This is a genomic window from Breznakia pachnodae, assembly GCF_030814225.1.
Lineage (GTDB): Bacteria > Bacillota_I > Bacilli_A > Erysipelotrichales > Erysipelotrichaceae > Breznakia > Breznakia pachnodae.
On record NZ_JAUSUR010000001.1, the window covers coordinates 978022 to 1035692 of the forward strand.

General features: G+C 32.7%; 49 protein-coding genes and 1 pseudogene (1 of these 50 running past the window's edge). 10 read left to right on the top strand and 40 right to left on the bottom strand.

The genetic code is table 11. The features are described from left to right. Positions 1–1364, bottom strand: the 5' portion of a protein-coding gene (locus J2S15_RS04710; RefSeq protein ID WP_307405922.1) for an oxidoreductase. 544 nt of this gene lie to the left of the window's left edge; the window shows 1364 of its 1908 coding nt (coding positions 1–1364); the start codon lies at positions 1362–1364; its stop codon lies beyond the left edge, outside the window. A 9-nt stretch (positions 1365–1373) separates the two neighbouring features. Continuing rightward, positions 1374–2786, bottom strand: coding sequence for a 6-phospho-beta-glucosidase (locus tag J2S15_RS04715; RefSeq protein ID WP_307405924.1), 1413 nt, complete (start codon positions 2784–2786; stop codon positions 1374–1376). Between the two features lie 198 nt (positions 2787–2984). Between J2S15_RS04715 and J2S15_RS04720 the strand changes: the two genes are divergently transcribed. Further along, entirely contained in the window at positions 2985–4877 is a 1893-nt protein-coding gene (locus J2S15_RS04720) for a BglG family transcription antiterminator (RefSeq protein ID WP_307405926.1), read from the top strand. A gap of 40 nt (positions 4878–4917) precedes the next feature. Here the strand turns inward: J2S15_RS04720 and J2S15_RS04725 are convergent, their stop codons facing one another. The 4 genes from J2S15_RS04725 to J2S15_RS04740 all read right to left on the bottom strand — a co-directional run bounded on the left by J2S15_RS04725 (position 4918) and on the right by J2S15_RS04740 (position 9843). After that, positions 4918–6114, bottom strand: a complete 1197-nt coding sequence (locus J2S15_RS04725) for an ATP-binding protein (RefSeq protein WP_307405928.1) — start codon at positions 6112–6114, stop codon at positions 4918–4920. Positions 6115–6253: 139 nt separating this feature from the next. Beyond that, positions 6254–7732 carry a PASTA domain-containing protein gene (locus J2S15_RS04730; RefSeq protein ID WP_307405930.1) on the bottom strand — a complete coding sequence of 493 codons (1479 nt, stop codon included), beginning with the start codon at positions 7730–7732 and terminating at the stop codon, positions 6254–6256. Then, positions 7725–8399, bottom strand: coding sequence for an ABC transporter ATP-binding protein (locus J2S15_RS04735; protein WP_307405931.1), 675 nt, complete (start codon positions 8397–8399; stop codon positions 7725–7727). Before J2S15_RS04735 ends, J2S15_RS04730 begins: the two co-directional genes overlap by 8 nt. A 10-nt stretch (positions 8400–8409) precedes the next feature. Beyond that, positions 8410–9843 carry an ABC transporter permease gene (locus tag J2S15_RS04740; protein ID WP_307405933.1) on the bottom strand — a complete coding sequence of 478 codons (1434 nt, stop codon included), beginning with the start codon at positions 9841–9843 and terminating at the stop codon, positions 8410–8412. Between the two features lie 278 nt (positions 9844–10121). On the opposite strand from J2S15_RS04740, the gene J2S15_RS04745 reads away from it, so the two are divergent. Beyond that, positions 10122–11078: an RsiV family protein gene (locus J2S15_RS04745; protein ID WP_307405935.1), complete on the top strand. Its 957-nt coding sequence runs from the start codon at positions 10122–10124 to the stop codon at positions 11076–11078. A 39-nt stretch (positions 11079–11117) separates the two neighbouring features. Here the strand turns inward: J2S15_RS04745 and phnX are convergent, their stop codons facing one another. Genes phnX through J2S15_RS04770 form a run of 5 tightly spaced genes read right to left on the bottom strand, consistent with a single transcriptional unit; the run spans position 11118 to position 16369 of the window. Continuing rightward, positions 11118–11897 carry a phosphonoacetaldehyde hydrolase gene (gene phnX / locus J2S15_RS04750; RefSeq protein WP_307405937.1) on the bottom strand — a complete coding sequence of 260 codons (780 nt, stop codon included), beginning with the start codon at positions 11895–11897 and terminating at the stop codon, positions 11118–11120. Then, complete coding sequence (gene phnW / locus J2S15_RS04755; RefSeq protein ID WP_307405939.1) at positions 11884–12990, bottom strand: 2-aminoethylphosphonate--pyruvate transaminase; 1107 nt, start codon at positions 12988–12990, stop codon at positions 11884–11886. The genes phnX and phnW overlap by 14 nt, the downstream gene beginning before the upstream one ends. 2 nt (positions 12991–12992) lie before the next feature. Beyond that, positions 12993–13967, bottom strand: a complete 975-nt coding sequence (locus tag J2S15_RS04760) for an extracellular solute-binding protein (protein WP_307405941.1) — start codon at positions 13965–13967, stop codon at positions 12993–12995. Continuing rightward, complete coding sequence (locus J2S15_RS04765) at positions 13954–15591, bottom strand: ABC transporter permease subunit (protein WP_307405943.1); 1638 nt, start codon at positions 15589–15591, stop codon at positions 13954–13956. The genes J2S15_RS04760 and J2S15_RS04765 overlap by 14 nt, the downstream gene beginning before the upstream one ends. Position 15592: 1 nt before the next feature. Further along, positions 15593–16369, bottom strand: coding sequence for an ABC transporter ATP-binding protein (locus tag J2S15_RS04770; protein WP_307405945.1), 777 nt, complete (start codon positions 16367–16369; stop codon positions 15593–15595). Positions 16370–16893: 524 nt separating this feature from the next. Here J2S15_RS04770 and tenpIN point away from each other — a divergent pair. Both tenpIN and J2S15_RS04780 read left to right on the top strand, forming a co-directional pair. Further along, positions 16894–17361: a type III toxin-antitoxin system TenpIN family toxin gene (tenpIN, locus tag J2S15_RS04775; RefSeq protein WP_307405947.1), complete on the top strand. Its 468-nt coding sequence runs from the start codon at positions 16894–16896 to the stop codon at positions 17359–17361. 522 nt (positions 17362–17883) lie between these two features. After that, a complete protein-coding gene (locus J2S15_RS04780) occupies positions 17884–18510 on the top strand; it encodes a chloramphenicol acetyltransferase (protein WP_307405949.1) in 627 nt (208 codons plus the stop codon). Positions 18511–18571: 61 nt separating this feature from the next. Here the strand turns inward: J2S15_RS04780 and rpiB are convergent, their stop codons facing one another. From rpiB to J2S15_RS04805, 5 genes are all read right to left on the bottom strand, one after another. After that, positions 18572–19018: a ribose 5-phosphate isomerase B gene (gene rpiB / locus J2S15_RS04785; RefSeq protein ID WP_307405951.1), complete on the bottom strand. Its 447-nt coding sequence runs from the start codon at positions 19016–19018 to the stop codon at positions 18572–18574. Positions 19019–19021: 3 nt separating this feature from the next. Then, the gene (locus tag J2S15_RS04790; RefSeq protein WP_307405953.1) at positions 19022–19513 is read right to left on the bottom strand and encodes a PTS sugar transporter subunit IIA; all 492 of its coding nucleotides are present in this window, start codon (positions 19511–19513) and stop codon (positions 19022–19024) included. Positions 19514–19517: 4 nt separating this feature from the next. Further along, positions 19518–20447: a DUF7916 family protein gene (locus J2S15_RS04795; protein ID WP_307405955.1), complete on the bottom strand. Its 930-nt coding sequence runs from the start codon at positions 20445–20447 to the stop codon at positions 19518–19520. An 11-nt stretch (positions 20448–20458) separates the two neighbouring features. Next, positions 20459–21112, bottom strand: a complete 654-nt coding sequence (rpe, locus tag J2S15_RS04800) for a ribulose-phosphate 3-epimerase (RefSeq protein ID WP_307405957.1) — start codon at positions 21110–21112, stop codon at positions 20459–20461. Between the two features lie 61 nt (positions 21113–21173). Further along, the gene (locus J2S15_RS04805) at positions 21174–22541 is read right to left on the bottom strand and encodes a PTS transporter subunit EIIC (RefSeq protein WP_307405960.1); all 1368 of its coding nucleotides are present in this window, start codon (positions 22539–22541) and stop codon (positions 21174–21176) included. A gap of 220 nt (positions 22542–22761) precedes the next feature. On the opposite strand from J2S15_RS04805, the gene J2S15_RS04810 reads away from it, so the two are divergent. Then, positions 22762–23775 (top strand): LacI family DNA-binding transcriptional regulator, encoded by a 1014-nt coding sequence (locus tag J2S15_RS04810; RefSeq protein WP_307405962.1) that lies wholly within the window; start codon positions 22762–22764, stop codon positions 23773–23775. Positions 23776–23787: 12 nt separating this feature from the next. Here J2S15_RS04810 and J2S15_RS04815 read toward each other — a convergent pair whose 3' ends face one another. Continuing rightward, positions 23788–25104, bottom strand: coding sequence for an MATE family efflux transporter (locus J2S15_RS04815; RefSeq protein ID WP_307405964.1), 1317 nt, complete (start codon positions 25102–25104; stop codon positions 23788–23790). Positions 25105–25258: 154 nt separating this feature from the next. Beyond that, positions 25259–25795 (bottom strand): TetR/AcrR family transcriptional regulator, encoded by a 537-nt coding sequence (locus J2S15_RS04820; RefSeq protein WP_307405966.1) that lies wholly within the window; start codon positions 25793–25795, stop codon positions 25259–25261. A 166-nt stretch (positions 25796–25961) separates the two neighbouring features. On the opposite strand from J2S15_RS04820, the gene J2S15_RS04825 reads away from it, so the two are divergent. Together J2S15_RS04825 and ftsH are read left to right on the top strand one after the other, a co-directional pair. Further along, complete coding sequence (locus J2S15_RS04825; protein ID WP_307405968.1) at positions 25962–26276, top strand: zinc ribbon domain-containing protein; 315 nt, start codon at positions 25962–25964, stop codon at positions 26274–26276. Then, positions 26239–28212, top strand: a complete 1974-nt coding sequence (gene ftsH / locus J2S15_RS04830) for an ATP-dependent zinc metalloprotease FtsH (RefSeq protein ID WP_307405970.1) — start codon at positions 26239–26241, stop codon at positions 28210–28212. Before J2S15_RS04825 ends, ftsH begins: the two co-directional genes overlap by 38 nt. Positions 28213–28256: 44 nt before the next feature. Here ftsH and J2S15_RS04835 read toward each other — a convergent pair whose 3' ends face one another. The 3 genes and pseudogenes from J2S15_RS04835 to J2S15_RS04845 form a co-directional block, all read right to left on the bottom strand. Then, entirely contained in the window at positions 28257–30005 is a 1749-nt protein-coding gene (locus tag J2S15_RS04835) for a 1-deoxy-D-xylulose-5-phosphate synthase (protein WP_307405972.1), read from the bottom strand. A gap of 67 nt (positions 30006–30072) precedes the next feature. Next, positions 30073–30408, bottom strand: a pseudogene (locus tag J2S15_RS04840) (MerR family transcriptional regulator); the annotation flags it as partial. A gap of 135 nt (positions 30409–30543) precedes the next feature. Next, positions 30544–31443, bottom strand: coding sequence for an AraC family transcriptional regulator (locus J2S15_RS04845; protein ID WP_307405975.1), 900 nt, complete (start codon positions 31441–31443; stop codon positions 30544–30546). Between the two features lie 102 nt (positions 31444–31545). On the opposite strand from J2S15_RS04845, the gene J2S15_RS04850 reads away from it, so the two are divergent. Continuing rightward, positions 31546–32943 (top strand): MATE family efflux transporter, encoded by a 1398-nt coding sequence (locus J2S15_RS04850; RefSeq protein WP_307405977.1) that lies wholly within the window; start codon positions 31546–31548, stop codon positions 32941–32943. A gap of 165 nt (positions 32944–33108) precedes the next feature. Here J2S15_RS04850 and J2S15_RS04855 read toward each other — a convergent pair whose 3' ends face one another. From J2S15_RS04855 to J2S15_RS04880, 6 genes are all read right to left on the bottom strand, one after another. Next, positions 33109–34503 (bottom strand): coiled-coil domain-containing protein, encoded by a 1395-nt coding sequence (locus tag J2S15_RS04855; protein WP_307405978.1) that lies wholly within the window; start codon positions 34501–34503, stop codon positions 33109–33111. A 12-nt stretch (positions 34504–34515) separates the two neighbouring features. Next, positions 34516–34665, bottom strand: a complete 150-nt coding sequence (locus J2S15_RS04860; RefSeq protein WP_307405980.1) for a hypothetical protein — start codon at positions 34663–34665, stop codon at positions 34516–34518. Positions 34666–35150: 485 nt separating this feature from the next. Next, positions 35151–36422, bottom strand: a complete 1272-nt coding sequence (locus tag J2S15_RS04865; RefSeq protein WP_307405983.1) for an outer membrane protein assembly factor BamB family protein — start codon at positions 36420–36422, stop codon at positions 35151–35153. Between the two features lie 328 nt (positions 36423–36750). Further along, the gene (locus J2S15_RS04870) at positions 36751–37713 is read right to left on the bottom strand and encodes a carbohydrate kinase family protein (RefSeq protein WP_307405985.1); all 963 of its coding nucleotides are present in this window, start codon (positions 37711–37713) and stop codon (positions 36751–36753) included. Positions 37714–37889: 176 nt separating this feature from the next. Continuing rightward, positions 37890–39344, bottom strand: coding sequence for a family 1 glycosylhydrolase (locus J2S15_RS04875; RefSeq protein ID WP_307405987.1), 1455 nt, complete (start codon positions 39342–39344; stop codon positions 37890–37892). A 1-nt stretch (position 39345) separates the two neighbouring features. Beyond that, positions 39346–40713 carry a PTS transporter subunit EIIC gene (locus tag J2S15_RS04880; RefSeq protein WP_307405990.1) on the bottom strand — a complete coding sequence of 456 codons (1368 nt, stop codon included), beginning with the start codon at positions 40711–40713 and terminating at the stop codon, positions 39346–39348. Between the two features lie 159 nt (positions 40714–40872). Between J2S15_RS04880 and J2S15_RS04885 the strand changes: the two genes are divergently transcribed. Further along, complete coding sequence (locus J2S15_RS04885; RefSeq protein WP_307405991.1) at positions 40873–41865, top strand: AraC family transcriptional regulator; 993 nt, start codon at positions 40873–40875, stop codon at positions 41863–41865. Between the two features lie 18 nt (positions 41866–41883). Here the strand turns inward: J2S15_RS04885 and J2S15_RS04890 are convergent, their stop codons facing one another. The 6 genes from J2S15_RS04890 to J2S15_RS04915 all read right to left on the bottom strand — a co-directional run bounded on the left by J2S15_RS04890 (position 41884) and on the right by J2S15_RS04915 (position 47843). Further along, complete coding sequence (locus tag J2S15_RS04890) at positions 41884–42714, bottom strand: Cof-type HAD-IIB family hydrolase (RefSeq protein ID WP_307405993.1); 831 nt, start codon at positions 42712–42714, stop codon at positions 41884–41886. 70 nt (positions 42715–42784) lie between these two features. Continuing rightward, on the bottom strand, positions 42785–44254 hold the full coding sequence (locus J2S15_RS04895; RefSeq protein WP_307405995.1) for a glycoside hydrolase family 1 protein: 1470 nt from the start codon (positions 44252–44254) through the stop codon (positions 42785–42787). Continuing rightward, entirely contained in the window at positions 44247–45752 is a 1506-nt protein-coding gene (locus tag J2S15_RS04900) for a family 1 glycosylhydrolase (RefSeq protein ID WP_307405996.1), read from the bottom strand. The genes J2S15_RS04895 and J2S15_RS04900 overlap by 8 nt, the downstream gene beginning before the upstream one ends. 97 nt (positions 45753–45849) lie before the next feature. Continuing rightward, positions 45850–47166 (bottom strand): PTS sugar transporter subunit IIC, encoded by a 1317-nt coding sequence (locus J2S15_RS04905; protein ID WP_307405998.1) that lies wholly within the window; start codon positions 47164–47166, stop codon positions 45850–45852. 48 nt (positions 47167–47214) lie between these two features. Continuing rightward, positions 47215–47514, bottom strand: a complete 300-nt coding sequence (locus J2S15_RS04910; RefSeq protein WP_307406000.1) for a PTS sugar transporter subunit IIB — start codon at positions 47512–47514, stop codon at positions 47215–47217. A 14-nt stretch (positions 47515–47528) separates the two neighbouring features. Then, complete coding sequence (locus tag J2S15_RS04915; RefSeq protein WP_307406002.1) at positions 47529–47843, bottom strand: PTS sugar transporter subunit IIA; 315 nt, start codon at positions 47841–47843, stop codon at positions 47529–47531. 464 nt (positions 47844–48307) lie between these two features. Between J2S15_RS04915 and J2S15_RS04920 the strand changes: the two genes are divergently transcribed. Continuing rightward, positions 48308–48805, top strand: a complete 498-nt coding sequence (locus tag J2S15_RS04920) for a DUF3284 domain-containing protein (protein ID WP_307406003.1) — start codon at positions 48308–48310, stop codon at positions 48803–48805. A gap of 21 nt (positions 48806–48826) precedes the next feature. Here the strand turns inward: J2S15_RS04920 and J2S15_RS04925 are convergent, their stop codons facing one another. The 7 genes from J2S15_RS04925 to J2S15_RS04955 form a co-directional block, all read right to left on the bottom strand. Next, positions 48827–51463 carry a PRD domain-containing protein gene (locus tag J2S15_RS04925; protein WP_307406006.1) on the bottom strand — a complete coding sequence of 879 codons (2637 nt, stop codon included), beginning with the start codon at positions 51461–51463 and terminating at the stop codon, positions 48827–48829. A 232-nt stretch (positions 51464–51695) separates the two neighbouring features. Then, positions 51696–52958, bottom strand: coding sequence for an MFS transporter (locus J2S15_RS04930; RefSeq protein ID WP_307406009.1), 1263 nt, complete (start codon positions 52956–52958; stop codon positions 51696–51698). Then, positions 52939–53934: an ROK family protein gene (locus J2S15_RS04935; protein ID WP_307406011.1), complete on the bottom strand. Its 996-nt coding sequence runs from the start codon at positions 53932–53934 to the stop codon at positions 52939–52941. The genes J2S15_RS04930 and J2S15_RS04935 overlap by 20 nt, the downstream gene beginning before the upstream one ends. Before the next feature lie 112 nt (positions 53935–54046). Then, positions 54047–55111: an SIS domain-containing protein gene (locus J2S15_RS04940; protein WP_307406013.1), complete on the bottom strand. Its 1065-nt coding sequence runs from the start codon at positions 55109–55111 to the stop codon at positions 54047–54049. Between the two features lie 22 nt (positions 55112–55133). Continuing rightward, positions 55134–56741, bottom strand: coding sequence for a PTS system mannose/fructose/sorbose family transporter subunit IID (locus J2S15_RS04945; RefSeq protein ID WP_307406015.1), 1608 nt, complete (start codon positions 56739–56741; stop codon positions 55134–55136). Positions 56742–56753: 12 nt separating this feature from the next. Continuing rightward, positions 56754–57227, bottom strand: a complete 474-nt coding sequence (locus J2S15_RS04950; protein ID WP_307406017.1) for a PTS sugar transporter subunit IIB — start codon at positions 57225–57227, stop codon at positions 56754–56756. Continuing rightward, positions 57224–57619, bottom strand: coding sequence for a PTS sugar transporter subunit IIA (locus tag J2S15_RS04955; protein WP_307406019.1), 396 nt, complete (start codon positions 57617–57619; stop codon positions 57224–57226). Before J2S15_RS04955 ends, J2S15_RS04950 begins: the two co-directional genes overlap by 4 nt. Positions 57620–57671: the final 52 nt, after the last annotated feature.

The window sequence follows — 57671 nt, forward strand, 5'->3', positions numbered from 1 at the left end:
GATTTTACAACTTCTGGTGTTGCTGTTGTATTGTATAAAACAGTAACTTCAGATTTTGCAATCTGTACCTGCAAATACTTACAATATCTTGCAAGATCAGATTTATGTTCATCAAGGTCTGCATGTTTTAATTGACCACCCACTTTATCACTCTTTTCAATCAACACCACATGATGTCCTCTTTCAGATGCTGTTATTGCCGCTTTACAGCCGGCAGGGCCACCACCAATAACTACTACCTTTTTAATTCTTCCAGCTTTATCAAGAACCATCGGTACTCGATTCTCTCTAAAGAATCTCGGATTCACTGAACAGGCAATCAAATTATGATCATTTGCTGCATGATAACAATATGAACAACGCAGACATGGAACAATATCCTCACTACGTCCTTCTTTTGCTTTCTTTGGCCATAGTGGGTCTGCATTCATTGCTCTTCCCAGCATCACTGCATCTGCTTGATTACTTGTTATAATTTCTTCTGCATCTTCCGGCGTAACAATTCCACCAACAGGACAAACATATAAATCAGGACAAACTTTTTTAATTTTTGCAGCCCAATGCGCATTGATATTATGTGGTTGAAATGGTGTAGTACAATGATATACATTTGTCTCATACCAAGTATCCATACCACAAGATACATTTACCATATCAATTTCGTTTTGAACTTCTTTAATAAAGGTTAACATTTCCTCAAACTCAAATGATTCATCACAATGTAGATATGCACTTAGTCTTACAATAATTGGCATATCATTTCCAACAGCTTCACGAATTGTCTTAATTGCCAGCTTTGGAAATTTCATTCTATTTTCTAAAGAACCTCCATACTCATCTTTACGCTGATTGAAACCAGGTGCTAAGAAATGAGACATAATAGATTCATGTGCCATATGATATTGTACATAATCAAAACCAAACTCTTTTGCTGCTTTCGCATTTCTTCCAAGTTCTTCAATGAAAGATAACATTTTTTCTTCTGTTACTTCCTGTAGTTGTGTACCATCTGGTTTTTTATAAGATGAAGGACCATACATCGTTCCATCCTCATCTCTTCCAAATAAGCCAAGCCCTGCACCAATCTTTGATCCGCTTTGACCAGCCAATGACATTAGCTCTCTAATAACATCTCGTTCATATTTAGGATAAGTTCCATCTTTTTGTGTTGGTGGAACCTCAACTAATATAGCTGCAGCTCCACCTGCTGTTTTATCATAAAATCCAACACCAGCATCATATTTAGGTGATGATGGGTGCTTATGCGTAGGTGGACATCCCATCGAAGATACAAATACTCTATTTTGGAAAATTACATTACGCATTCTTAGTGGTTTAAATAAATTTGGATAATTGTTTTTCATTGTTACCTCCTAATCTAAGTCTTCGCCATTTGTAGCGATTACTTTTTTATACCAATAATAACTATCTTTGATTGTTCTCTTTAAGTTTCCATTCCCCTCATTATCACGGTCGACATGAATCATTCCATAACGCTTTTTCATTTCCCCTGAACCAGCGCTTATTAAATCAATACATCCCCATGCAGTAAACCCAATAATATCAACACCATCAATATCCATGGCTTTTTTCATCTCTTCAATATGTTGACGGTAATAATCGATTCGATATGGGTCATGTACCTTGCCATCGCTTGTCAGTTCATCATGTGCACCAAATCCATTTTCTACACAAAATAGTGGAAGTTGATATCGATCATATAAACAGTTCAAACAGAAACGAAAACCAACTGGATCAATTCCCCATCCCCATTCACTTTCTACAAGATAAGGGTTTTTTACCATTTTCATCATATTACCTTGCACCGTCTCCACTTCACGAGATGTGCTTACGCCTGACATATAATAACTAAACCCAATATAATCAACGCTTCCTTCTCTTAATATCTGTTCATCTTCCTCAGCCATTTCAATATGTAATTCCTCTTTCACAAACATTCGTTTTGCTTTAGCAGAATAATACCCACGACACTGTACATCACTAAAGAAATACACTTCATCATTTGCCTGCATTGCAGCAATCTGATCATCTGGTTTGCAGGTTTCTGGGTAAAACATTGGCATACAGATCATACAACCAATCTTAAAATCAGGATTAATTTCATGCCCAAGCTTCACTGCTTTAGCACTAGCTACTAACATATTATGAGCAGCCTGATAAATCACTTGCTTACGATTCTCTCCTTCCAAAATTCTGATTCCAGTTTGTTGAGCCGGATCGTGAGCCATTGTATTAATCTCATTAAATGTCATCCAATACTTTACTTTATCTTTATATCGTTTAAAGATTACTTCACTGTACCTTACAAAGCAGTCAATTGTTTTTCTACTCTTAAACGAACCATATTTCTTTACTAATCCATATGGCACCTCATAATGAGTAATCGTAATAACTGGTTCAATTCCATACTTTAATAACTCATCAAACACATCATCATAAAACTGTAATCCTTCTTCGTTTCGCTCTGCTTCATCACCTTCTGGAAAAATTCTACTCCATGCAATTGATGTACGAAAACACTTATATCCCATACCAGCAAATAATTTAATATCTTCTTTATAGTTATGATAGAAATCAGTTGCAATATGAGATGGATAGTATTTCCCTTCAATTACACCATCGGTATATTCTCTTCGCCGATTTTTTTCACCTGCAGTAAAGCAATCAGCAACACTCAATCCTTTACCACCCTCGTTATATCCACCTTCATATTGGTTAGCTGCTGCAGCTCCTCCCCATAAGAAATTGTTTGGTATTACACTCATATGTTCCTCCTTTTTTGACTTTATCTTCTTCTTACTTGTATCTTAACCAAACTCAGGATTTCTTAACATTTTACTTTTGCCACCAACATGGCAGTCTTGAAAAAGTTGTAAATGCCACAACAGTGGCATTTTTTTAGTTGCAATTTACAAGACAAAAGATATGATAGTGTTGAAGGGATTCGCACAAAAGAGGTTCTTATGAAAGAGTTAAGTCTACGACAATATCTAATAATTAAAACATTAAAAGAAAACGGAAAACCAATGTCCAGTAATTCTTTATGTACGCTACTTAATATCTCGCCACGAACACTTCGCTATGAAATAAAAACAATCAATACAATGAGTAATGATCGAATTATTTCTTCAAGTCGTGATGGTTATCAGGTAGAACAAAATGAATCAGCTGAGGATCTTTTTCAAAACTTTAAGATAAATGATTATCTTAATATTACCAAAGCAGTATCACTTGCTTTGCTGATTCACGATACTGTTTCAGTTTATGATATGGCAGATGAATACTATGTATCCGAATCAACAATTTTTAATATTATCAAACAACTAAACGATAAATTTGAATCTTCTGGACTAAAGATTCAAAAGCGAGGAGATCGAATCAATATTATTGGCACAGAGAATGCAAAGCGGAAAATGCTAGCTCATTTCTTTTTCTCTGAAGTAGATAACTTAGCAAACCATTTAGAAAATTTTGATAACTTCTTTACTGACTTCACCTTAAGTGATATCAACAATTTGGTAAATCAATCTTTACAGGAAATTGATGTAAACATGGATACAATTTATTTCAAAAATATTGTAATTAGCTTATCCGTTGCCTTACAAAGGATTGTAAATGGAAACACTAATAAACTGAATGAAAAAACCGATTATGATACAGATAGTAATGAATATAAGTTCTTAAAATTATTTTCAACTAAAGTCGAACAAGAATTCAATATTGCAGTTAATGAATCTGACTTTACAAGTATGCTTACCTTCATTATTGGTTCATTTAGAAATAATCTGCCTGATAATAATGAAAAGATCATCAATGATGAAGAGTTCAAAGATAAAGTAAAAACAATCCTCAACAATACATTTTGTCATTATGGATTGGACATTGAATATCAAGACTTCTTTGATAGTTTTGTTTTACATATTCATTATCTATTACTTCGTTCAAAACATCAGGCATTCTTCAAGAATGATACAACCCTATCATTGAAGCATTCTCACCCTTATATATACGATATTTCTGTATACCTTACTTATCTAATCGAAAAAGAATTTGACACATCTATCAACAATGATGAGATTGGCTTAATCGCTATCTATTTAGGTACCATCATCAATAACAATATGGTTTATACAAAAGCAAAAGTAATTTGTATTTGTCCAAAGTATAATGAGATAAGAAAATTACTAGTAAACCAACTAAAAGAAAATTTTTCTAACCAGCTGGAGGTTATTAAACTGGTAGAGTCATACTCTGAAATTACAAATGAAGACCAATATGACTTTATTATTACTGTAGTTAAAAGTGAGTTTATCTTATCAAATGCAATCTATGTAAGCCCCTTGCTTACTGCAAGAGAAATTCATAGTATTGATAACAAACTGGTAGAATCCTTAAAGCAAAAGAAATCAAAAAAAGTCAAAGAACAATTAATGAATTATTTTGATCAAGATCTGTTCTTTGTAAATCACGGACTTACAGATGGAAAAGAAATCCTTGACTTCTTAAATGATAAAATGATGGGTTTAAATTATGTTCCTGACACATATCTGAACAGTGTTTTAAAACGTGAAGAATTAGCATCATCTGCATTCTTTAATAACTTTGCAATTCCTCATGCATTAAATGTTCAAGCAAATGAAACTAAGATTGCTTACTACTATAGCAGTAAACCTATTGATTGGTTTGGTGAAAAATTGCATTTAGTGTTATTACTATCGCTAAAAGAATATGATGAAAATTTCAGTAAGATTTATAATCTTTTATTTGATATCTTAATGGATCATGAAATGTTGCAGAATCTAGTATCTAACAATACATTTGATGAATTTCTTGACTACATTTCTACAAATATATAAAGGACAATCAAATTAGGATTGTCTTTTCTTAATCGCTAATTTAGTTATCTTCTAATAACCAGTCTACAATATATATAACTGGTATTCCATCAATTATTTGTGTGTCTGAATACCTACCCAAAATGAGAATTTTTTCATAATTATCTTGGATATTTAAAAGATTATCCGTTTCGCGCGAACTATTTGGCAATTCATATGCCACTTGAACATACAAAGTTTTATCAACTTTTCTAGCAACAAAATCAATTTCTTTATTATTCAACTTACCAATATCAATAGTATATCCTCTTCTTAATAGTTCAATGAAAACAATATTTTCTAATCGATTACTGTAATTTCCATCTTTTCTTCCTACAGCATTTCTTCTTAACCCCATATCAACAATAAAGTACTTTCCATTTGTTCTAAGATATTCACGCCCTCGTATATCATATTGTTTTATGCGATAGAAAAGGTAAGCATTCTCTAAAATATCCAAATAGCGATTTACCGTGTGAGAAGATGTTTCAATTCCCTCACTTTTTAGCGTATTTACAATTTTGGACACATTGATTAGTTGACCAACATTATCAGCTAAAAAACTAATAACAGATTTTAAAGTTGTTGAATCTTTTACTCCTGCGCGAAGTGCAACATCATTTAAAACAATAGTATCAAAAATACCAGATAGAATAGTATCTTTAATTGCTTCATCTGCAACTATCACACTAGGGAAACCACCATATTTTTCATACTCAAGATATGCACTATCTACTTTTCTCGAATGAACATCAATATCTTTAGCATCTAAAAACTCAACAAATGAGAATGGATAAATTGGTATTTCAATATATCGACCACTCAATAGTGTGGCTAATTCTCCTGAAAGCATATTTGCATTTGATCCTGTAATAACAATATCACTATCATAACTTACCCTTAATCCATTAACTACTCTCTGCCAGCCATCAATATTCTGAATTTCATCCAAAAGTATGTATACTTTTTCTCCATCATTAGGAAGTGATTGTTCTAACAGATTATGAAATTTCGCTTCTGTATTAATTGTCTGAAACTCAAAGCTTTCAAAGTTAAAATATATAATATGATCTTCGTTTACTCCATCCTGAAGCAAATGTTCTTTATAAAGCATTAACATTACTGACTTCCCTGAACGACGAACACCAGTAATAACTTTAATAAAGTCTGAATTTTTAAATTGTATTAATTGATTGAGATATGTAGTTCGTTGAAACATAATTGACTCCTTTTTTGAAGTTAACTTCAAATATATATAAATAATAACATTTTTTGAAGTTAACTTCAAATTTTAAGAAACATGAAATATTTATAATCTACCACCATAAAAGCAATCCACAAAGGATTGCTTTCTTTATTTATTCACCACTGTCCATAACTAAATCAGCATTTGCCATATAGATTGTAATCGAACCACCAATTTCAATAAACTGATTATTATAACTAGCTCCACAAGTCATGCCTTTTTCAATTGGTTGATCTTTGAATTGACAGGTACTTGGTGCAACCTGTTGGATTGTGTATGTAATACTTGCACCTTTCTGATTTATTTCATAGAAATAATCACGAATATCTTTTTCTGTCTTATAAATAACATCAGATCGATTAATGTATGGTTTTCCTATAGAATAAGTAACCACCACATTCTCAACATTTCCATCTTCAATGATTACTCCAGGAGCTACATCCTGTGAAATGAATTGACCATATGGAACTCCTGCACTATAACGTTCTACAACCAGATAAGGTATATTTTCAGTAGCCCCAGTTTCATTAATTGTATGTAGATTGTAGGCAGAGAAGTTTGGCACAATTTGTGCTTTTCCCTTTGATACTGCAATCGTTAGTTCATCGCCTTTAGCTACTTTTTCTTTTGCGGCAACACTTTGGGAAATTACTTTTCCCATCTCAATCGTTCCTGAGTATTCATCATTTTGAACGATTTTCACTTCATTCTTTGTTGCCCATTCAGTTACTTTACTAACATCTTCACCACTAAAGTCAGGAACTTCAATTGTTTTTTCTTTCTTTTCCTCACCTTTAGAAACAGTAACTGTAGCATAATCTTTTCGCTTATAAGTTTCTCTAGTCATATCTTTATCTGCAAATTCCAAGCGAATAAAATCACCTTTTTTCACAGTTGTACTATATTCTTTTTGAACTTTTAGATTATCAGCTCGATTTTCACTAATCCAATCATTTATTTTACTTTCATTATAAGTTGAGAAATCTGGAATCTCTAGACTCTCTTCTGGATCAGCACCTTCACTGACTTTCACAATCAGCAAGTCACCTTTTTGAATACTACTTCCTGCTTTTTTATTTACAGAAATTACATGGTCACTGCTGTATTCCATTGAAAATTCAGTACTGATATCCAAGTCAACACCATTCTTCTTAGACCATTCCTGCATCTCTGAAATTGGTTTGTCTACGAAGTTTGGTAATGTTCGCTCATTCATCATTCGATAACCTAAGAATCCTCCACCAAACACTAACAGAATCGCCAACACCAACAATCCATGTTGAATAATTTTCTTTTTCTGATAATTTGGATCCTTATTAATTTCTTCAACTGTATCTGTTCTTTTTCTCTTGCCTGCCAACACCTTTGGCATTTCTGGCTGAAACTTCTTCTTTTCTTTTGTAGTATTTTCATTGCTTAATGGCTTTTCAACTGACGTCTTTGGTTCAGGTTTTGAAACAGGGATTTCTGTTGTTTCATCAGAATCCTTTTCCTTCTTTTTACCTTTATCATCTTTTTTAGATTTTTCTTCATGTTCATCTAAAAGATTTCCATATTTATCATCTGTAAAGTTCTTTAAGAAATCACTCATCTTCTACTAATTCTCCTTGACTAAGAGTAAATGCTTTATCTGCCTGTTGGGCAATTTCATCATTATGAGTTACCACGATAACACACTTGTTGTGTTCATGTGCTAATGTTTTGAAAATATCTACAATTTCTTGTTGCATACTTGCATCCAGGTTACCAGTAGGCTCATCGGCTAAAATCACATCTACATTAGTTGCAAGTGATCTGGCAATCGCAACACGTTGTTGCTCTCCCCCTGATAACTTGTTGATTTGACGATCTGCCTTTGTTTTTGTAATCCCAATAAAGTCTAATAAGTTGTATGCTACTTCTTTTTTATTCTTAGGTACTTCATTATCTGTTTCACACATTGCCAGTTCAATATTTTCCAGCCCTGTCAAATAAGGAATCAGATTGTAATATTGAAAAATAATTCCAATTTTATTACGACGATATTTTTCATATCCAATTTCTTTTAATTCTTTTTGTTCATAAAGGATTGTTCCCTTCATTGGCGTATCAAGTGCACTGATTAATGACAACAACGTTGTCTTACCAGAACCTGATTGTCCTTTGATTGTATAGAATACTCCTTTGTCAAATGAACAACTTAAATCTTTTAATATATATCTTATATTTTCACCATCTTGGTAATAATACTCAAGGTTATTTACTTCTAATATTGCCATAATATCCCCCTTACATTAAAACCTTTCTAGGCTTCAAACGAACTACGTATACTGTTGGTGCAATTGAAGAAATCAATAATGTTCCTAATCCAATCAGATATAACATCACAATATAATCTGCATCCAACGTTACTTCATATGTATCAAGCACTTCATTTTGGTCGACATAACCACTACCGCCACCACCTGGGCCAGTTGCATAGTAAATCATACCATTGTCGTTATTAATTACTTGTTGTTCAATCATTTTTTGAGAAACACCATTTGCTAACTCTTTACCACTGAACAGTGATAGTGTTAACGCAATAATTCCTACAACCAATACTTCAATTACAACTTGCGCTACAATCTTCCACTTCTTAACACCAATCGACAAGTAGATACCAAATTCATGTCTTCTATCTCTTAAGAATAAGATAACTACAAGACCTAAAATTAGAATTGTCGCACCAATTGAAATATATAGAATTCCTGTTGCTAGCCAACTGATAAATGAAATTGGTCCAGCTACTGAATCATATGCATCACTTGAAATAGACATTGTAAAACCTTTTGGTAATAAATCTGCTGATGCTTCTCTAAAACTATCTAGTTGTGAAGCATCTTTCAAATAATAAGTAGGAATAATTTCTGTAAAGTTTTCATATTCTTCACCAAAATCATTAAACTTTTTATTTTCTTCATATGACCAATCATTGATTGAGGTAATTACATTGTTAGGAACATAAATTCTTTGCGTCATTGAATAATCAACCATTCCCATGTTATCGTCAGTTTCTTCTTTTACTGATAACGATGCATCAAAAATACCAATCAACTCAAATGTATAGTCCTTTGTACTGACAACTTTTGGATAACCCATGTCATCTACATCTTCCCAACTATAAACATTCATACTAAAAGACAATGTATCTCCTACATGAAGATTATTCATCTCTGCAAATAATGTTGATACTAAAGCGACCGGTTTTCCCTCATCTATTTCATTTTGTTTGAAAACACGACCTTCACTTAGTGCGATTTTATTTTCACTTATATCAACAATCGAAGGTATCTGAACTCCATAGAATTCAAAATCTGCTCCTTCACCCATTCCGCCCATTGTACAGTCTGGGCCACAATAACTTTCGTACTCTTTTGAGTTTAACCAAGTATATAAATTATATTCATAATACTTAACACCCTCAAGTTTACCAATCTTATCAACTGTTTCTTGATCCAGTTGTGGAATGTCATCATCTTCACCTATATTATTCCAATCATAATCAACCCTAGCTTCTGCACCAAGTTTGTTTTTGATTGTTTCCTCAACATTGGTAGTTGCCTGCTTTACCGCAATCGAACCTGCCATCAGGTTACCTAGGATAAAGATTACAACTAATAAAATAATTGACTTCCCTTTCTTTCTTACTGTACTCAGTAATGCTCTTTTCAGAAAATTCATTCACCATCCTCCTTCTCTCTCACTCTTACATATTATTATGCAGTAAGATCCTACAGAACACAAGATATTTTGATTATCTAAGTATTATTAATGGTTATTTATAATACATAAAAAAGCAGAATAATTCTTGCTTGTTGCTCTTCTCTTATTATATGAAATTCTTTGTTAAATCTATGTTAATTATTTCTTAAATATTTCTTAAGATTGCCTATTTATTTCTATAGATTGTTATCTTAAGATGCTATAATAAATCTATCAGAATATCAATTGGAGGGAATATGAGAAAGTTAGGAATAGGTATACTAGTTCTACTTGTTTTATTAAGTGGGTGTAGTAATAATAGTAGTAAAACTACAAGTAATAAAACAGAAAATAATGATATTGAAAATATCAATTTTTTAGATACATATGGTTTACTTAAACATCTAGAGAAAACAAATTATGAAATAGTTGCTAATATTCACCAAAGTGATGAACTTAAAACTATTCAATCTAAATATGAAGCCTTTTTAGAAACTAATGTAAATGCATATGTTTCAAAAAGCAGATATTATTATCAATACAATGATGATGTTGAATTTAGTGATGAATATTTTTACTGTTATCCAATCTTAGAAGAAAATGGATATCCTGGTATACCTACTATTAATGAAATCTATAAACAAAAATATGATGAAGACAAAAACAATTTCAAAAGAGACTATATTACACTTGGAAACAATTGGGATTATTTCTACAAAGCCCTTGATAGTGGAACAGTTTCTAACAAAAACAGCTCAACCTTTCATAGTTATAGATATACAGTTGTATCTGTCGAATATACTGAACCCTATGTTAATTTAATCTTCATTTTTACGTTCTATCAGGGTGGACTACACCCTGTATCATACTATTCTACTGAAACCTATGATATGAATAATGGAGAATTAGTGGAATTAGAAAATATTTTCTCTGATTTTAATAAAGATAAAAAAGAAATTCAAGAGCTATTGCAATTAGAGGCTAAAAACATCATCCATAGTCCTGAACTTATTAAACTAGATGATTGGTACAATAAAAAATCGAAGTTATATAAACATGACTTTATTATTACTAAAGAAGGAGTACAATTTCTCTTTGATGACTATGAAATTGGTGCTTATGCTGAAGGAAAACAAAAAATCACTCTAAAGTATAGCGACATTAAGCAATATTTAAGTGAAGAATTTATTGAATCATTAGAGTTTGAAATATAGCAATAAAAACCATGTCGATTAAGTTGACATGGTTTTGTTTTATCCTAATTGAGTAATCAATTTTGGTAACTCATCAAGATTCAAGATAACATAATCAGCTCCAGCATTTTTATACTCTAACTTTGCTTTCTCAAGAACTGCATTACGTTCTTCTTCCATGAGGCTTTCATACTCGTCAGCATTTAATCCAACAAGCGAACTTCCTTCCAATACACCTATACTGATTACCCCTGCATTTTTACCTTCCATAATATCTGATAAGGTATCGCCAACTTTAATAATTTCAGTTGGATCCGATAATTTCAGATACTCCATATTTTTATAAATCATATCCGGATATGGACGACCAACAAAGTTTGTATCATCTGGCGAAATATAACTGTCTGGATAATAACCTTGTCTGTTGGCATTTTCAATCACTACCTGCATCATTAAATCTGTATAACCAGTAGTTGATCCAATCTTAATTCCATTTGATCTTAAGTAATCAACTGTTTCTAGTACATATGGTTTTAGTAAGGTATGATTTTCTAAACAATCAAATAGTTTCTGTTCGAAGATTGTATATACTGTTTTCACATCAATTTCATCATGATAACGTCCATGAATATCGTGAAACAATTGACGAACTCTTGGCATATTAAGGATTGCTTCTATATGTTCAATTTTCATCATTCCCATTGGTGCGCGAATTTCATCATACGTAAGATTGATTCCAATTAATGCAAAGGCTTCTTTAAATGCTTCTACTGGGGCAAAACAACCATAATCCACGGTTGTCCCTGCCCAATCGAAAATAACTCCTTTAATTTTTGACATGTTCTTTCTCCTCCATAAATGATGCAAAAATATGACAGATATTCTCAATATCTTCTGGATAGATTTCACCAATATTACCTACGCGAAAGGTTGGTACATCGGTTAGTTTTCCTGGATAGATGACATAACCTCGTTCTTTGATGTAGTCGTACATTTCTTTAAAGTTAAATTGTTTATCTTCAGGATAATAAAATGTAGTAATGATTGGTCCTTGGTCTTTATACTCGATATATGATTTAAATCCAAGTTTATTCAATCCTTTTACTAATAATAGATTATTGTGCTGATATCGATTGCTTCGTTGCACTACTCCACCTTCTTTTCTTAATTCTTCGATTGCTTTTCGAAACGCTAATACGGCATGGGTTGGTGATGTAAAACGCCATTTTCCGTCTACTGACATTTGCTTCCATTGATCAAATAAATCTAGAGATAATGATCTGGCATTTCCTTCACTGTCTATTAATTTTTGTTTATCTGCAATGATAAACGAGAAACCTGGAACTCCTTGAATGCACTTGTTGGAAGAACTGATAAGAAAATCAATATGACATTCTTCTATATTAATTTTCATTCCTCCAAAACTGCTCATGGCATCTACAATAAATGTTACATTACAATCATTTGCAATTGATCCTATAGATTTAATATCATTCAACATTCCTGTTGTTGTTTCGTTGTGAACCATCGCAATATACTGAATCGCAGGATCTTCATCAATAATTCTTTCTACTGTAACTGGCTCGAATTGATGATTGTATTCTTCATAATAGACATGATATGGAATCTTAGCATGTTCTAAGATTTCCACCATTCGTTCTCCATAAGCACCATTGGATAAGACAAATACTTTTTCTCCTTCTTTCGGAATACTAGTTAATACTGATTCAACACCAAAGGTACCACTTCCTTGCATCAATACAACTGTATATTCCTGTGAATCTACTTCCGCAATATCCAGTAATTCACTACATATTTCCCTGGTTATACTTTTGTATTCATCATCCCAGGTACAGTGGTCAACTAGCATTTCTTCTTTAACACTATCTGAAGTTGTTAGTGGACCTGGAGTTAATAATTTATAGGTGTTCATATCTACTTACTTTCCTCAGATAACTTTTGGTGTTGTTCAAGAAGATCGACTGTAAGATGTTCTTTAAACTTCTTCACATTACTTACATCTTCACTACTTTCTTCTCCTTCATACAATGCCATTGGATAGAAATCTAATAAGTCTTTTCGACCTTCGTTAATGATACATTCTGCCATTTCCATTGCTTTAGGGTTTGTATCTTCTCCCTTATCTACAACTGAGATTCCTTCTGTCAGATAGAATGTTCCTTCACTAGGATCAACATAATCAATTGGTAATCCTGCTTCTTTATCAGCTACTGCCTGATGACGAAGACCAAATCCAATTGCTACTTCTCCAGCACGTGCTTTCTTTAAAGGAGCGGATCCTGATTCTTCAATATGATCACCTGCATTGTCGTAGATTCCTCTTAAAATTTCTTTTGCTTCTTCTTCGCCATACTCAGTTATTAATCCTTGAATCAATAGCCATGCTGTTGAAGAACTAGAGATATCTGTTACTGAAATATATCCTTTGTATTCTGGTTTCGCTAAATCTTTTAAAGATGTTGGAGTTGTTAATCCTTCTTCTTTCATCATTTCAGTATTAATAATGATTGCTCCTTCCTGTGCAGTAATCGGTGCATAGTATGAAGGCACTTCATCTAATGTATTAACATCAAACTCTAAATCTTTAAACATTGTGCTTGTATCTTGTGCACTATCTAAATAGAAGGAACTCATAGTAACAACATCTGCTTCAATATTGTTTCCTTCAGCCAGAAGTTTTCCTCCCAACTCTGATGTTCCAAATGCCTGTATAATATATTCTCCTTCAAATCCATTACTATCTAGTGCCTTTTTCATGATTTCAATTGCTTCTTCATCGGCATTAGAATAAATAACTACTTGTGCACTTTCGGCATTACTTTGACATCCACTAACAAGCGTAACGAAAGCTAGCAGGCATACAACTACAATATTTTTAAACTTTTTCATTTTTAATTCTCCTCTTTTTATTGATATAGAAATTTGTTAGATACTTAACTACTAAATTGGTTACTAGAATCAACAGTGATAATATAAAGATTTCATTGAATCTAGAGAAATACTGTAACTCTTTTATCTTTGCTGTAATCACCATATTCCTTGCTCCAGTGATGAAGATAATTGCACTGATTGTCACCATACCATTGATGAAATAGTATGAGAACATTTCAAGCAGTGTAATTAACGAGTTTGGAGTAAGAATACGAATAATTGTTTTCAACCATGAATCTCCCATTAGTTTAGAAGTTGTTTCATAAGACTGATTCATTTTTTCTAATGTTCCTTTGATCATTAGATATGGAGTTGAAAAGAAATGAATTACATTACAGATAATCATAATAAGAAAGGTATTCTGTAAGCTACTTCCACTAAAGATAAACAGGTAAGCAATCCCTAATACCATTCCTGGTATTGTGTTCGATATTAGTGAAAGAATAAATACTAATTTCTTATTTCGTTTTTTTAGTTCACTTCTTACACTTACAAGCCCTGCTATATAGGTAATCAGAGTACCAGCAAGTGCAGTAAAGAGAGCTACAATTAATGAATTACGATACACACCAAACAGTGAACTATCATGAATCACGGATAGGAAATGATCCAAAGTGAATGATGTTTGATATGGCCACTGTGAAGTGAATGGAACAATTACAATAACCGCAAATAATACAATGATGGTAATTGTGATAAGACTGGATACAATAATGCAAAAGACATCCCTAAATTTATTTTTGGTGATTTCATATAAACTCACTTTTGAATAACTGACACTGTACTTGTCCAAGTAATGTAAGATCCATGTACTAATTAAAGAAGGAACTAACATTAGGATGGCAATTACCGAGCCATGAGCAAAGTCAGGAACGCTACCTAGCATTGTCTGATATAACTGAGATGCAATTACCTGATATTGACCACCAACTGCTGCTGGAATTCCAAAATCAGTAAATGATAGAAAGAATGCCTGGATGAATGCTGCAGCTAATGTTGTCATTAGTGGCCTAAGTAAGGTTGTTCTAAGTGTTTTTATTGATGAATCAGACATCAGTTTGGATACTGTTATAAATTTTTTATCGATGTACTTCATTGCATTTTGGATTAACAGAAAGGCAATTGGTAGTGTATAGATCACATATCCCAATAGAATTCCATTAAATCCATAAATATCTAAAATCTGATGTCCCAGCAGTTGAGTTATTAACCCCTGTTTCCCAAATGAATAGATGATGACAAATCCATATGTAATGGTGGGAAGTAACATTGGTAATGTAGCAACTACATGGATTACTTTTTTAATCTTTTCATTGATATTGGTATAATGCAGTGAGAATGATAGAATAAATGCTAACACAACCGCAATTACTGCACTCAGCAGCGATACCTTAATACTATTTCCTAATGTGGTTAAGAAATTTGATGATGTAAGAATATCAATGTAATTCTGGATAGAAAACCCCTGACCTGTATCAAAGGATTTCAATAATAATGATCCAAGTGGTAGAAATAGAAAGACAGCAAATAAGATGATGATAAACAGAAAGACTAATTTATATTCAATTTGTTTTATTTTCATACTACTGGTATGATTCACCATACTCAAATGTCATTGTAGGCTGAAATAATGAGATAATGTTTTGTCTCTTAATTTCAAGTTGGTTTAAAATAAACTCTTCCACAAATTCATTTGTAGGATGGTCAATAATCTCTTTTGGTTTCGCATACTGTGATATCTTTCCTTCATTGATAATCAGTACTCGATCAGATAGCGTAAGTGCTTCTTCAGGATCATGAGTTACAATAATCGTAGTTAGATGAAACTCTTTTGCGATATCTTTAATTCGCTTCTTAATTGATTCTTTGATCACTCCATCTAGTGCACTTAACGGTTCATCAAGCAATAGTATCTTAGGCTTCATCACAAGCGTTCTAGCTAATGCTACACGTTGTTTCTGCCCACCTGACAACTGGTCAATGTGTTTTGAAAGATGTGGCTCTAAATCAAGCAGATGAATCAATTCTCGCACTTCTTCCTCTGTCGATATATCCTTCTTATTCTTTAATCCATATACAATGTTTTCATAAGCATTTAAATTAGGAAATAAAGCGTAATCCTGAAATACAATATTGAAACCACGTTTCTCCATTGGTATTTCTGTGATATCTTTATGATCACATAAGATACTACCTTCATCTACTTTTACAATACCTAATATGATATTAAGTAGAGTCGTTTTTCCACTTCCAGATGGACCAAGAATCGAAATGATTTCACCATTGTCAATCGTCAATGAAATGTCATTCAATACCGGTTTCTTAGAATATGCTTTTTTAATATTCTTTAACTCTAACATATAACCTCCCTTGTTCAACGAACGGGCACATTATAAAAAAGTTATATTAAATAACTATTAGAGAAGTGTTAACAAAGAGTAAATGTTTTGTGAAGTTAGGTATCATAAACATAAATTATTTTAAAAATTCTTAGGATTGATTTTCATTTTATATTGGTTATAATATAAATGAAGAGTTAATAAAAAAGTTTTTATTAGTTTTTCCACTATTAAGATGACGTGTTACGGTGCTAGCAAAATTGTTGGGAGACACGTCGGTAAAATAAAAATAGCCGAGCGAAGAAGATGTGTGATGGTTCTGACACATCGGTAAAATAAAAGTAACCAAGTGAAGATTTAGAGGAACAATGTTCCTCTTTTTTTGTCGAAAAAGATACAATAGTTAATTCACATATTATTTAGGAATATGGGTCATCTTTGTTAATAGAATAGTATAGGAACTTATAACATAAGAGTTCTACTTAATACATTCATAACAAGAATATTCTAAATATAATCAAACTCTAGAAAGGGAGTTGAAATTAGTGAGTTATACTATTGAAATTAGAACTTTAAATCCGTCATTCTTTATAGCATATCCAAGCCCTCCATATACAGAAATTGAGAGAGATATTAAAAGACTACATACTGTTATCATTTTCCATTATCTAAATGGTCTATTTATATGCGTGCCTTTTAGAAGTCATATATCACATAAAAATTGTTATCATTTTAGATTTAGCAGTAGAAGTAAAAAGAGTAGATCTGGAATAGATTTTTCTAAAACTATAATTATTAAAAATCCAAGTTTCATTGGAAATGTTTCTACAATAGATAATGATGAATTTTCTGAATTACTTAAATACAAATATGAAATAATTAATAAAATTAATAATTACATTGAGGCTTATATAATGCATTTCAATGGTAAAAAATTACTCTCTAAAGAAGAATTTGATAGAAAATATAAATTTACTACATTAAAATACTTCCATAATCTTCTAAATATATGAGAAGGCATTCTAGTTAAATATACTATTGTTGTAATGATTAAGCTTATTTATAATTGAATTTTTATTTTTTCTATATTTTAAAAGAATATACACACTACCTATAATCATTAAAGAACAGGCTAAATAAAATGAATAATTATAATCTAGTGCTACAAATACGGAGTATCCTAATATACTCAGAATACAGAGGGCTAATATATAGGTAAGAAAAAAACGAATTAATAAACCTTTAATATCAATTGTCTTAAAATAATTACTCCATTTTTCTTCATCCATATTCTGAATCATTTTTTTAAAATAAAGGAATATTAGAAACAAACCTACTGTCAATAGTTTCGCTAATAATATTGCCACTAGATAAATTATTATAACTATCACGAACTGCTTCATAGGATTACCTCTTTCATATATGAGGTATTATACGCTTATTATTTATAAGTAGATATAGTCATTCATGACATTTACAGTTGATATAAATTATAAATACAGATAAAATATACTTAATTTATAAGGAGGTCTTTTATGAATACTTATACAATCATTAATCAACAGAACTGGAAACGTGCGCAACATTGTGCTGTTTTTAGAAATAGCGTAGAACCTGCTTTCTGTGTAACTTTTGAACTTGATATTACCAATTTCAAGAATAAAGTAAAAGAACAGAATTTATCATTTACTATGGCAATGATTTTTGCAGTATCGAAATGTGCAAATGAGATTGAAGAATTTCGTTATCGTTTTCTTGATGGTGAGGTTGTATTATTTGATCACATTGATACAGCCTTTACATATATGAACAATGAAACAGAATTATTTAAAGTAGTAAATGTTCCTCTTCTGAATACAATGAGTGAGTATGTAGAACTTGCATTAACTACCGCCAAAGAGCAAAAGGAATACTTTACTGGTCCTTTAGGAAATGATATTTTTCAGTTCTCACCAATGCCATGGATTTCTTATACTCATATATCACATACAAATTCTGGTAAGAAAGATAATGCAACTCCATTATTTGATTGGGGTAAATACTTCACTAGAGATGGAAAAATTATGATGCCTTTTTCTGTGCAGGTACATCATTCATTCGTTGATGGTTTGCATGTAGGTAAACTTGCAGATAAACTGCAAACATATCTGAACGAGTTTTAGATAAAATAAAAGACAAGATTGTTTCTTGCCAATTACTTCTGTTATTTGATAACCAATTATTTTATAGTTGGTTATTTTCTATTTGAACAATCATATCGATTCTTGATTGATGTCTTCCACCTTCAAACTCAGCAGCTAACCAGTTATCAACAATCATCTTTGCTAGTTCAATACCAATTACTCTGGCACCAAATGCTAGAATATTTGTATTGTTGTGTTCTCTTGATAATTTTGCAGTATATGGTTCACTACAAACTACTGCGCGTATTCCGTGTACTTTATTTGCTGATAAGGAAATACCTACACCAGTTCCACAAATCAAGATACCTAAATCAACTTCATTTGATATAACTGCTTTTGCTACTGCTTCACCAGCAATTGGATAATCAAAACGCTCTTCGCTATTTGTTCCAAAATCTATAATTTCATAACCTTTGCTTTCTAAATATGTTTTGATTTCATTTTTCATATCTACGGCAACATGATCATTACCAATTCCAATTTTCATAAACTACTCCTTTACAATTTTTAATACAACATCGTTTGCAGTTACTTCACCTGTAAGTGTTTCTACATCTTTAAAATCATTTGTATTTGTAATTACATTAATTACAGTTGTATCAAAACCATGCTTTTCTATTAGTGGAAAATCCACATTAACTAACAGATCTCCACGTTTTACTTTTTGGTCAACTGCTACTTTCGCATCAAATCCTTCTCCATCAAGTTCCACCGTATCAACACCAATGTGAATTAATACTTCTACACCTGCTTCGGTTTTGATACCTAACGCATGTTTGGTTGGAAAAATCATGGAAACTTTACCTGATATAGGTGCAACCACTTTTCCATTACTTGGAACAATTCCTACACCTTTTCCTAATGCACCAGAAGAAAACACTTCATCCCTAACTTCACTAAGGTTTACACTCATTCCTTCTATGGAAGCAGTTAGCTCATATGGTCTTTCTTCTTTATTTTTAAAACGATCTAGTAATCCCATAGTATTACCTGTTTGTACTTGCCATACGGAAATACGTATATGGTTTTCCTTTCAATGAAATAGACAACTGCATAATATTCTCTGGTATTGTACATCCAGCAAAGCCACCATCACCAATTGCATGAATGTCTGCTCCTGTTTCTTTCATCATAAGTGCAATCAAGCGAATAGTATCAGTATCTGCACCTTCCACTGAGCTGTTCAAGAAAGTCATTGCCAGTGTTCCAGGTTTGTAGGTATGAACATATTGCACTAATTCCTGAATCATATGCACACTAATCCCATGTCTGCTTCCTGGTGCTGGCAAATCAATTACATCTGCTCCTGCATCAATTAACTCCTTAATAATTTCTTTTGCGTCTCTTTCAGCAAGTGGATCTCCCAATACTTTTTCATTGATTCCATCTTCCCATTTTCCTGCAAATATCATCACTTCATCACCAACAATACTTTTTGTTAGTTTGGTAGTTTCAATTACATCATCAATGGATGTTCCACATCCCGGATTACCTCCAAGAATAATAAAATCAACGCCTAGTTCCACTGCTTTCTTAATATGTTCTTTAGTAGCAACCATTCCATTTTGATTATATAGTTTCTTTTCCACTACTGTATTCTTACCAGGACATCCTAAATAAATACCAACTGGGCGATTGCAGCGTGCTTTTAACTCTTTAATACTAAGCCCCTGCATTCCTGGGTTATCTTCTAAATTATCCAAGTTGTAAGTATTCAACATCACCATATCAGCACCAAACGAAAACATTACTTCTGTATTCGTTACGCCTCTTACTAATCCTTGATTAGCAAATATTAGATGTTGACCCATCACAACTCTTCCTTCTGATTTATAAATTGATATTTTCAGATCCTGTGCACTCATGTTTTCAAAATCCGATTTTGATGCACTAATTAGTCTCGTTATATGTTCCACTTCTATACCTCCTATAATTCTCGTAATTCTTTGATCAATTGCTGATAGGTTTCTTCTTTACCAAACAATGCACTTGTTCCCAAGATATAGCCATCTGCCCCTAATTCGTTCATTTCTTTAATTTTCTCAGGTGACATTGCACCATCAATAACTAATTTAAAATCATATGTTTCTTTCATTGCTACTAACTTCTTAATCTTATCTTTGGTAAAATCAATGAACTGTTGTCCTGCAAATCCAGGATTTACACTCATCACCATAACGTAATCTACCAGATTCAACATTTCATGAATTGTTTCTATACTGGTATCAGGATTTACTGCAATACCTGCCAGTTTTCCTTTTGACTTTATATATGCCAAAGTTTTTACTACATATCGTTCTGCTTCTGGATGAATATAAATCAGATCCACTCCTGCATCAATAAACAAATCAATCTTTGTTGAAGGATTTTCTATCATCAAATGTACATCTACTAATTTATCCGTATACTTGCGGATTGTTTTAATATCCATAATTCCCATTGTCATGTTAGGCACAAAGGTTCCATCCATCACATCACAGTGGAAGATATCCACTCCTGCCTTATCCAAAGCAATTACATCATCTTTTAATGCACCATAATCAGCACACATCATACTAGGGCATAATAATTTCTCTTTCATACTTACCTCCTCTTTTATTACTGCAGGTAGGACTATGTAGATAGCCCTACCTATGAATATGTTAGATATTGTCGTTTGCGCGATCGTATCCAAATAAGTAAGTAAGAATTGCTGTTCCTAAGAATGCAAATACCATAGCAATTACAAATCCAATAAATCCTTCTCCAAAGAATAATGGGAATGATAGAATTCCAACTGGACCTCCTGCAAGTGCTGCTGCATTTGAGAATCCTGCAATACCACCAGAGATTGCTGCACACACAACTGCAATATAGAATGGTTTCTTGTATTTCAAGTTCACCCCATAAATTGCTGGTTCTGTAATTGAGAAGAATCCAGTAACTGCTGCTGATAATGCATTTTGTCTGATTTCAGGATTCTTTGATTTTAATGCTACTCCAAGAGCTGCTCCTGCTTGTGACCAGTTACTTGGACCAGTTACTGCATTAATTGTATTTCTACCATACATCGCCAGGTTTACTTGTCCTAATGGCACAATTCCCCAGTGTAATCCAAATACAACTAATACTTGCCACAATCCACCTAATACAACTCCACAAACAACTGGATTTAAGTTATAGATTGCAGTATATCCATCACCAATAAATGATTGTAAGTAACTTGTTACTGGCCCAATAATTAAGAACATAAGTGGTACAGTTACTACTAATGTAATTAATGGAGTTAATACATTACGTGCTACTACATGAATATACTTTGTACATAACCACTCTACTTTTGACATAAAGTAAATCGTTACAATAATTGGTATAACTGAAGAACCATATCCCTGTGTTGGGAATAAAACAGTGATACCTAGAATTGACATTCCAGTTTCACCTTGTACTGTTCCCTGGATGGTTCCACTAATTAGCGTTAATGCAATTGCAACCGCAATATATGGGTTACATTTGAATTTTCTTGCTGATGTATATGCCAGATAAACCGGTAAGAATGAGAATACTGCATTATAGATTTCATTAATCATAATATAGATTCCATCTTCTACTGTTAACAATGAGAATTCAGTAGCTAACATTAGTAATGCACGAATCATACCAGCTCCAATTAATGCTAGAAGAATTGGTGTAAAGATACCAGTTACTAAATCAATAATCTTATCAATTACTTTACCTTTTACTTTAAGATCATCTTTTTCAGTAATATCTAATGTTTCTCCATTGATATTTGACATTGCTTCAATCTCTTTAAATACATCCCCTACTGCATTTCCTATAATTACCTGGAATTGTCCACCACTGATAACAACGCTAACAACTCCTTTGATTTTTTCTACTTCTTCCTTTGATACTTTGCTTTCATCTTTTAATCTAAAACGAAGTCTAGTCGCACAATGCGCTAGCGATTTCACATTTTCTTCGCCACCTACTTTTTCTAATATTTCAGCAGCAACTACCTTGTAGTCCATTTTCTACCTCCTGATTTTACAATCTTGCGTAAACGTTTACTCATATATCTAAAAAAATAGACCAAGCGCTTGTAATGAGTAAATTTGCGTAAACGTTTAACCACTTGTAGAATATCACTGTTATTTTTATTTGTCAACACACTTTTATAACTTTTCTTTGTAAGTTTTACTTTTACCCTACAATTTGATATATTATAAAAAGAGCAGAAAGTAGGTCTTTATGAGTGAGAAAAAAGTAGTATCAATAAAGGATATTGCGGCATTATCAGGTGTCAGTATTGCGACCGTATCCAGGATCATAAATAAGAAAGGTCGTTATTCAAAAGAAACTGAAAAAAAAGTTATGGATATTATCGAATCTCATGGATATGTATCCAATATGGCTGCGAAAAGTTTACGTGAAGCAAAGTCACATACAGTTGGATTGATTGTACCTGATATCAGTAATGATTTCTTCTCGACAATCTCTTTGCACGTTGAAAAATTCTTTGCGGATGCAGGCTATTCTGTATTTATCTGCAACAGTGCCAATGACTCAGAAAAAGAAAAAGCATACTTTCGTACACTGGACTCTAAATTGGTTGATGGAATCATCTGTATCAGTGGATTACAGTCACTTCCTTCGGACTTAACACCAAGAAATATTCCAATTGTCTGTATCGATAGATATCCAGAAAATGATAAAAATATACCCATTGTTTCATCTGATGATACAATGGGCAGTTATCTGGCAACGGAACATTTAATAAAAAAAGACTGCAAGAACATTCTTTTTATTGCAAACTTTACTGCTGACTATAATCGTAAAACTCGTTATCATGGCTATGAGAAAGCAATGAAAGATTACAATATGGACATCAAGAAACAAAATATTATTTATCTTTCTGGTGATCAGCCAAGTTATGTGGAAAGTGAAGTGCAAATTTCTAATATGATTCAAAATGGTTATGAATTTGATGGTATTTTTGCTTCCAGCGATCGTGCTGCACTTGGTGCACTTTATGCCTTAAAAAGACATAATATTGATGTGCCAAATAAAGTAAAAATAGTTGGATTTGATAATTCCTTATATTCTCAGTTACCTTCTCCATCAATTTCTACCATCTCTCGTAATACTACAATGTTAGCTGAAAATGGTTCGCAGGTATTACTGGATATGATGGAAGGAAAAACAATTGAAAATCATAGAATTATTGTTCCTATCAACTTGATTGAAAGAGAATCCTCAAAATAAATGAAAGGCTTTTTATGAAAATATAAAAAGCCTTTTTTGACGAATAAATAAGATATATCCAACACTACTAACTAGTAGTTCTGTAAGTGGGAATACACACCATACTCCAATGATTCCACCAATCGAAGAAAGTAAGAATGCAATTGGAACTATTAAAATAAATCCACGTAATAACGAAATAATATGTGCAGGTTGTGCACGTTCAGTAGAAGTAAAATATACCGATAAAATAATATTGATACCTGCAAATACACAACCTATAAAATAGATTTTTAAGCCGGTTACGGCTATCGATTGAAGCAATTGATTTTGTTCACTATTAAAGATATTTGTGATTGTATCTGCACCAACTAATATTCCACAATACACTACTAGCGAAACAATAATAGCCGTTGTAAGAGCATATCGTAAAATCACTTGAACATTATCCATATTTGATTTCCCATAGTTCTTCGCAAGTAGTGGCTGTATCCCTTGGGCAATTCCTGTATAAACTGATATTACAACTAGTGACAGATTGGCAATAATACCATATGCCGCTACTCCCATATTCCCTGATAGTTGCAGAATAATCGAGTTGAAGACAATCATAACTAACCCTGATGATACCTCTGTAATTAATGATGGAAGACCTGTAGAAACAATATATTTACTTATATCCAACTTAAGTTTGCATCGCACAAGTGTAAACTTATTTTTTCGTTTAATAAAGTAAATCGACAATACAAGAATACTTACGATTGGTGCAATCCCTGTTGCAAGCACTGCTCCAAAAATTCCCATTTGAAATGGAAAAATAAAAACATAATCCAGAATAATATTTGATAAGCTACCAGTAATCATTGCGACCATTGAAAGTTGTGGTGCACCATCATTACGCACGAAGCACAACAATACATTGTTCAGCATAAACATAGGCGCAAACAATAGAATTACTTGTAAATAGGTTTTACTCATTTCATAGACTTCACTATTTGCTCCTAATAATTGTGTAATAGTTCCTGAAAGAAATACACCTACAAGGAAAAACACCAATGAAATTCCAATAGATAACATTACAGTATTAGTAAATACTGTATTCGCTTCTTCGGTTTTCTTTTGACTTTTTAATATGGAATATTTAGTGGCACCACCCATTCCTAACATCAGTCCACTACCATTCACAAAACTGTATACTGGTATTGCTAAATTAAGTGCAGCTAAACCATTTGCCCCTAACCCTTTTGATACAAAGAATGTATCGGCTAAGATATAGCAGGACAAACCAATCATCCCCAGTACATTCAGCGATGCATACTTTGCAAATTCTTTAAAACATGTATTTTTCATACAAACCTCCAAAATAAAAAAGCGCCATCATTCATATCTTCTATGGCCTAACGATATGAAATCTAACACTTTACTTTTACCCGGCGGCAAATCATAATTCGCTTTTTACTCACTATAAAATAGCACGTGACTATTTTATTGTCAAGCATCTATCCTATTTTAAAACCAAATCATTGATACAGTTTGCCATTGTATCAATATCATATTTCAATCCTTTTTGAATCCAATAAATAATTGTACTTGTTATCCCAAATGCATAATATGCAATTGATACATCCACTGGTTCAGGAAGCGTAAGTGGAAAGCATTCTTTTTCTGAAATTACTTCCTGAAGTTCTATCTGAAAGGAATCACGAAACATTTCAAGTGTAGTTACTTCAAAATCATTAATAAGTAAATTCTTAAAAATACGTACATTATCTTTAATATTCCCTAGCACCTGGTGAATCATCTCATGGAAGTCACCTGTTTCCTCTTCATCAAGAATATTACAGTTTAACACTTTCATACTAAACTGCAACAAATCATATTTATCTTCAAAATGAGCATAAAAAGCACTTCTGCTAACCAGTGCATCTTTACATATATCATTTACCGTAATCTTGGTAAAACTTGTTGTCTCCAGTAATCGAAACAATGTCGTAGATAACAACTGTTTCGTCCTAACAACCCTTAAGTCACTCTTATCCATAACATCTCCTTTCACTCATTATAATTCATTATCTGTACATTTTCAAAAGAATGTAAGTTAGCGGACAATTTCTTGAATGTGTCCGTTAACTTACAACTATGAATATCTGTAAATTGTTTTGTCTTTTCATCTCCTTTATCATGTACACAAGAAGCGAGGTGGTTGTTTGAAAACTAAGAAACAAAATCACGATGATGAACTCAACTATCTTGAGTTTGAGCTTCGTGAACAGTATATGATGTTTGGCAAAAAGATTTTAGATTATGTAAACAATGAACAGATTCAAATCGATAAAACATTAAATCGAATTATTGAAGAAAAGAAATGCAAAATATTAGAAGAAGCATATATCCAGTGTCATAAATGTATGACGTTAAATACAAATGACAGTAACTATTGTAAGTGGTGTGGAACTCCACTAGATAAACAGGAGGAAACAGAAAATGAACTTAAAGAAAATGAATCGCAATCGAGCAAATAACAATGATAATAATTATAGGCAGAGTCAGGATCAGAAAACTAGGGTTCCCAGAGGTCCAAACTTGTTCAATATTTTATTAGTATTTTTCATGATTACCTGTCTTTTCAATATATTATTCCCTGGTAGCAGTGAAACAACAGCACAACAAATTACCTATAGTCAATTTATTGAACTAGTAGAAACTGAGCAAGTAGACAGTGCAACTATCAGCGATAGTGAAATTATGATTTCACTTGATAAAGATGCTAGTAAAAAAGAAGTAAAAGCAATTGTATCCAATGATGATATTAAATTAAAAGAAGATATTGAAGATACAAAGTTTATAACTGAAAGAGTTGATGATGAACAGTTAGTTACTAGACTAACCGAAAACAATGTAGACTTCTCACAAACAAAAACTGAAACTGCATCACCTATTATCTCTTTTATCAGCGCATGGATTCTTCCAATGATTATCATGTACCTGATTTACTATTTCATGATTCGTAGCATTTCCAAACGTATGGGTAAAAATGTTGGTGAAGGTGGAGGAATGGGTGGTTTCTCACAATCAATGAACATTGGAAAGAGTAAAGCTAAAGAATACAATGTAGAGAAAAATACAGGAGTAACTTTTAAAGATGTTGCTGGACAAGATGAAGCAAAAGATAGTCTTAATGAAATGGTAGATTATCTTCATGACCCTAAGAAATATCAGAAGATTGGGGCTAAACAACCAAAAGGTGCATTATTAGTAGGTCCTCCAGGTACTGGTAAAACATTACTTGCAAAAGCAGTTGCTGGTGAAGCAAAGGTACCTTTCTATTCAATCTCAGGTAGTGAGTTTGTGGAAATGTTTGTTGGAGTAGGAGCATCAAGAGTAAGAGACTTATTTAAACAAGCTAAGAAAAATGCGCCATGTATTATTTTTATTGATGAAATTGATGCTATTGGTAAAAGTAGAGACAATGCTTATTCACAAAATGATGAGCGTGAACAGACATTAAATCAATTGTTAGCAGAAATGGATGGATTTGACAGCAACAATGGAATCATTGTATTAGCTGCTACTAACCGTCCTGAAATATTGGATAAAGCGTTATTACGTCCTGGTCGTTTTGATCGCAGAATTATTGTGGAAAGACCAGATTTAATTGGACGTGAATCAATTTTAAAAGTACATGCAAAGAATGTAAAAATGAGTCCTGTTGCAGATTTACATAAAATTGCTCTTGCGACTAGTGGTGCGACTGGTGCTGACTTAGCAAATATGATCAATGAAGCTGCTCTATTAGCAGTTAAAGAAAATCGTGAACTAGTTGAACAAAAGGATTTAATGGAAGCTGTTGAAGTTGTCATTGCTGGTAAAGAAAAGAAAGATCGAATCATGGGACCAGAAGAGCGTAAGATTGTTTCTTATCATGAAGTTGGTCACGCTCTTGTAAGTGCACTTCAAAAGAATGCACAACCAGTTCAAAAGATTACAATTGTTCCTAGAACTATGGGTAGTCTTGGGTATACAATGAATATGCCAGAAGAAGAAAAATACTTGAATTCCAAATCGGAAATGTTAGCTCAAATTACTGTTCTACTTGGTGGTCGTGCTGCTGAACAAATCAAATTTGGTGATGTAACTACAGGTGCCTCAAATGATATTGAACGAGCTACGAAACTTGCTAGAAGTATGGTTACTCAATATGGTATGAGTGATGAACTCGGACCAGTTGCCTTAGAAACCACTACAAATCAATATCTAAGTGCTAAAAGCAATATGAACTGCTCTGAAGAAACAAGCACTTTAATTGATAAGGAAGTAAAAAGAATTGTAAGTTCTTGTGAAGAAGAAGCTATTAAACTTCTAAGTAAAAATATTGAAAACTTAGATAAAATCTCTGAATTCTTACTAGAAAAAGAAAATATTACAGGTGAAGAATTTATGGAATTATTGAATCAATAGATGATCAAAAGCCACTGCTCAATTTACTAAGCAGTGGCTTTTCTTTACTTTCTTATATTGTTTAAAATATCTTCAACTATTTGTTCAGCATTCAAACGATTCATATTATAAACTTCAGCTAGCGGAACTAAGTCATTATAGTTTTTCTCCGCTCCATAGTTTAGTACTTTCATATTAAAAGTCGCATAATATCGATCCACTTTTTCACCAAATCCACCATCTAGTAAACCATCTTCCAATGTTACTACTAAGTCATGGTTTTCCTTTAATTGATGTAATATATCTTTATCAATCATTGAGTAGTTAACTGGATTTACGATTGTTGCATTTATTGATTTTGATGCTAATAGTTCTGATACTTCCTTGGCTAATGCCATGAAGTTACCAAGACCAAGTAGGGCAACCTTGTTTCCTTGCTTCTCTATCACTGCTTTCATGCAGTTCTCTTGCGAGAAACTTACTTCTTTACCAGTTGATACTACTTTCTTAGGAACTCTAATAATCACTGGATAACTATTTTGTTCAATTGACCAATCAAGCATTGCCAGATACTCTTCTTTGGTAGTAGGTGCAAGACATACAAGATTAGGAATATTACTCATTAGTGACATATCAAACATTCCTAAATGAGTACAATCCCCACCTCCAATCGAACCACCAAATACTAATATTGTTGCTGGAGAATTATTCATAGCTAAGTCATGATTCAGCTGATCATATGTTCTTTGTGAAAAACTGCTGGCTATTTCATACACTGGTTTCGCTCCATTTCTAGCCATACCTGAAATCATTGCAACTGCATGTTCTTCAGCAACTCCAACATCAATATACTGATTACCTGCTTGTTCTCTAAAGTCTGTTGTTAAACCTGTTGCACCAGGCGTCCCTGCAGACAACACCGCAATTGTTTTATCTTTCTTAATCTTTTCTAAAAGAAACTGAGATGTTATTTTTTCATATGTAGGCATTTTCATCATAGCCTCAGAGTCAAAACTAGCTGGCATCATCCAGTGACCTGCTTCTTTGTTATCCATTGCCCACTTCAACCCTTTTCCTTTTAATGTATGTAAATGAATAACTGTAGGTTTTGTTGTATCTTTCACTTTTCTAAATATATCTATTAATGATTCTATATCATTTCCTTCTTCAATATAGTAATAATTCAAACCAAAAGTTTTAAAGAAATTATTCACACTTGTTCCTTTTGATTCACGTAATTCCTTAAAATTGGAATACATTCCTCCTTGGTTTGGGGCGATTGACATTTCATTATCATTAAATAGAATAATAAAATTACTATTCAACACTGAAGCATTATTTAAGCCTTCAAATGCTTCACCACCAGACATTGAACCATCACCGATAACCGCAATAACATTTTCATTACCACCTTTTAAATCTCTTGCTTTTGCTAATCCTGTGGCAAGTGATACAGATGTTGATGTATGTCCTATTTTGAAAATATCATGTTCACTTTCACTGGGTGTTGTAAACCCACTTAATGAGTGATGCTTTTCTTTATTTATAAAACCTTCTTTTCTACCTGTTAGTATTTTATGCGTATAACTTTGATGCGATACATCAAATACAAATTTATCTTTTGGAGAATCAAAAACATAATGCATAGCAATCGTTGTTTCAACCATTCCTAAATTTGATCCCATATGTCCACCCATCATCGCTACATTTTCTATTAAAGTATTTCTAATTTCACCTGCAAGATGATTTAACTCATCAATACTTAACTCTTTTAAGTCTTTTGGTTCATTTACTTCTTCTAATATACTAGCCATCCTTTTTCCTCTAACTTTCCTTTTTCTTATCTGTTGATATTTTATCATTCCTGAATGTAGGATTACATCAATTCTTATGAACGTTTTCACTTCCTTCTTGGATTGCAGTCTCATAGTACCACTTTTTATATTCTAATTCTTTTAAGTGATACTTCAAATCCTTAATCTGATCTTTAATATTTTGTTCTTGTTCAAGAATAATTTCATATCGATGTTGAAGTGAATCATCACCTTTTTGTGCGAGTTCAAAGTATTCCTTTATTTTCTTTAATGACATATTAGTATTTCTTAAACAATTTAAGACTCTAAGCCAAGCAAAGTCCTTATCTTCAAATACTCTTACACCATTTACCCGTTTCACATCTGGCAGTAAACCTTCTTTATCATAGTACCTTAATGTATAAGCAGTAACCCCTTCATTTCAGCTACTTCTAAAATAGAATATGACATTATAAAATACCTCCTTTATTAAGAACATTTACATTATCTCACTTAGAGTTAACTCTAAGTCAAGGGAAAATAAAAAAACATTACAATTTTATAATGTCTTTCTATATGCATAAGGGGTACAACCATATTTCTTTTTAAATATCTTTCCAAAATAACTGGAACTATTAAATCCACATGACATACTAATATCAGATATCGTTCTCGTTGTCTCCACTAATAATCGTGAAGCCTGTGATAAACGATGATCATTAATATACTCTAATGGTGACTTACTTGTAAATTTCTTAAAACTACGATAACACTCGGAACGACTAATGCCAACACTTTCAGCAATTGTCTGAACTGTAATATCTTCTCCATAATTATGGGTAATAAATGCCAGTATCTGTTTAGTCATTTCTAGATTTCGATTACTCCTCTTTTTCGTCTGCACAATTGCTTTTCGTTGAATATCTTCCATATTCATCATTATTAATACCCATAGTTCACTAAGAACACTAATACAACGCAATTCATATCCTACTTCATTTCGCTCTAAATTATATAAATCTAATAACTTTTGTTTAATCTCTTCTGTGTATATTTCTTCATTACTAAAAATACAACACTCAAAGTCACTTTCTAAGAAAGGTGTAAAATGTTTTGTGTATAAAGAACTATTAATATCATTTGAAAATAACAAAGGCGAAAAGGCTGCTATAAACATTTTAGAATTATGAACTCCCTTATGTTGAACTGCAGAATGTAAGATATTGGCGTTAATTAACATACAATCATTTTTCTTAAGATTTAGTTTCTTGTTATTTACTGTAAAATCAACTTCACCAGCAATAACAATTCCAAATTCTATTTCATTATGCCAATGTGTATTTAACGTATTATTATAAAAGCATTCATAATCATCAATGCAGATTTCAACTGGAAATGACGGATCATCATACTCTATCATTTCCTTATAATCGTTCGTTACTCTTATTTCTTTAATCATACATACCTCTTTGAGACAATAATACCAAATCTTGATACATTTTGTATATAAATTGTTACAAATTTTATATAAAATAGATACTGTACGAAAGTGAGGTATGCTATGAACAGAGTAAAAGATATGACACAGGGAAATCCTACAAGATTAATATTAATGTTTGCAATTCCTTTAATTCTAGGAAATCTTGGTCAACAATTATATATGATTATTGATGCTATCATAGTAGGACAGGGTGTTGGTGTAACCGCATTGGCCTCACTGGGAGCAACGGATTGGACCTATTGGTTATTACTATGGGTTATTCAGGCACTAACACAAGGATGTGCTATTCGAATCACCCAGGACTTTGGTTCTAAGAATCATGACCAATTAAGAAGGTCAATTGCTATGTCAATTATCATCTGTGCAGTTGCTGGAATCGTTGTAACTGTTCTAGGCTTAATTGCAGGTCGACCATTACTAGAGTTATTAAACACACCTGAAAATCTATTAGATGGTGCCTTAACTTATTTATATATTATGGTATCAGGTATTATGGTCGTTGTTTGTTATAACCTGTCATCTTCAATATTAAGAGCATTTGGAGACGGTAAGACACCATTAATTGCAATGGCGATTGCAGCTGTTACTAATATTGCATTGGACCTATTGTTTGTCATGGTATTCTCTTGGGGAATTGCAGGCGCAGCAATTGCTACTGTAATTGCACAATTTATATCATTCCTATATTGCTTACTTGTTATTAGAAAAATTAAGTTTATTAAATTACATAAAGAGGATTGGACAATCCAATCTCCATTAATTAAGGGTTTATTAAAACTTGGTTCACCATTAGTTCTGCAACACATTGTTATTGCAGTTGGTGGAATGGTATTACAATCAGTAATTAATAAATATGGATTCTTATTTGTTGCAGGATTTACCGCAACGAATAAACTCTATGGTTTGCTTGAAAGTTCTGCTATATCCTTTGGATATGCATCTACAACCTTTACCGCACAAAACTGGGGTGCCAGAAAAATCAAGCGAATCAAAGAAGGACTTAAAAGTTCCACAAAACTATCGCTTATGGTTTCAGTATTTGTATCCATTCTGATGATTGTATTTGGTAAACCACTACTACAATTATTTATATCAAACGATGCTAATTCAGCTGAAGTATTAAATATTGCTTATCAATATCTATTTATTATGAGTCTATTATTATCATCACTTTATATGCTTTATACCTATCGTTGTACTTTACAAGGATTAGGAAATACGGTTGCACCAATGATTTCGGGATTCATTGAATTTGTGATGAGAATTGGTTCTGCACTACTTCTTCCAATATTTATGGGAAGTTTAGGTATCTTCTTTGCCGAAGTTACTGCTTGGGTTGGTGCAATGATATATCTGATGTACGCGTGTCTTACTTCAATTAAAGAGATCACAGAAACTGTTCCTGATGCTGAAGAAGAGGAAGTATTGCAAGAAACTCTTGTGTTTGAAAATGAATAATCGAAAAGAAGGAAATGATACTTAAATCACTTCCTTCTTTTTCTTACTATGGTATGTTATGCATAAAACTTTTAAGCAATAATTTACCACTTACTCTATCATGAAAAGGGCTTGTTTTCCTATGATATTTCAATCATTATTACTATCATATATTATCTGCTCTACTTAACTTCTACTATGAGAAAGTCTTTTCTTTGTAATCATTACAGTAGTACCTAATGCAACTGTAATAAGCGCAAGTAACTGTCCAAATGATGTAGTATCTCCTGTGCTAGGTGATGAAACAGTTGAATCTGTAGTTTTACTATCAGTTCCAGCAATAGAAGCATTTGCTTTATTAACTATAATTGATTTATACCCATCTTCATATCCTGATTGATAGTTTTCACCTTCATTACTGATATCTTCTTTTTCTTCCAAATTAGCTGCTGCCTTACCACCAGCAATTACTCCAGCCAAATACTCTTGTGCTGCTGTATAATCATCTTTCGCTTTTTGCAGTTTTTCATATGCACTTGCTACATTCGCAGTTTCATCAGTTGTCACTTTTGTAAGTGTTTCTTTAAGTGCGTTCAAATTGCTTGTAGCCAATGCAACTGCATTTTCTGATTCTTCATAAACTGCGGTTGCTTCATCAAATACTTTTTGTGCTTCAATGACTTCATCCTTTGCAATTTCTAAAATATCTGCAGCAGTATTTGCTACAACTACTGCATCATCAAATAACATTGTAGCTGTATCCAATATTGTTTGTGCATTAATTACTGCTTGTTTTGCATCTTCAATAGTTGCATTTGCTGCTTCAATAACTGGAGTCTGAACCATAACTTCTTTATCTAGTTCTGCTTGTTTTGCATCTAACCAAACTTGTGCATCTGCAACCGCCGTTTCCGCATTTGTCACAATTCCTTCTTTACGAGTAATCCATCCATTAGCTGTATCAATAATCGCCTGTTGTTCATCAATCTGTGGTTGACGAATACGCACTTCTTTTTCATAATCTGCAAGTTTTTGAGCTTCATTTGCTGATCCTTGTGCAATCACATATTGGCTGTACTTATTATCAATCCATCCCCGATGTGTTGCAATCGCACTTTCAGCTGCTTCAATAATTGGAGTTTGCTTCGCAACTTCTTTTTCTAACTCTGCTTCTTTTTCACTTAAGAAAACTTCAGCATCATCTAATGCAATTTGCGCAGATTCAACAATCCCCTCTTTACGAGTAATCCATCCTTCTGCTGTTTCAATAATCGCTGTTTGTTCTTCTAATACTGATTCTAGATTTGCTTCAGCAGTTTCTAATGCTGATAAAGCAAGATCTGCTGCTTCTTGAGCTGACTCCATTGTAGCAACTGCATTATCATATGCTTCTTGTGCAGAATCTTGATTATCATTTGCAGTCTCTAATGCTGTTTCAGCTACTTCCAATGCCTCTGTAGCTGCCTTTAATGATTCAAGTGCCTCTGCCAATACTTCTTCCTGCTTTGTAACATCTTGTGTCGCTATACTGATATTTGTGCCCTGTGTGACAAGTGACTGTAAGTATTCCTTTTGCGCCACATCTAGTGCTTCCTATGCATCTTCAACTGTTGTTTCTGATTTAGCAACCAATTCATCATAATCTGTATAATCCACTGTATACTCATTCTCTGTTGCAGAGATATTTGTAACACCAGTAAATGCAACCATTATTGACGCTAATACTAACATAAATTTTTTCATCATTTCCCTACCTTTCAATTTATGAAATTTGCTACATTCCCTTGATTTTATATCAATCCTTTTCTATATAACCTAACCACCGCATTCATATAATTGCCCTTCATTGTGTAATAAATAATTTCCTGTAGCATAAGTAGCCATCATTTCTACTTAGTTTTCTCAATTCATTTTCATCTCATCTTTGTTACTAAAGAAAACCTAAATTCAAATTATTATGACCCTCCCTTCATTTCTTAATTTCATCTCATTTTTGTGTTTTGCTTTATCTACATCATGGGAAGAAAATCAGACTTTTTTTCACCTCCATGTTAGAATATAATCACATGGAAATAAGCCCATGAATAAAGGCTTTTGAATTTCGAACCATGTAAAAAGAGGGGCGGGAATAAAAGTCTACATTTTTTCCCGCTCTATATTTATTTGATATAAAAAATCTATATTTTCCCACAAAAAAAGTCGTAAACTTAATTACGACTTAGTTTTATTTAACTTCTTTTGTATCTTGCAATAGCAGTTAATGATATGAATGCTAATCCAACATATAACATAAGATTTGTAGAATCACCTGTTGCTGGTGCCTGAGTTTTACTTCCCTGGCTTGAACCTTGTTGAGTATCACTTCCACCAATTGTAGAACCTCCAGGTTTGTCTGGGTCTATTGGTTGGGTTGGTTCTACTGGTGGTACACTTAGTATAAAACCATATTCTTTTATAAATGGATCATTATTCACAAGTCCAACTGCTATAAAATTACCATTATCAAGAGTTTCAAATCCCCAAACTCTAAATTGTTGACTTCCCTCTGGTCTGGGAATAACTACAGTTCTAATTTCTTCAAGTGTATTTTTTGAAATCTCTACATAACTAAAATAATTATACGGACGTTCTATTAATACTTGATAACTATCATCTGTTTCATTTATAAATTTAAAATTAGAATACGATAAACCTCCAGTTTTTTCATTTATAACGGTTCCATCATAGTCTAATAAGGTTAAAACTGCATTTGTACTTGTACTTCCTGCAATCATAACTTTACCATCAACAACATCAACATCTTTCACATAGTCACAAGACAATGTAAAACTGGATATTATTGTCCCCTCACCATCTAGCATAACAACATCATTGTTTGTAGTACCTGCAAATAGACTACCTACAAGAAGAATCTTTCCATTTGGCAATACATTAATATTTGTAATTGAACGCTCTAACCAATCATCTTTCGTCCCAATTTCTTTTTGCCAAATTAATGTCTGAGCATCCTTGCTAATCTTAGATATAACTGCACTATATTTCCCATAACCATCTGCTTTTACAGTTGCAATTAAATATCCATCACTTGTTTCCTCTATCGTTCTTGCATAAATAGTTAATCCATTTAAAACCGATTCCATATCAGTTTTCCATTCCACCTGTCCAGAACTATTTAGTTTCCTTAACCCGCTTGAATCTGTTGATATTAATACACCACCATCGCTAGTCACTTTAATCACTTGGATACCTTCTGTAACATCACTTTGATATCGCCATACTTCTTTACCATCTGTATCTAATTTCATTACTATAGTTTTTAATCCCATCATGCCAGACACTATATAGCCATCACTAACCTTCTCAAGACGACTAAAAATTCCATTTTCATAAACTTCTGAGTTTACTTCATCAAACGTTTCCTCTTCTGCTTGTAGTGTGTTTGTTAGACCTATTGTAAAAAACAAACTTAATACAAGCCCTAATACTAATTTCTTTTTCATTTTCCCTCCTAGCATTAAAAATGAACAGATAAAAAGATTATAATATCTTAAATCTATCTGCTTTTATTATACCAAACATTAATAATGAGTGATATATATAGTTGTATTACTCTAAGAAAAAAGCAAAAGCCACGATTGGTGAAAGTGGCTTTTGCTTTTTATAATAATTGTTCAAAAGAATCCTGAAAGAATGGTTCAAAGTGTGTAAAATCGTGAGTGAGATTCGTACCACTTCTTCCAGTAACTACATTATAGAATATAGTTATTAAGAAGATGTCAAAAAATTATTAAATTTTTATTAAGTTTTTTCTTTAGAAATTCTAAAGGTTTATAATTTTGACTTAAAATCTTCTAGAGTTTCGTGTGTTGCCATTGCTGACAGTGCTCCTATTTGAGTGACTGTATAGGCTGCATACAGATTCGCAAAATCTAAGTATTCTGTTAGTTCTTCACTAGTATACTCTTCTAAATCTTTCTCACTCTTTAAGATTCGATATAAAAGTGCTCCTATAAATGAATCTCCTGCTCCTGTTGCGTCTACTGCTTCCACAGTATATCCTTCTGATGAAACTTTAAAATTCTTTGTATAGATTTCTGCACCATTTTTTCCTTTTGTATAAATCAATAATTTACATCTGCCTGCAAATAATTGTGGCAGAACTTCATCAATAGAATCACATCCAAAAATAAATTCTAACTCATCATCTGCTATTTTTAAAATATCTGCATATTCAATATAATCATTTACTGTTTCTTTTAATTCATCTTCTTTATCCCACAATGATAATCTTAAATTAGGATCAAAACTAATAAATACATTTCGGTCAATTGCCATACGAATTAGTTTATCATGTGATTTCTTCATTAAAGAATCAACCAAATCTACGCTACAAAAATGAAGTACACCACAATCTGCCAGTGCACCTTCTTTAATATTGCTTTGATCAAAATAAAGATCTGCTGCGTTTTTACGATAAAACTTAAAATCTCTATCTCCATCATCTGATAATGATACAAATGCTAAAGATGTTTCATAATCATCCGATTGTGTAATATTAGATACATCAATATTACATCCTGCTAATGTTTCAATAATATGATCACCAAATGCATCGTTTCCCACCTGAGTAAATACTTTTGATGAACCACCTAATTTTGCGACTGCTCCAGCTACATTCACTGGTGCACCACCTACTACACGTTTAAAGGATACAACATCCTTTAGTTTTCTGCCCTTTTCAACCGGTACGAAGTCTAATAACGCTTCCCCAATCGTACATAACTTTTTCATACTCTCTCCTCTAATGCCCTTCATCTAACATGATAACAATAATAAAAATTCTTAAATTGCCTTATGTCTATTTTATACTATTTTAGCATTTAGTTATATAGATAAGTGAAAAATATTTCTTTTATTTGTGACTTATCTAGTAAAAGAAAAAACCAGTATGAGTACTGGCTAAATCTTTATTCTATATCTGCTCCATTACTATTAATACATTTTTGATACCACGTAAAGGAATCTTTTTTTATTCTCCTGTTAGTACCATTTCCTTCTTCATCACGATCTACATAAATAACGCCGTATCGCTTACTCATTTCAATTGTTCCACAAGAAACAATATCAATAATTCCCCACATTGTATATCCAATTAAATCAACTCCATCTTGAATTGCTTCATCCATCTGACGAACATGTTCCCTTAGATAATTGATTCGATAATCATCATGAACTTTGTCATCTTCGACTATATCAGTTGCACCTAATCCATTTTCCGCGATAAACAATGGAAGACGATAACGGTCATACATATCATTCAATGTAATTCGCAATCCAATTGGATCAATTTGCCATCCCCATTCACTTGTTTTCAAATAAGGATTTTTATTTCCAGTAACTAAATTTGCACTTGTTTTTTCATGTGTTGTATCAGTAGTTGCCACCATTGACATATAATAACTGAATGCAATGAAATCGACTTTTCCTTTTTTTAGAATCTCTGTATCACCATCTTCTATTTTTATTGTGATATTCAAATCTTTAAACATTCTTTTAGTATAGCTTGGATACTCACCATGAGCCATAACATCTAAATAGAAATAGTTTTTATAGTTTTCATCCAATACTGCCTGCATCACATCTTCAGGTTTGGGAGTAGCTGGATAAGTTGTAAACCTTGCTATCATTCCTCCAAGCATGCTTCCTGGAAGCATTTCATGTGCTGCTTCTACAGTTAATGCATTCGCAAGAAACTGATGATGTGTACATTGAAAGATTGCTGAATCGTAATCTTCTTCCTGATCCTTGATTAGACAACATCCATTATATGGATTAAATCTTGCACAGTTAATTTCATTGAAGGGCAGCCAATAATCTACAAGATTACCTAAATGTTTAAACAATGTTCTTGCATATTTTACATAGAAATCAATTGTTTGACGATTCTTCCATCCTCCATATTTGGTTACCAGATTTACTGGAATATTATAATGAAGAATCGTTGCAAATACCTTCATTCCACGTTTCTTACATTCACTGAATAAATCTACATAAAATTGAATACCTTCTTGATTAGGCGTCTCATCATCACCATTTGGGAAAATACGAGACCAACTGATAGATGTACGAAATACATTTAATCCCAGTTCTTCAAATAAGGCTAAATCTTCTTTATAGTTATCATAGAAATCAATTGCCCAGCGAAACGGGTAATGGGTATTTTCTTGAGCATTTAACGCTTCTTCAAATCGTTCACTTGTCATATTAATATTACGGTTTACTGTTCTTTGTTCCTTATCCCAATTTGCATCGAAATAACGTAAATCTTGTGTATCTAAACCTTTTTTGCCTTTATCATATGCACCATCTGCCTGTGATGCCGCAATTGCTCCACCCCATAAAAAGTCTTTTTGAAATGCCATACTATATCTCCTCAATCATCTTGTTATCTTTTTTCACTAGCATATACGTTAATCCAAAGGCAACTACAAACGATGCAACTACACCAATGATTGCAAAAATGAAATTCATAGTATTATCTGGATCTACAAAGATTGCAATTGTTGTCAATCCTGTTGGACCAAATACGATTCTTTTAACTCCAGCAATACCACAAATTAAACCACCTGTTAATCCTCCTGCAAGAGCTGCAAAGAATGGCTTTCTTAATTTCAAGTTTACTCCATACATTGCTGGTTCTGTAACACCTAGCAGCGCAGATACTCCAGTGGAAGCAGCCATCGCTTTAAAGTCAGTATCCTTTGCCAATAAACTAACTGCCAGTGCTGCTGCACCTTGAGCAACATTTGCAACTAAGAATCCAGCTCCAAGCATATCAAATCCATTGGCCGCAATTGCTGTCATAACTAACGGAATGGTTACTACATAATGCATTCCAAACATAATAACAATTGGTGCAGCTACTCCAAAGATAATTGGTAGTGACCAAGGTGCCTGTGTCTGTATTACATTTAGTACTGATTCTAATCCCTGACCAACAATTGTACCTAATGGTCCAACTACACAGAAGGCAATCGGAATCATTATTAGTAATGTAAGAAATGGCTTAATAAAGAACTTAATTGCATTTGGTACAACCTTATCCATGAAGTGTTCAATATAGGAAGCAACCCAAACAACTAAAATGATTGGAATAACTGTAGATGTATACTTTGCAAGGGTCATAGGTATAAACCCAAAAATTGTTACTGATTCTCCTGCTTCTACCATACTCATATACGTAGGATGAATCATCATTAGTCCTAACATCATTCCAAGCATTGGATTCATTTTAAACTTAACTGCTGCTGAGTATGCTAGCATAATTGGTAAGAAATAGAATGCTGTATCGCCAACAAATGTTAATACTGTATAGGTCTGAGAAGTTTCACTTAACAGATTAAACATCGTAAGCAAAATAATTAATACTTTAATCATCGATGCTCCAACAATTGCAGGAAGAATTGGTGTAAAGATTCCTGAAATTGTATCTAATACCCTGGCAAACAATGATTTTGGCTCTTCTACAGTATCTGCTGTCATTTTTCCATCTAAAAGTGGTGTAACTTCATTATAGATATTTGCTACATCCTGACCCACGATGACCTGATGCTGACCTCCAGCTACAACGGTTCCCATAACACCATTGATTGCCTTTAGTTTTTCTTCATCAAACTGATCTCCATTATGTAATGTAAAACGAAGTCTTGTAGCACAGTGTGTTACACTCGAAATATTTCCCTTTCCTCCAACTGATTCTACAATCTGTTGAGCAAGTTTTTTATAATCCATAAATTTCTCCTTTATATTAAAAATTAATATTTTGAATAAATAGCTATTTATCTCTACAGCTAAATCTCTTATAATTTAACTATATAACAAAGTATAAATTCAAACACTGTATTTAACAATGTCAAAAGAGAACAGAAAGACTAACAAAAGGTAAGATTTATGAACCAGCAAGAAATCGATCAATTTTTACGTAGTGTAAACGAAAGCGAAGCTTTCTATTTAGCCAACCCAGGTCAATTATCACCAAAGTATATAAACATGGAAAAACATTTTGTGGATGGAATAGAAGCACTGCGTTTCACCCAAAAGAAATTACTAGAAAATGAAATTGTAATTGTGAAGGATTCCCGATTTACATTTGTTCCTTTTTATACACATTCTAATATTAATCTAAATTTTATCTATTCAGGAGAGTGCACATATTTAATTAAAGATAAATATATTACTTTAAAGAAAGGTGATATCTGTATCTTCGATAAAGATGTTGTTCGTTCTAAAATGAAGACAGGTGAAAATGATATTGTCTTAAATGTGTCATTAAGTTATAAATTCTTTGATAATGGAATTTTAAGTCATGTTGGTAAACAAAGTATTATTGCCAACTTCTTGATCAATGCAATCTCCAATAGTGAGACTCATGATTCCTATATGATATTTAATAGTAATTCTAACAAGCATATTACTGATTTATTTCTAAGTATCTTATACGAATACTATAATCAGAATATATATGCTAATGAAACCATTGAGTCTTACTTGTCACTTATCTTTATTGAACTCATTCGTTTGTACTTAAAAGATCCGGATAATCAAGTTATCCAGACGAGTAAAAAAGATAGTACTTTAGTAATAGATATTATTAAATATATTGAATGCAATTATGTTAGCTGCACATTAGAAGAAGTAGCACATGAGTTTGGTTATCATCCAAAATACTTATCATCTTTTATCAAACAGAAACTTGGTAAAAATTTTAAAGAGATACAAACGACACAACGATTACAGGCAGCATCGAATTATCTAAAGAACACAGATCATTCTATTCAGGAAATTGCTTATCATGTTGGATTTAAGAATCTGACTCAGTTTTATAAAAAGTTTCAAGATCAATTTCAGGTATCTCCAAAGCAATATCGAGAAAAAAACATATAGTCTTGATTGGCTATATGTTTATAATACTCTTTTCAAAGTTTTCAACACTCCTTGTTCATTGTTACTTTCACAAACGTCATTGGCAACTGCCTTTACTCGATCACTGGCATTTTCCATCGCAATACCATACTTTGCATACTGCAGCATTTCGATATCATTTCCACCATCACCAAAAGCAATTACATTATCTCTACTAAAACCCCAACGATTGCATAAAAAGTCTACTGCAGTACCTTTATTAAAGCCAGGTACAATTAAATCAATACATCCATGACCACTATCAATTAGTTCAATTAGGTGTCCAATACGTTCACTAAGAATCTCATAGTATTCTTTTATTTTACCTTCAGGAACTAGTAACGCAAATTTTAGAATTTCATCATCTTTAATTTCATAAAAGTCATTAACTTCTTCCAAACTATGATAAAACAATTTCATTAAATCACGAAAACGATTATTTCCCGTTTTCACATATGCTGCTTTTTTCCCACAGACCTCTGTTAATATTTCAGGATATTCTTCTACCACATCAATGATTTCTTTGACTACAGTATCCTCAATCTTTACTGAAAACAACTCTTCATGATTCTCCATAATCAATGCACCATTTTCTGATACATAGGTAATCTGATCATCTAAGTCTGGAAAGAAGGATTTTAACTGGTAATACTGATTTCCACTTGCAACTACAAACTTCCCATCATTTGCTTTTAGTTTTGCGAATACTTCATCAAATAGTTCTCGATCATAATCTTGATTAACACCAATCAATTCCCCATCTTCATTTACGATTGGATCCTGTCTTAGGAAGGTCCCATCCATATCAACTACCACTAACTTAATATCCATTTTCTCACCTGTCCTTTTCTTTATTATAATGGAAAGACATAAGATAGGCTACCCTAAGGTAGCCATTGTTTTAATCTAAATCTTCACCATTGCTGGCAATTACTTTTTTATACCAATAGAAACTATCTTTTCTGATTCTATCTAAAGTACCATTTCCTTCGTTATCACGATCAACATAGATATAACCATAACGTTTCTTCATTTCTCCAGTACCTGCACTGATTAAGTCAATACATCCCCAAGACGTATAACCAATTAAGTCTACTCCATCTTCAATTGCTTCTGCCATTGCGTTTGCATGACTGCGTAAATATTCAATACGATAATCATCATGGATACTTCCATCTGCCTCTACAACATCGTCTTGTCCTAATCCATTTTCAGTCACAATGATTGGTACTTGATAACGTGTATATAATTCACTTAAGATATAACGCAATCCATCAGGATCCATTGCCCAATCCCAATCAGAGTATTTCACATAAGGATTCTTTGCTCCCATTGAGAAGTTTCCACTGCCCATATCTGCACCTTCATGTGTTGTTACACAGCTTGTAGAGTAGTAAGAGAAGGTATAAATATCTACTTTTCCTTCTTTTAATTCTTTTTTATCTTCATCTGTAATATCTACAGTAATTCCAAGTTCATCCCAGATACGGTTCGAATATGCTGGATATTCTCCACGTACCATAACATCTCCAGAATAATACATTACAGATTCCATACGATGTTGATTCTTTAGAATATCTTTTGGATCACAAGTAAGTGGATAAGATACAAGTCCACATATCATACATCCAACTTTATTATCTGGATTAATTGCATGTGCTTTCTTCACTGCTTTTGCACTTGCAACAAACTGATGGTGTAATGACTGATATGCGCCTTGTGCAACCTTTGCAGGAAGATTAGGAACAAAACTTGTCATCATCACTAAGTTATTAATTTCGTTGAATGTTAACCAATAAGTCACTAAATCTTTGTACTCATTAAAGACAAACTCTGCATAACGTTCAAAGTATTTAATTAACTCTCTGTTTTCCCAACCACCATACTTCACTTCTAATGCGTAAGGAGTATCAAAGTGGTGTAATGTTACTAATGGTTCAATTCCATGCTTACGCATTTCTTCAAACATTGAACGATAGTATTCTACACCTTCTTGGTTAGGCTCTTCATCGTCTCCATTTGGAAAAATTCTAGACCAAGATATTGACATACGAAACATCTTGAATCCCATCTCTGCAAACATTGCGATATCTTCTTTATAACGATGATAAAAATCAATCCCTATATGATTTGGATAATATTCATTTTCATCAATAATTAATTCTGCATCATCTGGAAGCAATTCAAACATCGAAGCTCTTTTGATATTACCATCACTATCTCTATAAATATATGATCTAGGAGAAGTATGCGTACCAGCCGTTAGATAATCATTCTTGATGATTCCTCTACCACCTTCATTATAAGCACCTTCACATTGGTTGGCAGCTGTCGCTCCACCCCAATAAAAATCTTTTGGAAATTTACTCATCTTTACTTACCTCTTCACTTAAATCTTCACCATTACTAGCAATCACTTTCTTATACCAGTAGAAACTATCTTTTTTACTACGTTTCAAAGAACCATTTCCTACATCATCACGATCTACATAAATCATTCCATAACGTTTCTTCATTTCACCCGTACCAGCACTTACTAAGTCAATACATCCCCAAGGTGTATATCCCATTAAATCAACACCATCAAGGTTGATTGCATCATCCATTGCTTCTATATGTTTCTTCATATAATCAATACGGTAGTCGTCATGAATACTTCCATCTGCTTCTACTACATCAGCATACCCAATTCCATTTTCTACTACCCATAATGGAATCTGGTATCTATCATATAAGGTATTTAAGGCAATACGAAGTCCAGCTGGATCAATTGACCAACCCCATGCATTGGTTTTTAGATATGGATTCTTCGCACCAAATGAGAAGTTACCATCACCATGATCAAACGATTCATCTAATGTAACTACGTTTGTTGAATAATAAGAGAAAGCAATAAATGATACTGTTCCTTTACGTAAATCTTCTAAATCACCATCTTTAATATCTAAGGTAACACCTTCACGTTCGTATTCTTTTAACTTATAGTTTGGATAGTAACCGCGTACCTGTACATCGGTAAAGAAGTGTGACATATGGTTTCCTTCTAATAATGCCAGTTGGTCTTTAGGATTACACGTTCCTGCATATCCAACACCATATCCTACCATCATTCCAATCATCATTGAAGGATCAATTTCTTTTGCCATTTGAACAACTCTTGAACTGGCAACCAACTGATGGAAAGCAGCTTGCGCAACATTTTGTTTGTCACCCTTCAGCAATCCTCCACCCATAAATGGACCCATTTCAATTACGTTAATTTCATTGAAGGTCATCCAGTATTTTACTTTTCCCTTATATTCTGTAAATAGTGTGCGACAGAAGTTTTCATAGAATCCAATCAGTTTACGATCAATCCATCCACCATAGTTAATTGTTAGATTAATTGGTGTTTCATAATGAGAAATTGTAACTAATGGTTCAATACCATATTTTGCACACTCGTCGAACACATCATGATAGAATTTTACTCCATTTTCATTTGGCTCACTTTCATCACCATTTGGATATAAACGTCCCCAGTTGATAGATAAACGGAAGCACTTATAACCCTGCTCTGCAAACAGTGCAATATCTTCTTTGTAGTGGTGATAGAAGTCAGTCGCAATATGTGAAGGATAGTATTCACCATCAATCACTGCCGGAATTGCTCCTTCAGGAATCTTAATATCTCCACCCATAAATGCCATTGGTGTTTTACCAGTTTCACCTGTAGCTTCATTCTTCCAAGTTATCTGACGCATTTGGGTATGACTACCTGCAGTCAGTACATCACTTGTACTTAATCCTTTACCACCTTCTAAATAACCACCTTCGTATTGGTTGGCAGCCGTAGCTCCACCCCATAAAAAATTCTTTGGAAAACTCATAATTACCTCGCTTTCTTTTACCTTTTGTAAGTTGTTGTAATTGTATACTAATTGATGAAAAGTGCTAGTTCTTACACTAGCACTAACTACTCTTCTTCTATGCTACACTTTCAGCAGCTTCTAGTGCTTCTGCAGCTTCTGCTTCCGCTTCTTTTGCGATTAACTGTCTTTCATAAATTTTAAAGAATGGATAGTAAATTAATCCTGAAGGAATTAACATTAAGTAATCCCAGATTGCATTTTGCCATCTTAAAGTAGATAAATAACTTGCGAATCCCATTGGTAATAATGCTGAAATTGAAATCCAAGCAGGACTTAAGAAACCTGTCTGATATCCAATATATGTACATAACATTACTACTGGAATATTTAATACATAAGGGATACATAAGATAGGGTTATACATAATTGGCATACCAAATGTCATTGGTTCATTAATATTAAACCATCCTGGTACTGCAGAAATTTTTGCCACTGCACTAATTTGTTTTGATTTTGAACGTAATCCCATTAATGCAAGTGGTAATGTATTTCCTGTACCACCAGCAATTGCCATTGATCCAAATAATGCAACTGGATAGAATACAAGTGGATCACCCATTGCAGCAGCTGTACCATTTGCAACCGCAGCCTGAATACCTAAAGGCATAATAATTGGAACTAAAATCATTGTACCATGAATACCGAAACACCATAACAATGCTCCAAAGATACATAAGATAAACATACCAGGAACTGATGTTAATGCGTTTAAAGGCATAGATAATACATTCATAAATCCTGATGCTATCGAGTATGCTCCATCTGTAGCTGTACTAACAATTGTAGATGCAGCTAGGAAGAAAATCGCACTAAATAATAGTGGTAAGATTGCAGAGAATCCATCTTGTAAGAATGGTGGCACTACATCTGGCATTTTAATTCTTACATTTTTATCAGCACAAAATTTTTCAATACGTACAGAAATAAATACAACTATAAATCCAATAAACATACCTTGTGCTCCAAGATAAGTCATATCAATTGTAGTAACTCCCAGTTCGTTAACTACAAGTGCTGCAGCAACAATAAAGAAACAAACAAGTGCATCTACTGCATTCATAATTGGTGATTTCATTTTTAAGTTTTTCGCATAGTTGTAAGCAAATAATACAACTACCCAAATTGATAACATGTTCATTGTGAACTGATAAGGCATATAAATAATCGTATATACTGCATCACCAGTTGTAAACAATCCTAACATCGTTTCACTACCAACTGAACATAGAATCTGTGAGATTGCTCCCACCATAATAATACCCATAAGCGACATCATTGCTGCTTGTAGTGCAGCTAAGAATTTATTAGTTCCAAGCTTTTGACCAAATTCTTGTAACTTGATCATCGCTTGACTTTCGAACAACTTTTCCATATATTTCCTCTTTCTTTCTTAAATTAGATAGGTCCTAACGATTCCTATTTACTTTTCTGCGTAAAGCTTTCTAGCTAACTTCATAATATTTGGACAATTCGCTACAGCGTAATCAAACGAAGGGATTGCATCTGCAGGTAATCCAGTATTCTCCTTAATTTCTTTCATTCGATAAGATACTTGTGGTCCAACTAAAATGATATCGTATTTTTGATATACATCTTGATATTCACCAAGACCAACAGCCTTGATTTCTAATTCTTCCCCATTTTCTTTCCAATACGTCTCCATTTTTTTCATTAAAATGCTTGTAGACATTCCCCCAGCACATACTAATAATATTTTCATCTTGTTTTCCTTTCTTACTTGTTTTTATAAAGTAGTATGATTTCTTTGATCAACTCAGCAGCAAGCATGCTTGTCATTAAATGATCCTGCGAATGAATAAGCAGAACATTGATATCTTGCTTATCACCATTAGCTTCTGCAAACAATAAATCAGTCTGGGCTTTGTGTGCCAGTGTTGCAGCTTCATCTGATTTCTTTAAAAGTTCCTCAGCCTCATCTATATTACCGGCTTTTGCTTCTTCCAAAGCTCGAAACGCAAACGAACGTGCGTCTCCTGAATTTGCAATAATACTCATAGATACTAAGTCTGTTGCACTATTTTCATCCATCTTGTTCCTCCTTCGTATTAATCTAAGTGCCAGATAAGCACCTCGTATACACAAATATTAGTGTATAAACCATATAGTGTCAAAATACAGAAGCAGACTTAATTTTTACTTTTTATACAGTAATTTTCTAGTATATACACAATTTTTGTCATAAAATCTCCTTTTTTTATCAATTTATGTTCTTTTTTAGTTTAGTGTATAAGTTTTCCTTCTGTTTTCTTTCTTGTGTTTAATTAATTTTATGAGCGTATATCTTTTACTAACTTTCAAAATACTTATTCTCTTTTTTGATTCCCCATTTTCCAATCAAAAATAATGGTTTTTATCACTTATACTGATATTATTACGTCTTTTTTACACTTTAATCCCCACTTTGTATACCATTTCTTACCTTTTTACATACACTGTCCTCCCTTTTCTATACAGAAACAAAAAAATTATAATGATTATGCTATAATGCAAGTATGAAAATAACAAGAACGCTACAAATCACAGAACAAGAATTCTATGATTATCTGGAAAATGATGTAATAGCTAATGTTGCAGACTGCACCCAACGTACAATCAAAGTAAAGGATGTAAAGAAAGGACTGCGCTATACAAAGCAGGGTGATGATGTCTACAATCGTGTGGATATTACAGTACTCGACTATGAACGAGGGAAATTCTATAAGTCAAAGATTAAATCTATGGCAGATACAATTACCTTATCTTATGAAACTTCAGTAGTTGAAAAAGGATTGCAGATTATCTTTCATCAACATATTGAAAGTTTTGAAAATAAGAAACAAAAGAAGTTGATGAGAATGTTTAGTGAAGGTGTCTACTATGGAAGAATGAGTGATACTCTTTATGATATTCAAAAAAAGATAGTTAATTTAAGAGAAGGTATTGAAGAAAAACCATTACCGCAAGTGAAAGAACATAAGCATTTGAAGAAATTGATTGCAAAAAAAAGTTGAGTCGCCATGGACTCAGCTTTTTTATATCTTCTTTATAATCATTATAATCGTTGCTATCTCATTATCATCAATTATAATATTAAAACTCTTTTCTAACCTTCTTAATAGCTTTCTAGTAGAGTTATATTCGTCTTTAAAGACACCAATAATTTTACTCTTCTCACTATTCTCAACAACTGCATTACCATCCAACAAGCGCTCAATCAGACAAGCCAGATGCATAAACAAACCAACTCGCTGGTCTTCACTCATTGGATATAACACTCCAAATTCATCAAGTACATCTGGGAGTATTGTTTTTAACTTTGGTACTGATACATATTTAAACTGTTCCTCAAAGTACTTATACACTTCACTGTAGTCAATCGCATTTGATTTTACTGGTTCAAACATTAGAATTCGATCCAAATCTTCTCTAGAGTTTTCAAATATCTTTCCAATAGAGATAAATGGAATTCCTAACAGTTTAGGATCATAAGTTCCAACAAACGTATGAATACGATAGGTTCTCTGTAATTCTATCACTTCTTTTAAAAGTTTATCGCGCTCAGAAATGGCTAACGGAATTACTTTCATTCCCAGTTTCGAGTATTGATTAATATATCGTTTTAACTGAAGTGCTCCACCTTCTCCTGTATGACAGAGAGTTACAACAATATCACTGTGCTTCTCTTCATTACGACTCATTTTATTAATTTCCAGATTTGCCATATGATAGACATAATCAATATCACTTTCCATTGAGCACTTACGAGCAATATCAATTCCCACTAACGTTATTGGAATATTCATATAACGAATCTTTACATCAATCTCCTCAGCAATCGTTTCAATCATTGTTTTGATCGAACCCATATCATAGATAACAATCACACCTTGACCTTTATCAATCTTTTCAATCAGCGTTTTGATTTCCTGCATTGCCTGTTGTGTTTCAATCTCTAACTTTAAATCATAACTATAGGCATTATTACACTGGGTAAGTGCATTGGTAACATCTCTAAGTGAACTTGCTGTACCATTTCCATGCAAGATATACAATAGAACTGGATTGCCTTCATTTTCATTTTCATCTGATTCAATCAAGAACATGGAAACAATAATAACTTCCTCTATTGGTAATTCAAGATTAAGTTGATGTTTCAGTAAATCAGCAAACTGCGTACTAGCAGCATATTCCTGTGGATACTTTTGAATAATATTTACAATTTGTTCATTCTTTACTCTTTGATGACTTGAGTTTAATGTCATTAAAGAATTCACATGCAGACACAAACCATAGAATACATTTGATTTAAATTCTTTTCCTAAATCCTTTTTACATCCTTCAAGAAATTTTCTTACCAATCGAATAATCCTATGATCTACAATCTTTGACAACTGATCCAAATCATTCGCATTATTATTAAAATCATGAAAGTATCGATATTTTTTAAATAGAAATTGAATATGTGTATTAATAACATTCTCTATGCTACTACTATTAATACCACGATCAGTTAATTCATCATATTGCTTTCTAATCTCAGCATACAAATCATCTTCATGATATTTATCACCATCACCAGGTTTATAACTTTGTGCAGTCTTATCATAAATCATTACATCACTAATATTAAGGATTGATAGAACAATAGGTTCTAAATCTTTAACATTCAACAATCCTTTCTTTATATCACCTTTAAAATCATTTAAGCACACATGAATATCTTCTTCTTTATCATTTACCACACGTACATATGCATTAGCACAAGCTGCTTTTATTTCTAACAGTAATTCTTTCACATTGAATGCAAACTCAGTAAGTAACAATGCCTTAATTGCTTCAGTTGTGACTTCAATAAAACAATCTGAGTTCATTGCTTCAATCGTAAATAAATGATTTATCAATTCTAATCGCTCACTCATTGGACGATCTTTTAATTCTGGGAGTTCAATCGTAACTGGAATCTTACGATTAAACAGACTTACTCCCTGAGGCGAACAAGCCAATAGTAAGACTACATCAGAGAAATCAGCAGATCTGCTTTTATCTTCACTGAATAATTTACCAGTATCAAGAAGTTCTAGAATTCTACTTTGTTGTTTTGCATCAAGCATATCAACGTTATCAATAAAAAGTACGCCACCTCTGGCTCTAGCAAAACTGTTTGTTTCCAAGTCATCATCTTTTCCAAATAACTCATCGCTTAACATAGTAATACTTTTGGCATAATGACGACAATTGATTTTCACAAACGGTGCCTCTTCATCAAACACTCTATTTTCTACTGCAAATTGAAACATCAGATATGCGAATGAAGTTGTTCCACATCCATTCTTTGATGCTAACAAAACATTTAAACTTTTACGTGGATATAATACAGCTGCTTTTGCTAGTTGAATCGCATTTTTTAAACTTCCATCATGACCAACCAATTTCGTGAAAGCAGAATTTTCCTCTGTATTATTATTCTCATGAGGCAATTTATATAAAACCGGTCGTGTATTGGTCTTAATAAGCAAGCCATCTTTTACTAAGTCATTTAATAAGGCACTTACATTTGATCGCTGCATATCAAGTACATCAGCAACCGTCTTCGTTTCAATTCCTTCTTCATTTTTTGTATAGATTTCTTTTTGCACAAATTCATAGACAAGTTCTTTTGTGGTCTTCATAACTAGTTCCTCCAAGTCATACACTAAACTCTTCTGTATAATAACAAAAGTTATACAGAAAGTGCAAATTTATACTTTCATTATATTTTCTATGTCTGTAATATGCAATCAAATATGAAAATACTATGTGTCGTATGTATCATAATCTGTCTGTTTTATTTCTTTAATGTAATAGAATTACAATTTAAAACAAATAAAAACTCTTGAAAACAAGAGTCTCTGAAATACTATTTTATTTTTTTAGTTCTTGTTTATTCACACTAAATTTTCTTAATCGTGAAGTAATAACAAACCCAGCAATTGGAAATATAATTCCAAATAGTAATCCTACTCTTAGACCTGCATGCTCTATGCCAAAGATAGTATAGAAGTTACTTATAATCTCATTATTCCCTAGATAATCACTTACCATTCCAACTGACCATGGACCTATTGAACAGCCAATATCACCACAGAACGCAAGGATTGCAAACATCCATGTTCCTGCCATTGGAAAGTAATCTGCACATAAGGAGATTGTTCCTGGCCACAGTAAACTAATACCAATCCCTGCACCAATACAACCCACTACTGATAATGCTGGGATACTTGCTACTGATAACAATAAGAAACTACAAGCAGTTAGTAATGTTCCATATCTCATTAACTTAAGTACATTAATCTTACTTCCCTTTTTACCATACATAAAACGACAAAGAGCAAATACCAACGCAAAACTACCAATCCCAATCACATCACCAATTGTTTTTGATAACTCTAGCTCCAACTCAAAGAATGTTGATATCCATTGTGATGTAATTTGTTCACTTGCTCCACCACATAAAATTAGGAAAAAACATAAGATGAAGTATGGACTTTTACGAATTATTTTCGAAGATGTTTGCTCTTCACTTGGAACTGGATCTAAAATAGGTATTTTAGAAAATGCCACAGTACTCAGAAGTGGAAATATCATCCAGAATATTACAATCCACTGCCAGTGTTCTGCTCCAATCAAAAACAGCAAGAATGTTGTAATTAATATAACTGCTAGTTGTCCCCAAGCAAAGAAGGAATGAAGTACACTCATAGCTGCTGTTTTTTCTTTTGATGGTAGCGCATTAATAATTGGACTTAATAACAACTCTAATAAACCACCTGAACAAGAGAACAACAATGTTCCTAAGACAAAGCCAATAAATGGTTGGTCTGGAAAGAGAATTGGTGCTGTATTAAATAATGCAAATCCTACAAATGCCAAAAATGAAGCAGCAACTGAAAATACTCGAAATCCATACTTATCTACTGCCTTGGCAAATGCTAAATCAGTTATAACCTGGGTTATAAAATTAATAGCTGCTAATAATCCTAAATCAGTTAATTTTAAATTGTAAATCGTCATAAGTGGAACAAACAATAATGGTGTCATATTAATAACAATTGATTGTACAAAGTTACCTAAATAACATGCATATACTGTTGACTTATAAGATTGATTACTCACTTGTGTTTCCATTTTCAAATAACTCCATAATTGTTTTATACTGCAGGCCACGCCAAATATCTTCTTCATTATCTTCGTGATATTCCACAAACATTTGATAACTACTATTTAAATAATTTTCAGATTTCTTTACTACACGATTATGCAATGCTTTTCTTATTATTTCACCAGATAACACGATACGATCTGGATCCAAGAAACTTGATACAATCGTAAGTAGATGTGACACAATATCCACATATTCATCATCACTCATAAAGGATTGAAGCCACCTATTGATACTTTTTTCTCCATATGGAATCAATCCGATTTCACCAGCGTAATGACTCTTTCCATATAGAATATTATCATTTACTAGAAATGCACTTCCCAGCCCAATTTCAGTTAAATACAAGTATGCTATATTTTTCATATCATTGTTGTGATTTGATTTATATCCTAGCATCATTAAGTTAACATCATTCTCAATATATACAGGAATATCCATTTGTTCTTTAATCTCTGAAATTATTGTTATTTTAGAAAAACTTCCATAATGATCAGTATAGTAATCATATCCTTCTATAATTCCTTCGACTCCAAAACTGATACACGAGGCCATATATTCTCGCTGTAAGAAACACAACCTTTCAGTTAATTGATCAACAGATTCAAACGTGAATATTTGTTTATACATAACGGATTCATAAAATACATGGAATACTTTTATTTCAGCAGTTGTTCTATGCAAATAAACACTTATTAAACAATATGCATGCGGATGAAAGGTATATCTGTTTGGACATCTTCCACCACTGGATGCATCCTTTCCAATATTAACAATTTTGTTTCCCTCTTCTAGCTCAATCAAGATAGAACGAACCGTTGATTGTGATAAACCAGTAACCTCTATAATGTCATTCATTGTTGCTGTCTGCATCTGATAAACATCCTTTAACACCAATACTGTATTCAACTGTTTTACGTCTTCTGAAATATAATGTTTCATAAAATCACCACTTTTATTTACCCTTAATAAAAGTATATAGAGAACTGAAGAATTTGTCAAATTAATCAAAAAAATCATACAATAGAAAATATTTGTATGATTTTTATATTATTTATGCTTTTGTTTTTATCTTTTGTTCAAAGTCATAGTTTGTAAGATTATAACTAAGTAAATCTAGTTCACTACATATACACTCAGAAAAGGTTTGAAACGGAACAATACTATTAATTACATTTAAGTTATAATCACTGTTACCGTCAATATACAATACTTTTTGATCATTATAATCTTTAGCATTACTAATCATAAATACATGGTCTGTCAATCCTTTACAAGCTGTAAATAGTTGTTTCATTCGCTCATGGCATTGACTATTATTATCTATAAATATTATTGCATGATCTTTTCTAATCTCATATGTTGGTCCATGAACAAATTCTTCCATCTCATATGCATTCGTTGCAGAGCCAATCATTTCATTCAACTTTAAAGCACCCTCTAAAGCGACTCCATAGCTGCTACCAATACCAACAAGCATCATCCTTCTACAATTCAGGAATGATTTCTTATTTTCCTCATAGAACTTCTTTGCTTGTATCCTAGTATTATCTAATTTTGCAATTTCTACTTCTATTTTTGATATTTCTTTTTTCTTTTGTGCCTCTTTCCATTTGTTTAATCTGCTAGCAACTTCAACTGCAAATATCATAAGAAAAACATTTGAACAAGGAAATCCTTTTGCAACATAGTAGTCATCACTTCCACTCCCATACTCATAAACATGTTCACAATATTCTTTGATTGGCGCATTTTTATTTGTCGTTAATACGCATACGTCATGTTTCAATTCTTTTGCTTTTTTTACTGCCTCTATCGTATTAGTACTTTTTCCTGATTGTGACATACATATTATAAAAGATTGATTATCATAACTATTATCATACATAGTATATGTAAGCGGCCAAACAACTTTTACTTCTAAATTCAATAGTTCCTGTAAATACCATTTTGCTGACATCGCAATATTATAAGAAGATCCTGATGCTACAATCACAATTCTTCGACGTTCTTTTTCTACAAAATACTCAACTAAGTTTCCTATTCTTTTATCTTTTTCTTTAATTATCTGTTCACACAATGATGGTGCTTTTTCCATATAATCAAACATATTTTTCATATCTTCACCTCTCTATCTAACTCTATGCAATCACTCCAATTAAGTTGAAGACTATTCCAAAAGCAAGTAATGCAAATATTAGTGGTAATACTTTCACTTGTTTACGTAATAATTTCGAAATTACAAATATCGAAATTAGTGGCAGTAAATTTGGAACTATCTCGTCTAAAATTGACTGTACTTCTACAGTTACTTCATTTGCCATATTGAATACAAGTGGTGTAGAAATACTAATCATATCGCAAGTCATAGCACCAATAACACACATCCCTAATATTCCAGCACATAACGATATTTTTTCAATAATATTGCTTTTGGACATCATTTCAAGAACTTTGTGTCCTAATTCATAACCTTTAAAAGTAAGAATATAACGAATCAGCCAATGTGGTATGTTGAATACTAATAAGAATAAAATTGGTCCTAAAATACTTCCTTGCATTGCAAATTGACATCCAATACCTGCAGCAACTGTTTTCACAATTCCCCACCAGAAACTGTCTCCAATTCCAGCAATAGGACCCATCAAACCAGCTTTTACATTATTAATGCTTGATGCATCAAAGCTTTTATCTTGTGCATTCTGTTCTTCCATTGATGCTGAAATTCCCATAATAAAAGTTGAAAGCTCTGGGTTTGAATTAAAGAATTCCAAATGTCTATTAATTGCATCTGATTGGTCCTTCTGATCAGTATAGATTTTTTCTATTGCTGGAAGCATTGCGCGGCAATATCCAATTGATTGCAACCTTGAATAGATAAATGGCCCTTCCAATCCGAATGATTTAAAGAAAATACTTTTAAGATCAGAGTTTGATAATAATTTTTTAATTTCCACCACTTCTTGTGGATCATCTTCTAAATCATCAAAATCAATAATTCCACTTTCTTCTACCATGTCTTTATCTTTTGTAAAGAAGAATGCTACAGCTGCGAACGCTGCACCTAATATTGCAACAGCCATCGTAGGCATTTGTAAGTATGCAGCACACACAAATCCGATAAAGAAGAATGCTAATGTTTTTGGTGTCATTGTTAGGTTAAATAACATTGCAAATCCTAAAGCTGTTAATAAATTAGTTCCTGTTCCAATTGCATTCATCACATTATCTGGAATTGAGTTTGCTATATTAGCAACTACATCAGCTCCAACCAATAAACTAATAAACACTGTTAAAAACATAAATACACAACTTAGTCCAAAGATAATCCAAAATGATTTATATACTTGCTTTGGTGTGTTTTTCTCAGGGTGATCAAATAATAGTTTTGCAGCTACTAAATCATAACCAGTTGTTGCAACATGTTCCAACAAACGAAAAACAATTCCTACGGGTATTGCTAATGCAACTGCTGCTTCAGTAGTTAATCCACCAGAAATTGCAAACCCTGCACCTAATACCCCTGCAATTGTAATATTAATAGGAATCGAAATTCCAATCCCCATCATTCCCATTGTTGCTAATTCTAGAGTTCCCCCAATAATGATCCCTTTATTTAAATCTCCTAGTACTAATCCAACCAGTGTACACATAACTAGTGGTCTTGTTGATTTATTAATACCATCTACATATTCACACCATCCAACGACTGCAATAATACCTAATAGTACTTCTTGAATAATTGTCATATTTCTTACCCCCTACTTTATAAGTTCTTTAATATCTTGTTTATTATCCGTAGGCATTTGACGTGCCTCAATTTCATAACCAGCATCTATAATCTCTTTACAGATACTTATATCCTCCTGTGTCAATGTTACAGCATTGGTATATCTTGTACTCCCTTCTCTTTCTCGTAATCCACCAAGATTAAGACTATTAATTTCCTCCACATCCATGATTAATGCTTTTGCATCCTCTAAATTATTTACTATAATTAATGAAGAATATTTTTTAGCTTTATCCGTTTTCAATATTTCAATTGCTTTTTTCACTTCTACAATTGTTAAATTAACGTTTTGAGGTTTTGCTAATCCTAGTGTCATTTTTGTAAACTCATCATGAGCGATTTTATCATTTGCTACAATAATCAGATTTACCTTAAGATTCTTTGTCCATGCAAAAGCTACCTGTCCATGTAATAATCGATCATCTACTCTTAATAGTCTAATCATAATGCATCATCTCCTTTCACTAGTTTGTTTACATAAACCATTTGCCCTCTTGCCATTGATAATTTTTCTTCAATAACTTCAGGTGTTATGGTTTCATCACTAAGTAGTAATTCTAGTAGCAATGGTAGGTTAAATCCCGAAATTATATGTGTATTCTCATTTAAATACCTCATAATCTCCCTATTTACACTACCTGCAAGCAAATCAGTAAATACTAAAATTTCATATTCCTTATACTGGTCAAAATATCGTTTTATCTGATTACTTATTGAATCTGATTCTATATAAGCATCTAAATAATCAATATCTTCTCTTTCCCCTGCAAGAAGTTTTACCGTCGATAACATACCAGAAGCCATTTTTCCATGTGATGCTATTAAATATCTGCGCATATACTACTCCTTTCTAACTACATTATAGATTTCCGCAGAAATATAGACCATA

Bases quoted from the DNA above. Each gene is read 5' to 3' on its own strand.
- J2S15_RS04715 (WP_307405924.1), bottom strand. From the start codon at position 2,786: ATGAGTGTAATACCAAACAATTTCTTATGGGGAGGAGCTGCAGCAGCT.
- J2S15_RS04720 (WP_307405926.1), top strand. From the start codon at position 2,985: ATGAAAGAGTTAAGTCTACGACAATATCTAATAATTAAAACATTAAAA.
- J2S15_RS04725 (WP_307405928.1), bottom strand. From the start codon at position 6,114: ATGTTTCAACGAACTACATATCTCAATCAATTAATACAATTTAAAAAT.
- J2S15_RS04730 (WP_307405930.1), bottom strand. From the start codon at position 7,732: ATGAGTGATTTCTTAAAGAACTTTACAGATGATAAATATGGAAATCTT.
- J2S15_RS04735 (WP_307405931.1), bottom strand. From the start codon at position 8,399: ATGGCAATATTAGAAGTAAATAACCTTGAGTATTATTACCAAGATGGT.
- J2S15_RS04740 (WP_307405933.1), bottom strand. From the start codon at position 9,843: ATGAATTTTCTGAAAAGAGCATTACTGAGTACAGTAAGAAAGAAAGGG.
- J2S15_RS04745 (WP_307405935.1), top strand. From the start codon at position 10,122: ATGAGAAAGTTAGGAATAGGTATACTAGTTCTACTTGTTTTATTAAGT.
- phnX (WP_307405937.1), bottom strand. From the start codon at position 11,897: ATGTCAAAAATTAAAGGAGTTATTTTCGATTGGGCAGGGACAACCGTG.
- phnW (WP_307405939.1), bottom strand. From the start codon at position 12,990: ATGAACACCTATAAATTATTAACTCCAGGTCCACTAACAACTTCAGAT.
- J2S15_RS04760 (WP_307405941.1), bottom strand. From the start codon at position 13,967: ATGAAAAAGTTTAAAAATATTGTAGTTGTATGCCTGCTAGCTTTCGTT.
- J2S15_RS04765 (WP_307405943.1), bottom strand. From the start codon at position 15,591: ATGAAAATAAAACAAATTGAATATAAATTAGTCTTTCTGTTTATCATC.
- J2S15_RS04770 (WP_307405945.1), bottom strand. From the start codon at position 16,369: ATGTTAGAGTTAAAGAATATTAAAAAAGCATATTCTAAGAAACCGGTA.
- J2S15_RS04780 (WP_307405949.1), top strand. From the start codon at position 17,884: ATGAATACTTATACAATCATTAATCAACAGAACTGGAAACGTGCGCAA.
- rpiB (WP_307405951.1), bottom strand. From the start codon at position 19,018: ATGAAAATTGGAATTGGTAATGATCATGTTGCCGTAGATATGAAAAAT.
- J2S15_RS04790 (WP_307405953.1), bottom strand. From the start codon at position 19,513: ATGGGATTACTAGATCGTTTTAAAAATAAAGAAGAAAGACCATATGAG.
- rpe (WP_307405957.1), bottom strand. From the start codon at position 21,112: ATGAAAGAGAAATTATTATGCCCTAGTATGATGTGTGCTGATTATGGT.
- J2S15_RS04805 (WP_307405960.1), bottom strand. From the start codon at position 22,541: ATGGACTACAAGGTAGTTGCTGCTGAAATATTAGAAAAAGTAGGTGGC.
- J2S15_RS04810 (WP_307405962.1), top strand. From the start codon at position 22,762: ATGAGTGAGAAAAAAGTAGTATCAATAAAGGATATTGCGGCATTATCA.
- J2S15_RS04815 (WP_307405964.1), bottom strand. From the start codon at position 25,104: ATGAAAAATACATGTTTTAAAGAATTTGCAAAGTATGCATCGCTGAAT.
- J2S15_RS04820 (WP_307405966.1), bottom strand. From the start codon at position 25,795: ATGGATAAGAGTGACTTAAGGGTTGTTAGGACGAAACAGTTGTTATCT.
- ftsH (WP_307405970.1), top strand. From the start codon at position 26,239: ATGAACTTAAAGAAAATGAATCGCAATCGAGCAAATAACAATGATAAT.
- J2S15_RS04835 (WP_307405972.1), bottom strand. From the start codon at position 30,005: ATGGCTAGTATATTAGAAGAAGTAAATGAACCAAAAGACTTAAAAGAG.
- J2S15_RS04845 (WP_307405975.1), bottom strand. From the start codon at position 31,443: ATGATTAAAGAAATAAGAGTAACGAACGATTATAAGGAAATGATAGAG.
- J2S15_RS04850 (WP_307405977.1), top strand. From the start codon at position 31,546: ATGAACAGAGTAAAAGATATGACACAGGGAAATCCTACAAGATTAATA.
- J2S15_RS04860 (WP_307405980.1), bottom strand. From the start codon at position 34,665: ATGAAAAAATTTATGTTAGTATTAGCGTCAATAATGGTTGCATTTACT.
- J2S15_RS04865 (WP_307405983.1), bottom strand. From the start codon at position 36,422: ATGAAAAAGAAATTAGTATTAGGGCTTGTATTAAGTTTGTTTTTTACA.
- J2S15_RS04870 (WP_307405985.1), bottom strand. From the start codon at position 37,713: ATGAAAAAGTTATGTACGATTGGGGAAGCGTTATTAGACTTCGTACCG.
- J2S15_RS04875 (WP_307405987.1), bottom strand. From the start codon at position 39,344: ATGGCATTTCAAAAAGACTTTTTATGGGGTGGAGCAATTGCGGCATCA.
- J2S15_RS04880 (WP_307405990.1), bottom strand. From the start codon at position 40,713: ATGGATTATAAAAAACTTGCTCAACAGATTGTAGAATCAGTTGGAGGA.
- J2S15_RS04885 (WP_307405991.1), top strand. From the start codon at position 40,873: ATGAACCAGCAAGAAATCGATCAATTTTTACGTAGTGTAAACGAAAGC.
- J2S15_RS04890 (WP_307405993.1), bottom strand. From the start codon at position 42,714: ATGGATATTAAGTTAGTGGTAGTTGATATGGATGGGACCTTCCTAAGA.
- J2S15_RS04895 (WP_307405995.1), bottom strand. From the start codon at position 44,254: ATGAGTAAATTTCCAAAAGATTTTTATTGGGGTGGAGCGACAGCTGCC.
- J2S15_RS04900 (WP_307405996.1), bottom strand. From the start codon at position 45,752: ATGAGTTTTCCAAAGAATTTTTTATGGGGTGGAGCTACGGCTGCCAAC.
- J2S15_RS04905 (WP_307405998.1), bottom strand. From the start codon at position 47,166: ATGGAAAAGTTGTTCGAAAGTCAAGCGATGATCAAGTTACAAGAATTT.
- J2S15_RS04910 (WP_307406000.1), bottom strand. From the start codon at position 47,514: ATGAAAATATTATTAGTATGTGCTGGGGGAATGTCTACAAGCATTTTA.
- J2S15_RS04915 (WP_307406002.1), bottom strand. From the start codon at position 47,843: ATGGATGAAAATAGTGCAACAGACTTAGTATCTATGAGTATTATTGCA.
- J2S15_RS04920 (WP_307406003.1), top strand. From the start codon at position 48,308: ATGAAAATAACAAGAACGCTACAAATCACAGAACAAGAATTCTATGAT.
- J2S15_RS04925 (WP_307406006.1), bottom strand. From the start codon at position 51,463: ATGAAGACCACAAAAGAACTTGTCTATGAATTTGTGCAAAAAGAAATC.
- J2S15_RS04930 (WP_307406009.1), bottom strand. From the start codon at position 52,958: ATGGAAACACAAGTGAGTAATCAATCTTATAAGTCAACAGTATATGCA.
- J2S15_RS04935 (WP_307406011.1), bottom strand. From the start codon at position 53,934: ATGAAACATTATATTTCAGAAGACGTAAAACAGTTGAATACAGTATTG.
- J2S15_RS04940 (WP_307406013.1), bottom strand. From the start codon at position 55,111: ATGAAAAATATGTTTGATTATATGGAAAAAGCACCATCATTGTGTGAA.
- J2S15_RS04945 (WP_307406015.1), bottom strand. From the start codon at position 56,741: ATGACAATTATTCAAGAAGTACTATTAGGTATTATTGCAGTCGTTGGA.
- J2S15_RS04950 (WP_307406017.1), bottom strand. From the start codon at position 57,227: ATGATTAGACTATTAAGAGTAGATGATCGATTATTACATGGACAGGTA.
- J2S15_RS04955 (WP_307406019.1), bottom strand. From the start codon at position 57,619: ATGCGCAGATATTTAATAGCATCACATGGAAAAATGGCTTCTGGTATG.